We start from the raw sequence: 57,671 nt of genomic DNA, 5'->3' as shown, positions 1-57,671 counted from the left end.
GGGTTTGATTCACCAACTGTTGGATAAGTTGTTCAGCATGAGCAAGTTGTTGCGAAATCTGATTGTTTGACTGAAACTGGTTCAATTTAATTCCTCCTGTTGAATATCTTGGATTTTTCTGACCTGAATAGATTGACTCAAACTAAGATGGAATATTCATTTTTTTATTTGAAAATTTCAGATTTACTATCAAGATCATTGTCGGATCCTGGATAGATAAAAATATGGCTAAGAAGCAGACGATTAAAGCAGAAACGGCCAAAGTGTAAAATAACTAGATTGCATGTTTTAAGAAAATCGATGCGCATAAAGGCCCAAGTGCAACACCGATAAAGCGAGTACTGCTATATGAAAGCTGACAGCGCGGGCCAAATGGGCTTTTTGAGGCAATGACCTCGTGCGTAACCCCATCGTAAAAAAGTGGAGCACCTTTTGCATACGCGACGCGCGCTGGTTAATAGCGATCAAATTTGCCAATAATAAAGAAACTGGCTGCCTTCTATTGGATAAAGAGGGACGAGTGACAAAAACATGGTCCTAACAGGGGAATTATATTTGATGACGCCGTTTGCTTGGAGAGACACAAAACCACCCCCTGAAAGAGAGTGAAATTGGTGATAACACCTGAACCGATCGAGTTGCAATACATAAAACGACTAAGTGACGAAGAGAATACTTTGATCGAAGCGCTACGGACGATCCATATGCCTCCTGCAGCTGCTTTGCTGCTGGTTAGGAACGAGCTGAAAGGACCTTTGAAAAACGAATCAATGGCAGAGATCCTGGACGGGTTCTTGGCAAGGCATATAGAAGGAGAAAATTAGGACATACGACTTCGAGATTTGTTGAATTAACGGGTAACTATTGCTCGATAACCCATAATAGGTTGCTACGAAAAAACACGACACAAAACTGTTTGAAAAACAGTTTTGTGTTGTGTTTTTTTATATAAGCAAAGTTACTTATTTAATTTTTAAAATAAAGGAATTGGGGGGAGGGTGATTTGCAATTAAGATGCGCAAGGCGACGAGTCGGGAATGGAGTAGTCAACCAGTAATAACTGGCTGACCTCATAATACGACGGGTAACTATAGCTTAACTATCACCAGAACGAGGCTGCTGGTAATGAACTGCACCCCGTCAAGTAGACAGTATAAATAATAAAAATCGGTTAAGCGGCTTTGGTCCTGAATTCTATTGGACTGAGGCCGTTTAGTTTTGCCTGCAAACGCTCGTTATTGTAAAAATAAATGTACGCATCGATGTCCTTTTGAAGTTCTTCGAAGGTTGGGTATTTACGACGCAAATAATACTTCTCTCATTTAAGAGTACCCCAGATGGATTCCATGGGGCCGTTATCAATGTATCTGCCAACTCGGGACATGCTCTGTACGATCTTGCCTTCGAGGAGCTTCAGCTCTGCTGATGAAGGATATTATTTTGAACAGCAGTTTTGAAGGAGAAACAATTGCAGATTTCTTTGTGGGATCTGGCCCAGTACCTCTGGCTGCAAAGAAATTAAATCGTAATGTTATCGGATTTGAACTTGATAGAACCTATTTTGACATCACAAATAATAGATTGATCCAAGAAGATACTGAATTCTAGTAAAAATGGTTCATAATCTATGGAACCATCTACTAATCATCCAATCAATTACTAGAGTGGCTTCATAATATATATTACAAATATTATGGAGGTGTATTTTTTTGGGGAATTCATCTTGTAAAAAGCGTATTGTTAAAAAACCACTCAATTCTTGCAGCGCTGTTATCGTCAATAATCAAATCTTCAATGGAAGAACAGGAGGAAACGGTAGCCGTGGTCCTGTTGGACCAGCCGGTCCGATGGGACCTAGAGGTCTGACAGGTCTGAGAGGTCTGAGAGGTCTGACAGGTCTGAGAGGTCTGAGAGGCTTGAGAGGTTTGAGGGGACTAACAGGCCTGCCTGGTGAAGCGGCAGGCGCCTCAATATTAGCTTACTCATCAGGAATAACTCCGGTCGCTTTAGCATCGCTAGCAACTGGCCTAATCGATACAGTTAGTCTTGTTGGTTTTGGCAGTAATACAGCCAGCATTGGTCTTGTTGGCCTTAATATTACTGTATTAGCTGCTTCTGGATTTGCACACTCTGTGCCACGAGACGGTACCATCACTGCTTTTTCTGCAGTTTTTAGCAATTTATTGACTACTAATATTTTAACTGGTTCTGCAACGGTTTCAGCTCAATTATATAGAGCAACTACGGCTAACAACACCTTTTCTCCTATCCCAGGCGCGATCGTAACATTACCAAGTATAAGCGGATTACTTGCCGTTGGTTCAGTAGTAAGCGGAATTTCCTCTCCTTTAGCAATAGATGTATTTGAAGAAGATCGTCTGTTGATGGTATTCTCCGTGACATCGACCGGTTTCGGAGCAATAGTTTCCGCAACAGGTTTTGTTAACGCTGGCGTATCAATCACTTAAGTATTTTCGCAAAACTCCCTAGTAAAACTCCCTATCTACTAACACAAACGGCAGACCAAGGATTGCTCCTTGGCCTGCCGTTATCCCTTTCAGGACATACGAAACCTACCGCTATAACTACAGTTGAAACCGCAGCTTGTACATATCCAAGATTATTATGTTCCTTATCCTTATAGTTAATGTTAAAGCGAACATTATATTTGCTTTTTGAAATATTCTTTTTTATAATTAGAATTAATTATAGATGAAGGGAAATGTGGCTGTGGGCATTTCATATAAACCGCTGTGGCGTTTATTACTTGAAAAAGATTTATCTAAAACTCAATTTAGAGAAGCGCTAGGAATTGGGACAGCTCAGCTTGCGAAAATGGGTAAGAATGAATATGTTGCGCTTGAAGTCATTGAGAAGATATGTGCTCATTTCGATGTGCAGCCGAATAATGTAATTGAATATGTGAAGGATAGCTCCGGTGAGTGATACTGATGAAGCTTTAGAAATAATGTTTGGTAATTTGTGAAAAAGTTTGATTTCATTAAGGAGTGACGATGAATTGAAAAAGAATATAATTCGAGATAGTAAGCAGTTAGCGTACCCAAAGTGGAAAGCTTTTTTTGATAGCATGGTTGTCATAGGGTTATTCTTGTTATTGTCAAAATTAATTATATTAGCTCTGAATAAATTTGCAGGCGCTGATATTACAATTTTAGAAAATATGAGGGCTGTATCATTTTTACCATTTGCATTGATTGGTTTTGGTGGTATTGGTTCTAATCAGTTGAATAAAAAATATAAGGATGTATTGTAAGCTGTATTCAACGAACGGGCGCGATTGTGGAACAACCTGTGTAGAAAATGATCAAACTTTTATATAAAAACCAAACTTAAATCTGCTGGAGAAGAATCCATTTTGAGCTATCTTTTTTCAAAATGGATTCTTTTTTATTTATCGTAAAATATGGGTATACAAGGTGATTTGATTAAATTTAATTTTAAAACTACACCTGAAGTTTTATTTTTACCTTGAAACAGAACGCTTGTTTGCGTTAAAATGGGAACGAACATTCGTATCGGGGTAAAAGGCATGATCGAAAACTATATCGGCCGGACAGTACAAATTATCTACAATGACCGAAAACGGAATATATCAATTCGAATAATTCAAGTGTTATCCGTCCGTAATGGAAAGGTCAGAGCCTTTTGTATAAGTGCAAATGCGCCACGTGTATTTAATGTAGAAAGCATAATTGATGTGGAGTTGATTAAACAGCATGCTTGATGATGCAGCACGCAAGGTTTTAACGGTCATGTGGAACGTATACCGTAACGATCCTTCTAAAATAGATGTCGATATTATAAGTCGACGGGCTCAGCGGACAGAGGAACAGGTAAAAGCTGCAATCAATAAACTGGTCAAAGAGGGATTTGTTTTATGGGATATAAAGGCTAATGCTTTTAATGTGCTATATAACCGAGAAGCCGCTAAGCCAGTAATGCCTCGAGGCTGGAATTTATGAAGAAGGTAGATCATCTAGATCCACAAAGTAATAAAATGTGGTCAAGCAGCCGTATGATGTTGCCTGAGCATGTAGTTAAATAAGCAGCTTAATGAACTGGGGGAGAATGATATGATTTGGCAAAAGGACCAAAGCGACCAACAAGGGAATCTGCCGAAATCATAATTAAAGAACGATACGATAAATCACAGGCCTATAACACTACGAGGTGGAAGAAGTTACAAGTGTAGATGGATATCAGATTACACTTAATACGCTAAATGATGATGAAAATTGACCATAAGTTATTAAACTAACGGGGAACGTTAGTTGAATAACACACCTTGGAGCAGGCGTTACGATAGCCTGCTCTTTTTATTAAACTAACGGGCAGGATAATACTATCGAATGGTGAATTTTAACACGAAATGGTTGTTTGAAAATATACGAGAAGTAAAGGAGTAATCATGAAATTTCAAATTATCTGGAATGCTTTTTTTGTAGTTAAAAATGAAGAAAAAGCTATTCGACTAATTAATCAAATTGAGTTGAAAACTGGTCAACCAATTGTATCGAAACAATTTGAACGATCTAAGAGAGAGCCTTCACTATTAGGAGTAACGTTTCTAAGTAAATTAAAAGATGATATGACAATGGAAGAAGCTGTGTTTCAAACACTTCAGTTAATAAATAAGCTAGGGTCTGCCTGGACTGTTTACAGTCCTGTAATATCTAATGATCTTGAGAAACCATCTGAGACTCTGCTTTCTTTTGAAGGATATCACAGCAATCCATCATTTACTGGTCTTTCGTGGATTCATTTTTCACTTGGAACGGACACTAAATACGAATATGGATGGGAGCACACCAGTGCTTATGGTACTGATTTTGTAAATCAGTTCTAATAACCATTATTAAGCTAACGGGCAGATTTCTTTAGTTACAATATTGACGTTAGTGAAAATAACAAGCTCTACTGCGATGCTCAACATTTTCATATATACTCAAACTTTCCCTATACCCTTGGTAATGCAGCATGTTACCATAATACTGTTATTCGAAAATTTACCAATACCGGGGGTATTTTAATAAATGAGCATCAACTTACATGATTGGATTCTGGATGCCGATTTGGTGAGCATGCAAAAGGCAATGACTTCAGGTGAATATACATCCGAAGCTCTCGTTCTTGCATATATCGAACGCATTCATAAGTATAATCCTTTAATCAATGCCGTTTTAGAGATCAATCCAGATGCGCTTGAAATCGCAAGAAATCTTGACCTTGAGCGAAATACAACAGGTAGTAGGGGGCCGCTGCACGGAATTCCAATCCTGCTCAAGGATAATATCGATACGCATGACCGGATGCATACGAGCGCTGGTTCTATCGCATTAGCTGAGTCGTTTGCTTCTGAAGATTCGTTCATAGCCGCAAAGCTCCGCGCTGCTGGCGCAGTTCTTCTAGGTAAGGCAAATATGACCGAGTGGTCAAATTTTATGTCCAACCGTATGCCAGCTGGATACAGTTCCAGAGGCGGATATGTATTGAATCCATATGGACCTGGCAAGCTCTTCGTCAGCGGGTCAAGTTCTGGATCGGCTGCAGCCGTAGCGGCAAACCTGGCAGTAGCAGCGATCGGAACAGAAACAGCGGGTTCGATTATTGGGCCGGCCAGCCAACATTTTCTCGTCGGAATAAAGCCTACTGTAGGGCTTGCTAGCCGCAGCGGCATTATCCCGATCTCCATAAGTCAGGATACACCAGGACCAATTTCCAAGACAGTCACTGATGCAGCGACTCTACTCGGGGCAATCGTTGGGATTGACGAAAACGATAAGGCAACATGGACTAGCCCGAATCGTACTTTTCATGACTACACATCTTATCTCGACCGAGACTTTCTGCGTAAAGCTCGTATTGGGATTCCCAGACATTACTATCGATCGTTGGATGAAGAAAGACTTTCCATCATTGAATCCTCCATCGATGTTCTGCGTGAGCAAGGTGCAACAGTTATCGATCCTGTAGACCTCCATTTGGAACAACATCCATGGAATAATGATGTTATCTGCTACGAATTCAAAACAGGCTTGAATCACTATTTATCGAAGTTGAACTCAGATTTGCCCGTGCATTCTCTTCAGGAACTGATTGCTTATAATCAGAAACACGCTGCTTCCGCATTGAAGTTTGGCCAAGACAATCTGATTCGCTCGGAACAAAATACACTAAACGAGACAACCTATCAACTTAAACGTCAAGAATATAATCATCCGGCTGTAACGCAAGGGATTGACTATGTACTCGATCAACACGGCTTAGATGCATTAATGTTACCCGGCGACATTGATGGCATGTACATTGCTGCCCGGTTAGGGTATCCCCTTATTACGGTGCCCGCCGGTTATTCAGCAAAAGGAACAATTGATGCGGATGGCTATTCGACGCAAGGTCCATTTGGTGTTGTCTTTTCCGGGAGAGCTTTCAGTGAGCCTACGCTGATTAGCATCGCTTATAGTTTTGAGCAAGCAACACTTTTCCGTCGTTCGCCAGATCTGGGCGAATTGATGTAATTACTGTTTCCTAATGACACTATTTGAATTAACAACTATGTACTGACCATGTCAGTGCATTTGACTTACCCATCGTCGTTTAGGGGTCCCGCCAACATTTTAACGAAAATATACGCTAAGCCCTCAGTCGTATCTGGGGCTTGGCGTTTTTTTACTCTAAGTGGTAAAACCAGTGAAACTGCCAACCGCGAACGTTTGGATTATATTCGCCTGGTTGTTTGCGTCAATAATCACAGACGGCGATAGGCTGCCGACATGTATCGGCAGCCTAGTCTTTGTTGGATATTGAACGAACGTTTACGTTTACCGTTTGTGTAATGACTCATGATACGGTACACAGTATCACTCAAACGGCGAATTTTTAGGGTGCCCTTCGTAGTTTCGAATAATATGCGAGAATAGTAACACACTGGGGTTCTATTAACACAGAACTTCAACTATGAATCCTCCAGGTACTTTTACATAGAACGTTTATCCATGTGAATGTTGTGGGGACTCTACATCAAAACCGACTAGGTGGCATCCTGCTGTTCCAGCCATCTCAAAATCGCTTGGTTTGTTTCTTCCGGCTTTTCTTCCTGGATCCAATGACCGCAATCCAGATTGACCACTTCCACATTGGGCACGAACTTTGTCAGGTTTTCAGACTTCGCAACCACATCCCGGTCGCCGTAGATCATGAGGGTCGGCTGCTGGATGATTGGGTTCACTTTCGCCAATAAGCGCCAGTTGCGGTCAAGGTTCCTGTACCAATTTATGCTGCCCGTGAACCCTGCTGTTTCAAAAGCGGAGACGTAAACGGCCAGCTCGCTTTCGCTCATTACGGGCTCACCGAGCGGTGTTTCTGCCCTGGCGAGATTGATCAACGCCATACCTGGCTCAGGTGCTCTGAGAGGCTCGTTCTTCCGGTATAGGTTGCGAAGGAACCTGTATGTATTGTCTTCGAATACGGCGTCCGCGACGCCTGGCTGTCGATTGAAGTGGACGAAATAGAAATCGCCGCCAAGTATTTCTTCCATGAACTCGATCCAGGGTTTTTCTCCGCGCTCTTGGTAAGGCAAGCTCAGATTTATCACTTTATTGACGCGGTTTGGATGCAACAAGGTCAGTCCCCAAACGACGAATGCACCCCAGTCATGACCGACAAAGGTAGCGTCCTCGTATCCATAGTGATCGAGAAGCGCGATGAGATCACCCGACAAGTGTTCAATGTCATAGTCTGTTACTTCGGTCGGACGGGATGAGTTGCCGTAACCCCGCTGGTTGGGGACGATGACATGGTAGCCCGCTGCGGCAAGTGCGTCCATCTGATGGCGCCAAGAAAAGGCATGCTCTGGCCAGCCGTGGCAGAGTACAATAGGTTTTCCTGCGTTTTCTCGGCCTGCTTCAAACACTTCGAGTTCCACACCGTTGGCTGAAATAAGGGTGGGCTTGGGAAAATCGGTTGGATTAAACATTGAATTAAAACCTCCTTCTTGTGATACTTGTAGTATAATGGATAAAAGGTGACATCTAAGTGTCACCGTTCTGAAATCATGTAAAAAAAAGAGGGCAATTATGGACAAAGTGGAGAGACTCATTTCGATTATCATGATATTGCTGAAAAAAGAGGTTGTTTCTACAACGGAATTCTCCCAACTATTCAATGTCTCCAAAAGAACGATCCTTCGCGATATGGAAACATTGAGCTTATCGAACATCCCGATCTACTCTGTCCATGGGGTCAAAGGGGGCTACGGCATAATGGATGAATACAAGGTTGATAAACGCCTTTTAAGCAGCTCCGATTTACAGAATATATTAACTGCGCTCGGCGGATTGGAACAAATCCTCCGTACTGAAGAAGTTGAAAGAACAATAAAAAAAATAGAGGCAATGGTTAGTCCATTGTCTCTAAATCGTTCCATTCAACTGTCGTTTTATGATTGGGAAGGTCGGTCCGAGATTCTTGAAACCTTAAAGACATGTCAAGAATCCATTTCAAAAAAGAGGCTGGTTTCGATTGATTATACAGATAAGAACGGGGCTGTAACGAATAGAATGGTCGAGCCCTATGAGCTGCATTTTAGCGAATCGAGTTGGTACTTGAAAGGATTCTGTTTACATCAACAGGGATATCGAACATTCAAGTTATCTCGGATCGATCATATTACTATGGATGAACACCCGTTTCATCCTAGAGACGATTGGTCAGAGCAAGGACACGAAGCAAGTTATCTACCGCAATTCGTCACGATTAAGGCATGGATATCGCCTAGCATAAAAGATCAAATCATCGAAAGGTATGGTCGAAGAAGTATTGAAGACCATCGTTCTGGACTTTTATTAGCAACTATTTATGTCCCACAAAATCATATGGGATTTCAATTTTTAGCAAGCTTCGGCACTCATCTAAAAGTTGTAGAGCCCAAAACTTATGTTGAAGACTTTCGAAATTATTTATATCAAATGATGGAGAACTATTCCTGATAAAGGTCTCATCTCGGCATATATGACCGATTCCACATAAGTTGGCTCTTTACGCGCTACTTCTTAGATTCCGCTTCCTTCCACGTTCTACACGAAAGTCATCAATACGAACGCTCGGGATGGGGATGCCGTACACGTCATCGACGGTTTGCTCCACCATGAAACGGACTTGGCCATCGAGGAGCATTATACGGATACAGCCGGTTACACTGATCAAGTCTTTGGTTTAACGCATTTGCTCGGATTTCGCTTTGCGCCGCGCTTACGCGACTTGGCTGATTCCAAGCTCTACGCTATCGGGAAACCTTCCGATTTTCCTAAATTGGAGAAGCTGCTTCGCGGGCAGATTAATAAAAAGATCATTCAGGAAAACTACGACGATGTTCTCCGGCTGGCTCACTCCATCCGGGAAGGCACCGTTTCAGCATCACTCATTATGGGTAAAATCGGTTCCTATGCAAGACAAAACAGTTTGGCTACCGCGCTGCGAGAGATGGGGCGTATCGAGAAAACGATCTTCATCTTGGATTATCTTTCTAGCGAGGCGCTGCGGCGAAAAATCCATCGGGGGTTGAATAAAGGGGAAGCCATGAATGCGTTGGCCAGAGCGATCTTCTTCGGCAAACACGGCGAGCTGCGAGAACGTGCGCTACAAGACCAGCTTCAACGGGCAAGTGCGCTGAACATTATCATCAATGCAATTAGCGTTTGGAATACCGTCTATCTCCAGCAAGCGACAGAACACCACAAAAAACAAGGAAAGCTTCAGGAAGAACTACTAAACCACATTTCTCCGCTCGGATGGGAGCACATCAATTTCTTAGGCGAATACAAATTCAATTTCAGGCAGAATACGTCTCTTAATTCATTACGCCCGTTGAAACAACAGGAAGTTGAATGACCGGTTGGTCCGGGCTATGCCCGGACTATTGGGCTTAGAGTAAGAAAAAACGCTAAGCCGGTCACATACTAAGGCTTAGCGTATATTTTCGTTAAAATGTTGACGGGACCCCGTTTAGTGCGTTTTGGTATCTACGAGGTAACATGCTCACAAAATAGGGTATTTGGTACAGATGTACTGCTGGGCATTAAGCTAACGGGCAGTTATGCTTAATAACAAAATTCCATATTAGAAACACAATCCTCCATTTATAACCAGTTATTAAAAGAATATAATAAGGTCACTTATTCTATGAATTGAGAGGTGACACTATGGCAGATTACATTCAAGGTTTACGGCGATTAGTTGGTAATACTAAAGTAATTATGGTGGTAGCAGGGGCTATTGTCTTTAATGAAAATTATCAAGTACTATTACATCGTCGTTCAGACAATGGTTATTGGGGACTTCCAGGTGGTTTCATGGAACTTGGTGAGAAGATTGAAGATACTGCACGAAGAGAAGTCTACGAGGAAACTGGAATACGACTTGGCAAGATGGAGTTGTTCGGCATGTATTCAAATATTGAAAAGGTTTTCGGAAATGGAGATCAAACTTCATTAGTCCAAATCATTTTTACTTGTAATGATTTTGAAGGTGAATTACATACTTCCGACGAATCGTTAGAAACTAAATTTTTCTCGACTCATTCGCTACCGAATAATCTCTATCCCGACCACATGCTTTTCTTTGAGGATTTATTGTCTGGTGAAAAGCCACCTTTTGTTAAATAGAATGATTAGAATGGTGAAAAGGATCATTAAACTAACGGGTAACGATAGTTGAACAAATAAGGGGCAGTTTGCTGCTGCAGCTGTTCCCATTCTTTATTAAGCTAACGGGCAGTTTAGTTGCATTGGCTTTCAATAATTACCATGGTTGAAATTGCAAAAGTTTGCGACAATCAATGTTGTATTGATTACAAGAAAAAAGGAAGTTGAACTAAATGAAAAAGCTTATTGCCTCGTGCGCCGTTATTGGCATGATTTGTTTTAGTTCGTCTGCTCTTGCGGCCGAAAATATCAGTATTAAGGTAAAGAACAAGCAGGTGCAAACAGACAGTGCACCTGTTATCGTTCAAGGCAGGGTGCTGGTTCCGCTTCGTACCGTCTCAGAATCGCTCGGCGCGTCAGTCGAGTGGAATCAACAACAGAAAACTGCTATCGTTTCCAAGTGGTCAAAGAAAGCTTCGCTGACTGTCGGAAAAAAGACAGCATGGATTGAGAATAGTGCCGCTAGTGAGCTGAGTGGCGGCGTTTCATTGGATGTTACAGTGAGAATCATCAATAGTCGCGTATATGTACCTTTGCGGTTCATTTCACAGCAGCTCGACTACAAGGTGGACTACAAAAACAATACCGTCTCGATCCATTCGCCGTATGCAGGTATGTACAATGAGAATTTCTTCGCTCAGATATTATCGGGTGACTTGTCGAGAAGCAGATCCATCTTAAGCGCTAATACGAGTGCATACGGTTTACGCAATTATGAGCACCCGCCTTTGAAAACGATTCAACCTGCTTCAAGCGTAGCATATCTGTTTCCTGAAGGAGAGGCGCTGCGATTTTTCTTGATCGAAAACAATGAAACCATAACTTTTTTTGAGTATAAGGCTGATTTTTTCGTGGTCACTTGGCAGGCTCACGTTGAACAAGTAGAAGGCAATGCCATTGAACAATTATTTGCGGATAATCTTAAGGACCGCACAGGACCAACACCAAAAATTAAAAAGTCTTTTCTCTATAACTACTATGAAATGTACGGGAATTCGGTCTGGCGATCAGGACGCATCGATGTTGATGGAAAGTATACAGAGACTGGTTACAAAAAAGAGGACGGAGATTCATTTGGTACGATTTCAAGCGTGCTCCCGAATGAGGTTCGAAATGAATTCGTAACTATACCACAAAGTTATTCTTTAGCGTTATGAAATGGAAAACTAAAGAAGACGCGGCTCATCCCATTTTTTAAAAGAATGTAGCGCCTGATCCTCAGTTTAGAAACAACTGCAGTTTGGGGGGCAAATCATATAATTGATAGAATAATGGGAAATGATAAATGGATGATTAATAGAACTTTATTGAGCTAACGGGACACGATAGTTGAATAACACATGGATGAGCAGGCGCAGCGATGGCCTGCTCATTTCATTAAGCTAACGGGCAGGATAATTCAAAAACAAGTGGAATATATTTCGTTAACATACTAGAGTGAAGCAAGGAGTATTTCTTTTGCTACTAAGGTCTAAGGAGGAATTATGAAAAGATCCTATTATGTCTTTGGCATCTTATTTACAATGTTATTCGTGAGTATGTTCATCATATACAATAATAGAATTACGCCTATTTCATTAGAAATAGCTGAGAAAATAGCCCTTTTACAAGCAAAAAAAGATGGTTATATAAATGCGGAAATTTGGAATCGCTTTAACACAAAAACAAGTGAGAGATACTTTTTTTCTTCGAAAGAAAATAAAGACATTAAGGTGTGGCAGGTTGATATTGACGCAATTTATAATCCACTAATAAAAAATGCACCTGCCGCCGCTTATTTTATTAGTAAGAAAGATGGATCTATTGTTTCAGTCATAAAGGGTCTGACGCAAGCAGGCATGGATTTGGAGCTCAATGGGACAAAACTAAACGGAAAATCTTATGACTTCAAGATTAAAAATAAAGGGAACGTTAATTATACTATTGAATGGATGGAACCACTTATTCATATGAAAAAACAAGAAAGTAATTATGATGGAGAGGTAAGTAAATTAGAAATTAATAAGATAATTCTAGTTAATACAGAACTCTCTGTAAGTAACATCAAAATAAATGGATTAGAACAGCCTGATGCTAGCAAGGATATTGTCTATGGATTTAAAATTAAAGCAAAAGAAGAAAATGAGCCGTTTCTGCTAATTGACAATTACTATCGCAATATAACCAATATAAGTGATAAGTAATTCAGTATTAGTTGTTAAGCTAACGGGACACGTTAGCTCAATAAAACAATGGCAGTTTAGGACTTTATTTTCTCGTCCACGGCTACCTGGGGACAGTCTAATACTTTATTTTTTGCTCACACCGAATTCGTGATGGAGCAATGGCAGCGAGGAGCTACAATCATAGAACAGAAAGATACACACCACACCAACTCATGTTGGATGTGTCACTTTTAAGTGCACCATGCATGCTTTTGCTAAAGACTTTTCTCTTAATTCATGCATATGTTTTATTGAAGCTTCTTTCATTGTGACTTTCTCCTTATGTGGTAATGATTTCTAAATTATATTAAAAATCATCTCATTAAATAATTCACTAACAAAACAAAAAACCGCTTATTTGGCGGTTTCCACATATGATTTATTATGAGTTTTTATTAGTTGATATTTAGAAACCACTATATACATTAAATGACCTAATATAGAACCAAAAACATTTAAAAATACATCATCAATATCCGCAATACCTAAGCAAGTTACAAATTGAATGCCTTCAATCAAGATAATTATTACTAATGCTATAAACACTGTCTTAAAGAAAGATGACTTACTAGTTAGAAGTGCTATCAATAATCCCATAGGAACAAAAGCAAATATATTCAATGCCATAATTACTATTGCCATTTCATCTGAAAACAGTCGATAATTACGGAAAGATAAATAAATTGTTTTGAAAGGTTCAATATTAAAATTCCAATAACCGTCCGCCCTATTGATCTTAACGTAGTGAATTCTTTTCTCTATACCGTCAAAACTACCAAAGAACTTTAATGTTATAAAATTGAACAATAACGCTAAGTATAATATAAAAAGACCAACCAAAGTGTTTTTTTTCAAAGTTATTCGCAATGTAGCACCCCCAAACATATTGCCCACGATTATTTATAACTAGCAGTTTAAAGCTTATGAAATAGCTACAGAAACCTGACATTACAGTTCCTGTAGCTATTCTTTAGAACGAAGTCTTTACATTAGTACTTTCCAATTGAACCATATATGGTAGTATATGTATATAGAGAATTATATCTTTATTTTAGAATTAGAGGTGCAGCAAATGGGAAAGAAATATATAACCTACAGTCTCTTGATACTTACAGTTGGATTACTTGCATGGGGAGTGTATTCTTCATCAGATAGTCCGAATCAAGTCTACAAAGAGAAGACCACAATTAACGCTGGAGAAGTGAGGGCGGTATCAAACGGGGCAGTTGCGGTGTCAGCGAGTCTTCATGTGGATCGAATATACGGATCATTCGAAACAGTAAAAAACTATGTGACTGAAACAGAGTATCTGAACCTGAGTGCAAAGTTTGCTGGTTGGGAAAAGGAACTAGGTGATGATTACCCCAAGCTTGAGAAATTAATGAAGCGTATGACCTCAATTGTTGTGGAATACGGTGACAATGGAAATGTGGATCCTAATAATCTTAGCAATGAACTTGGCCTTGAGTATAAACAATTGCTTAAGGATATGCAGCCTTATTTCGATAAACTTAATAAGGATCTAAGCTAACGGGTACCAAGGACTCTATACAAACGAAGAAGGAGCTGCTGCGACAGCTCCTTTTTATATCTTAAAAAAATAAGGATTATTGTACAGATGTACTGCTAGGAGTTAAGCTAACGGGCAGTTTAGCGTGGTAGCATTCTGTGATTTCTCTTCCCTTTATTATATGGTAATATCAGTAAAATGAGTTCTTGCATGTCAGGTTGAGGGGGGACGAATCAATATATATGGGAGCAACTTTTACAGCTATTTTTCAAAATCAAGGATCTGATCTGATACTTGCTTGCAAAAAGCTCACTGAGATTATGCTTGATACACAAAATGATGAAGAAGTTTGGAATTGGACTTACTGCAAAAAAGATAATGAATTTGCAGAACGCATTAATATTCATGGTCAACTTGAATTTCAAACTATACATGGTTTTAACATTATATTAGGGAAGCATTTTTTTGAGTTCGACATTTTAATAGGATGGTACACACTCTTAGAAGATGAACGCTTGCAAAATCGGCTACGCCAAGATTTGAGACGTTTTGCAAAAGGCTTTGGGCCTGCTATCTATTTACCTGCTGACTGTAAAGTTGATGTTTTATATTATTTAAAAGAGGAGTTGTCTTGGGAAGATGTAGTGGGCGCATTAAATCAAGAATTGGGTAAACCTAAAAAAAGTCTAAAAGAATTATTGGAATGTATTGAAAGAGATGAGGAACGCTGCGGTTATTACGTTGAGTTATTTTGATATTCAGTTGACTACCGTATAGTTTCAGCATTCCAAATAGCTACTTCATTAAGCTAACGGGTAACGATAGTTAAACGAAACAAGGAGCAGTTTGCTGACTGCTCCCTTTCTTTGTTAAGCTAACGGGCAGGTTAGTATAATGCTTTAGTGGCTCATGATGGTAAAGTGATTGAGAATTTTGAGTAAAGCAAGGGGGATATGAGTGACAGCATCACTTGATCGTTATCTTAATGAAAAGTTCCTAGGACTGAAATTGGAATCTCCTCTATTTTATAACGCAGATATTGGCATTCGATTTGAAATTGGAGACCCGGATCCATTGGTTTCTGATGAGAAATACCGAGAACAAGTTCACTCTCGTTCTACCCATCTATTTAAAAAAGCACATAGCGATAGTGATGAATTATTTATTGTTTTATTCCTGGACTTTCAAAGAAAAAGAAAACCTTACAATATAAAAGTCTTTAAAAACGGCGTAAAGAACAAGAAAACTTTAAAAAAACTTAACTGTAATAGCATTGCGTTTTCTGATGAAGAGGATGATGGATGGGTATCTTACCGTTATGTATTGGGTTGCAAGGCATCAGATATTAAGGCCGCAATGTTTCTCTTCTCGCGTTATAGAATCTTCTTCGTAAATATAACGCGTGATACAATCTTTTATTTTTATGACAGCAGAGGCTTAGATATAGTTTCAAACTCAAAGGGGCCTCTCCAGAATCTTTACTTTAATTATAATCACTGGATTTTAGATTACGATAGAGCGAGCATCGACTCCATTTTCAAATCATAAGTTAACATCATTTCTACTCTAATGGGGAACGTTAGCACAACAACATCAGGCTGCCGGTACGATCGGCGGCCTGTTAAGCTAACGGGCAGGTTAGCGTGATAACTATGACTATCTTATAATTAAGTGAAAATCAGTTTATTAGATACATATACGGGGGTCAATATGAAAAAAATTGTACTTATAGGTTCTGGAGGTTCAGGCAAATCAACTTTGGCTAGCAAGCTGGGCGGAATATTATCGATTGAAGTTCATCATCTGGATGCAATCTTTTGGAAACCGGGTTGGATTAGCACGCCCAAAAACGAGCAAAAAGTTGTTCAGGAGGAGCTCATAAGTCATGACAGTTGGATTATCGATGGTAATTATGGAGGCACTTTAGACATTAGGTTACATGCGGCTGATACAATCATATTTGTTGATCTGTCAAGATGGATCTGCATTATCCGCGTGTTGAAGAGAAGATTCCAGTACCGCAACAAGAAGAGAACGGATATGGCTGAAGGTTGTGAAGAAAGGGTCAGTCTGGAATTTCTGAAATGGGTCTGGGAATACCCAGAAAAACAAAAACCAAAGATCTCAGAAAAACTTCGAAGGTTATCAAATGAAAAGAAAATAATCATTTTAAAGTCTCCGAAAGACGTTCGAGAATTTTTAGAAAACGTGGAATTGTTGAAGTAACGGGTACTATATCTTAACAATCACCAGAACGCAGCTGCCGGCATGTAACGGCAGCCGCGTTGAGCTAACTGGCAGGATAGCTTAATAACTCCGACGAATACCTCAATATAGAGAACTTTTATTTATGAGAGGGGTTAATGCATGGAGCCAAGATTTGAAACAAATCGCTTAATTCTCAGATTATTTGAAGCCTCGGATGCAAACATGGTTCAAACCTTAGCTGGAAACGAAGAAGTTGCACGTACAACTCTCTCAATTCCTCACCCATATCCTGATGGTGCGGCTGAAGCATGGATTGAACGCACTCGAAACGCATATCAAAAAGGGGAAATCTATTCTTTTGCAATGGTCAAAAAGGAAAATAAGATGCTTATTGGATGTGTAAGTTTACGTGTTTCAAAGAGTGAAAAACAGGCTGAATTAGCATACTGGGTTGGTCGTCCTTTTTGGGGGCGAGGATATGCCACAGAAGCTGCCCAAACGATAGTTAAATTTGGTTTTGAAGGGTTAAACTTAAATCGTATATTGGCTGCTGCGATGACGAAAAATCCAGCATCTTACAAGGTTATGCATAAACTAGGGATGAAGTCTGAAGACAATTTCCCTAAACAAGTTTTAAAATCTGGCATTTATGAAGACCTAGTTCATTATGGGTTAGTCAAATCAGATGCCATTTAAGATTGAACTAACGAGGAACGATAGTTGAATAACACATGGATGAGCAGGCGCAGCGGATGCCTGCTCATTTCATTAAGCTAACTGGCAGGATAGCGTAATTACATGTCATTAAAAAGACAAAAGTATATTAATTCACTTCCATTTTCTTCAACTATAATATTCTTGTAAGCGATTACTATATTGGAGGGATATAATGGCACACTACTCAATTCAGCCTGAGAGATCGACACTTCACGGCTCCTTTTCAAGAGATTTTGAACCTGTATTAACGATAAATTCAGGAGATTCGATTTGTTTTAGAACTCTAGATGCTGGTTGGGGGATGGAGCCATTTTCCGCCCCAGGTATAAGGAAACGATTTGAGCCAAGGGAAAGTTCAAGAGACGGGGGGCATGCCTTGTGTGGTCCAATCTTCATACGAGGGGCAGAACCAGGGATGACGCTTGAAATAAAAATTAATGAAATACACCTGGGTTCGTGGGGATGGAATAGTGCTGGGGGTTTCCCTCATCCTTTAAATAAAAGGCTAGGTCTTGCTGATGGAGAAGAGTACCATCTTAATTGGAATCTTGATAGTGATTTGATGATTGGTACAAGTGATAATGGACATAAAATTACCCTCCGTCCTTTTATGGGTGTAATGGGTATGCCACCTAATGAACCTGATATTCACTCAACTTTTCCACCACGTTTTTGTGGTGGTAACATTGACTGTAAAGAACTGATCGCCGGAAGCACATTATTCTTACCAATTCCAGTGTCAGGTGGGTTATTTTCAGTTGGTGACGGACACGCCGTACAGGGGGACGGTGAGGTTGGCTGTCCTGCATTAGAGTGCCCAATGGATGCTGTTAATCTTGAGTTCAGAATTCGTGAAGACATAAGTATTAAAATGCCTCGAGCAAAAACACCGACTTCGTGGATAACCATGGGATTCCATGAAGACTTGGATGAGGCATCAATAATTGCTTTAGATGGCATGTTGGATTTAATGTGTGATCTTTATGAATTTGATCGTAAAGAAGCGTTGGCTCTTTCAAGTTTAGTTGTTGATTTGCGCATTACACAAATAGTAAATGGAGTCCGTGGCGTTCATGCGGTGCACACACATGGATCCATAAGATAAACTTTACCTTGCTCAGAAAAGAGAGCTCATTTTATTAAGCTAACGGGCAGATTACCTTAAAGGACTCACGGTGTAGAAAGGTATTGAGACCATCACCTTGAATATATTGAATATTCAAAAATTATGTTGAAATGAGTGAATAACGTTGGAAGGAAACAGAAGAAAAGCCTATTTAGCCCTTAATTATCAAGCGTTATTAGATATCAAAAACAGTGGTGAATTCAATATTGATAACTTTAATCACGTATTTCGAGTAGCACATGCTTTTCATAATCTTGCCTTGTTCATTATGGAGGACTTTGTAGGATTTAACGAGGATGAGTTCTGGGGAAAAATAGCTGGTCTTGAAAGGGACTTTGGAATAACTCATTATAGCGAATTATTTGAAAAAGTAAGCTCAGACGAATTGTTACGCTAATGGGAAACGATAGTTGAACGGAAAATGGAGCAGTTTGCCGCGGCAGCTGCTCCATTTATTATTAAGCTAACGGGCAGGATAGTTCCAATATGTGGTATATTTAGGATTGGAACCATTACAGGCATGAATGCTATTATTCATATTTCAAGGAGGGAAGGGTATGGAGATTGATTTGGAAAAAAGGTTGAAAGAAATATGTAAATATCTGGTTGTGAAGCTAAAGGGAAATCAAGGAGAAAATGGGAATGCAATTATTGATCGGGACTTAATTAAACTTTTACATATATCTCTGGATGATTATAAAGATTCAATTGTTAATGAAGGATTGGTTTCTAAAGAATTGGTAGGTGCACTTTTTTATACCTGTAGCAGGTTTTATATACAAAGTAAATATTCTAATAACTCTGAAGATCTGTTGAAGGAATTTGATAAATTAAATACTAAGTTACTTAAAGTATTCTTCATATAAATTAACGATTAAAAAATCAATAGTTCGTTGAACTAACGGGACACGATAGTTCAATAAAAACACGGAAGCAGCCGACCACAATGATCGGCTGCTTCATTACGCTAACGGGCAGAATTCTTTAATGAGAGGTAGTTTTCTAAAGGAATTTCAGTACACTTTCTCGAACACTTCAAATGGTGAAATCTTCTCCAGTAATGGGGTTTTTGGAAGAGGGATTGTAAGGTGAAAACAACATTATTTTTAACTCGACACGGAGAAACGGAATGGAATGTTGAGGGAAAACTACAAGGTCATATGGATTCTCCATTAACTTTATTAGGTAAACAGCAAGCAAGATGGTTAAGGTCATCACTAATGGATATCCATTTTGATGCAATTTACTCCAGCACAAGTAAAAGAGCTTTTCATACTGCTGAAATAATACGTGATAAACAAGAATTTGATATTATTGCATGTGATAATTTGATGGAAATCAATTTGGGTACTTGGGAAGGTCAGAAACGAATTGATATTGAGAATACCTGTCTTGACGAGCATAACACATTTTGGAATACACCACATTTGTATGAGCCCAAAAATGATGGAGAATCCTTTACTAAATTACAAGATAGAATTATTGCAGCAATAAAAGAGATTGTATCAAAACATAAGGGAAGCAGTATTCTAATAGTTACTCATGCAATTGCACTTAAAGTTATCATGGCTCATTTTAGAGGTGAAACTCTTGAAAAGTTATGGACTCCGCCAATTATCCATCCTACCGCATTGAACAAGGTCACCATTGATGAATCCGAATATAACATTGAACTGTATGGAGATATTTCGCATTATCAAACCGTTCGAAAAGCAGTCGGAGCTATTGCCTATCAAGGGAATAAGGTTATCTTAGTTCATAGAGTATTGAATACTTTTGGGAAGGATTCTGGAGTATGGGATTTCCCAAAAGGAGGGTGTGAAGAAGGGGATTTAAGTTTAGAAGATGCTGTTTTACGTGAGTTGTTAGAGGAAACTGGAACTGATAAATACATAATAAAACAAGAACTTTCCGAGAAAATAACGTTCAATTTTAAAGAAGAGATTAAGAAAAAAATAGGTTTTAAACGCCAGGAAACAACCATGTTTCTTGTTGAGTTTATCGGCAAACCCGATGACTTGAAGCCCTGTGGTCATGAGATAGATGAAATAATGCTTGTTGAGTCAGGCAGCCTTTTAAATAAATTAACTCATCATGAAACCGCATCGTACATTGAAAAACACTGTGGGTTTTTATTAAGCTAACGGGAAACGATAGTTCAATACCATGAGGGCTACAAGTCGGGTGGCCCTTCGTTACGCTAACGGGCAGGATAGCTTAATCACATCGCCGAATTCCTTAAAGATGGTGAATCTACGAAAGTAGCAAGCGTGGTCGCATAACATATTATCAGACAACCAAAGTTGGTGTAAAAATGATAGAAATTGTTTATGACACAGAGAAAGAACGTATTTTTGAATTTAGTTATAAACTGCGAGAATATATTCCAGATTCAATTTATAAAGAGCATCCTCGATATACTGAATTACATTTCATTCAAGGATTATTTGAACTTGAACCATGTATTCAGTTTATTGGTGAATTCCCAATGATTTGGAGTATTCATTATAAGTACAAATATAAGGATAAAGGTTATATTCTTGTTTTAGATGAGGATTACGGTTTTGTTAGTTATGCAGTTGATAATCCTTCAGATAGGAAAGAAGTTGCAGAGTATATTTACAGCCTAATAGCCAAAGTTTGAATGTAACTAAAAGGGTGTTCGCCAGAGGCATTTTGTATTGAACTAACGGGAAACATTAGTTCAACGCAACAAGATATAGCCCAAGGTGTTATTTAATATTGATCGAGGTGGAAGGTTATTATGGGAAACATCACAATAAAGGAGCTTTTAGAACTCCCCATTAAATTAACTCCAGTTCTGAATGTCCCAACTGGATATGGACCATGGACTGTTGAGAAACAGGAGGTGGTCATTGATGAGATATTTAAAGGATTTATTGTCGGAGGATTTACGTGGAAAGATGAATATACCATTGTTGATGTTAATAGTTATCACCTGTATACATCAATTCATGATTTTATCGGTGGAAAATTCACTTTGCACGGGGTGAAGTATGAAGAACTGACTGATGTGCAAAAAAACGTTTTTCTTGAGTATAAATTATCGTACCTTCAGGACAATAGGAGTCTTGATGAAAGAAAGAAAGCAATTATGAAACACTATAATCTATAGCTAATTCAAAAATCGGCAGCCCGTACACGCGTATGGGCTGCCATTTCATTGAACTAACGGGGAACGTTAGTTCATTTAGGCTCTGCAGTGACCTGCTCATTTTATTAAGCTAACGGGCAGGATACTGGCACAATGTTGAAGAAATAAACTGGAAATGAGACTGCGAGGTGAGCTCTAATCGAAAAATGTATTGAAGTAAACAAAATAATGAATAAATTTCGTATGCCTTGGGCTATTGCTGGAGGATGGTCGATCGATCTCTATCTAGGTAAAGTAACACGAGATCACTCTGACATTGAAATAGCTATTTTAAGAGACCATCAATTAGCTATACGAGAATATCTGACTGGTTGGGATTATAAGAAGGTCCAAGGCGGAAAAATAATAACGTGGTCTGAAAATGAAATATTAGAACTACCTATCCATGAAACCTACGCAGAAAAAGTTACTGAGAAGATTGAGATCCTCTTAAATGAATCCGACAATGATTGGTGGATATATCGCAGGGATTCTCGGATACAACGAGAGATGCAAAAAACGATATTAATTACAGCTAACGGAATCCCATACTTAAGTCCAGAAATTACATTGCTATTCAAATCAAAGAACCCAGAACCAAAAGACGAAAAGGACTTTAAGAATATTGTTAATTACCTGGATGGTGAACAAAAAGCTTGGCTGCAAACATCACTTAAGCTCGTATATACCGAGCATCCTTGGATTGAGTCACTAAGCTAACGGGGAACGTTAGTTGAACAAACAAGGAGCAATTCGCTGCGGCAGTTGCTCTCTTTCTTTGTTAAGCTAACTGGTAGGATAGTGCTAACCACTAGCAACATATCAAATGATTACAACGTCGATTGTGTAAAAAAGCAAGGAGGTTGCCAAATGAAACAGGTTTTTATGTTATTCCTTTTGTTTACATTACTTTTTCTTAGTGCTTGTAACGCCAAAATTGAATCACAGCAACCCTCTTTATCCGAAACTAATAAATCCAGTTCACCTGAATTTATTGGCTATGTTACGAAGATTGAAAATCAAAGAGCATTAGTAGTTAGTTCCATCAGTAAAGAAATAAACCAAACAAGGAAAGAGTTTTACGACGCAGTATGGGTTTCAAACATCCCTTCAGATGTAAAAGTAGGAGAAATCGTTCATGTATGGTTTGAGGGTGAATTGGCTACTTCTTACCCTGGTCAGGGAAAGGCGGCGAAGGTCACGATTGCCGAAATAAAAAAACCTGAAAAAGCAATACTTTCTCCTGACGAAATAATACGTAAAGCACTTACAAATAAAGACATTTCAAATGTTAACATCCTTGTTGTCAAAGAAGTGAATTATGATGAAAAATCAGCGGTATGGACTCTAAGATACAAAAGTGCAATGATTACAGATGGCTCATTAGAAGAGCGTACTATACAAGTACCTGATAGATAATCGTTAAGCTAACGGGAAACGTTAGTTGAATAGTACATAACGATGAGCAGGCGCTGCGGTAGCCTGCTCATTTTATTAAGCTAACGGGCAGGATAATTCCAATATGTGGTATAATTTTTACGATCTAAAAAAGTGGGGTTAGAGGAGGATTCGTAGCGGTGAACAAAGACGATATTGTAATTAATCAAATTACAGAGTTAGATAAATTGGAATCTACAAAATCATTACAATCGACAATCAGTAAACTTGAGAATGCCTTGTCCCAGATGACTCAAAATGGTGCAAATACTACCCTAGTAAAGAAACGACTCAAAGCTGTTTACATCGGCTTAGCCATGCTAGAACACGTTTGGAATCAAAGACCCCATCATTACACCCAGGAAGATTTAGCAGAAGCTCGCAATGTGATTACTGGTTTATTTCCATCAATTGAAAACAGTTATACTAAGTCAAAGGCAGGTAGTCCCCAAAGAACGCTTTTAGAAAGAAGAATTAAAGCGTTGGAACTTGCTGTTCAAGCGATTGACGATCTTTCCACTAAATAACTCATAATGTAAACGAAGCGTTTGGGAGTAATCTTAGTTCACCTTACTGAACAAAAACAAACTGAAACCCTTTTAAAATATGATTCCGGAGTTGTAAAGCCACTAAACTAACGGGTAACGATAGTTCAATAAACTTCAGCTCCTTATCTATCTATCTATATAATCAAAATGATTCATTATGGGGGGAGAGTATGCCTTGTGCCCATGAATTTGGGATACTTGATGATTTAGACAAACTGAAAGATTACAATGATTATGAACCACTCAAATATAACTGTATTTCTGTTGATGATGAGAGTATAACTWGTGTAAATAAACATTTATCTATCATGAAAACCTACTTTCATTCTTTTAATCGCCCTGAATTTGGTTTAGCCTATTGGGGAATTACAATTATTCCACCTGAGTCATTGTCATTGTTTTATGATGTTGTCACGTCTTTAGAGCACTTTAAGAAATCAGTTGGGCTTAATGAACTAGCATCAAAAATTTTACAAGCAAAAGAAAAACAGAAATATATGATACATTTCGGAATTTGAACTTAATGTATTGTGTGGTTATTGAACTAACGGGTAACGTTAGTTGAACAAATTAGGGGCAGTTTGCTACGGCAGCTACTCCATTTCTTTATTAAGCTAACGGGCAGTTTAGTGGAATAAAGAAAAATGTTAAAATAATAAAATAGGAGCTGATTGATATTGAATTTTTAACAAGTAGTTTATATAACGAGGTAAATAGTTATTTTTCAATTAGTCATAAGGTTGACTTAAAGATAAGGGAGATATTAAATGAAACCATTGTGGACGATTTACAAATAAATCTTAAAGAGCAAGATATGGATATTAATCTGATGGTTTCTACAAATAAAGCAACATTAAATGTAGAGGTGAAAGGACCCTCTGTTAGTAGAAAATACAAAATTATTAACTGGGGATTATGGTTACCTTATGAGGCTATTGTCAGCTCTACTGAACAAGTAATTCCTTATCTAAAGCATTATTATGAAGCCCTAGTGATTTTATTGGACAAATATGGAGTTAGTGAAGAACGTCTAAGGGAAGTCTGGAATGTTGTGGAAAGTGAAATTATTGGAAACAGTGAGTATAAGTATGAAGAAGATGATATCGAGTATGATTTTTCGGATTTAGATTTAAGTTAGTGAAAGAAGATTCCTTGATTGGCTTTCATGACTTTCAAGGTTTCGGTCTCTAAGTAAATCTGAATCGACATACTTTAACGAAATCATTTGCTATCAATGTTGCTTACGATGGCATTACGCTAACGGGTAACGATAGTTGAATACCAAAAGAGCGGCCGCAGGCGGCCCTTTGTTCAGCTCCTTGGAACAATTTCCTTGATTTCAATAACGTCTTTGGTTTCCGCATTAACTTTTATTTTATATTCCCGTACTTGAAACCCTGGCTCATATTTAACTGTAAAAACATTAAAATTGTAAACGGGATCATTGAGAAAAGTAAATGACCAACTGATTCTAACACCTATCTGACTTATGCGATATCCATCAGATATTGGAGTTGCTTTTTTAGCAATTTGAATTGCTTCCTGGCTCGGTATAGACGTCTGGTTAAATTTGAACAAAGCAATCATATAGATTAAAAGACATGTTCCAATAAGTAAAAAAACTCGTCCCTTCATATAGGAACCTCCAAGATTAAATGATTATTTTATTAATCATATGCGATACCCTTACAATGGTTTCTTTAGAGACATATTCAGTATTCATTTCTCAGTTAATCGATAGATCAAGAATATCAGCGGCAAACTGCTCCATGTTCATTAAGCTAACGGGACACGTTAGTTCAATGGAACAGCGACAGTCTAGGATTCTATTTTCTCGTCCTTGGCTGTCGCTATCCAGAGAAAAAATAGTATTAGACTGGCGGCAGTTGGAGAAAGCTTTAATAATGTTAGAATATTAAAATGGTAAACTTTGGAGGCACACCACTRTAATAAGACTTATAACGAAATTAAGTTCTTGATATATCCCATCAAGGACATATTATGAAACAGTGCTTTAATAAAGGAGTTGTATAAAATGAATGAAAATATAGGTACAGAAATAAAACGTTCTTCAAAAACAGAAAACATTCTACCTCAGATCAATAGTAAAACTAAGCTAGGCGACTTACGAAAAATAGCAAAGGAAATTAAAAAAGATCACGAACTAGCTATGGAACTTTGGTCAACCGAAGAGTTTTTGCCCAGACTATTAGCAATCTTAATTATGGATAAAAAACTTCTTTCACAAGAAGTGCTAAATAAGCTTGATAAGGATATGCAGACTCACACTTTTGATGAGCGAAATAACTTAATGGATTGGTTAATGGCTAATCAGCTCACCAAAGACAAGAAGACAATTGCATTGATGGAGTCATGGGGAACTAGCCCTTCTGCTCTTCAAAGGCGAGCTTTCTGGTATTATCAAGCGCGATTGAGATGGACTGGACAAACACCGCCTGATAACACCGCAGACTTACTATCTACATTAGAAGCTAATATTACGCAGGAAGAACCGGAAGTTCAATGGGCTATGAATTTCACCGCAGGTTGGATAGGCGTTTATGATGAAAAGAATCGTGCACGTTGTATTAAACTTGGTGAGAAAGCGGGTCTTTACAAAGAGGAAATAGTAGSAAAAGGATGTACTCCCAGCTATTTACCGGAGTTCATTACGATTGAAGTTAACAAACGACAAAATAATTAGTTACCTTTGAAAAATTTATTAAGGATTAATGTAAAAAATAAAGGAATTCAAATCCTTAATTATGAAAATTGTAATAGGCTTGGACCGAAAAATAAAGAAAACAACGCGTTATGGCAGCTAGTTAGTGAAATATGCAAGGAAGATGAAAATGATTAGCTCACTATCTCTTTTTGATCTGTAGGGGCACTTATCTTTAAGAAGAACACTTTCCAGCTGCGCAGTACAATAATACTATTCAAAAGACTAATGTGATGTTCAACAATCGGGTAACGCTAATTGAATAAATAAGTCTAAAACCTTCTATTAGAAGCAAACTAGTATTAATTGCTCTAATAGGAGGTTTTATTATGATATTAAGCGAACTATGGCGTCAATATGAAACGGATAAGCGAATCCAAGGGTTTAGTCCAAATACATTGAAAGCCTATGCCCTGCAGCTCAAGATGCTGGTTACGGAACTCGGGGATTTAGATATCTCTGAAATAACTTTGATTCTGCTTAAGGAATACCTAGCTAAGCAGTCCGATAGATTGAAGCCAAGCAGTCTAGGACACCGCATTCGTTTTGTTCGTTCCCTCTTTCGTTTTGCATATGAAGAAACATATCTACCTACCAACCCTTCACTCAAACTACGTGAGCCCAAGATGGAAAAGCGAATTCCTAAGTTTTTGATGGAGGAAGATGTGATCCATTTGAAGATATCCTGTCAGACATCAAGGGAAAAGGCGCTACTCGAGTTTCTCTATAGCACAGGTTGTCGTATTGGAGAGGTCGAGAAGATAAACGTTGAGGATCTAAACTGGGAGAACTGCTCTGCTATAGTAAATGGGAAGGGATCAAAACAGAGAGAAGTTTACTTTACCACTGAGTGTAAAGTATGGCTGAAGAAGTATTTGGAAAATCGTGAGGATTCGTGTAAAGCCTTATTTRTAACGGATACTAATCCTGTTAAACGCATGGYAATTCCAACGCTCAGGTGGACAATAAAGCGGCTTGCAGCTCGCGGAGCGATCGAGGCAAACGTCTATCCTCATCGTTTTCGTCATACTTATGCATGCCAGCTGCTGGATAACGGGGCACCGTTAGATTTTATTCAAGGCATGCTGGGACATGAAAAATCATCGACCACACAAATTTATGCTCAGCTCCGCGGAGAGCGTAGAAGAGAACTTTATCGCCGATTTTTTTAGTGTGCTAGCAGCATATGATTCAACTAAAGGGCAGGATAGTTTAATTCACTTCGCGAATACCTCAAATAACGGGATGTTAACAAAGTTTGCAAATAAGACGCTAACTGAAAGAATGCAATTATTTTTATGGATTATGGAGGTAGAGTCATGGAGTTTATAAATAGGAAAGTTGTTTCTGTCGGGTTAAGTTTATTAGGACTAATATTAGTTATCTTTTCGTTTATTAAAGTTGCGAATATTTTTTTTTCATACTTTTTCGAGGAAGAGTCAAAATTCATGATTTTAGATCAATATATTGGTCCATTCGCTTATATGCTAATAGGTGTTTATTTATTATTTTCTCGAAAGAAACTATTAACTATTTTTATTAAACAGAATGAAAATGTATTCTGGAATATCACATATTTGATTATTGTGTTCATTGGTTTTATTTTTTTGATAATTGGAATTTGTGATTTGATTAGTACAGGATTCATCTTCCTATTAGGAGATCTTGGAGACGATATAATAGATAATTACATTGATAACTATCTATATATTAACATTGAAATAAGAACCCCGCTAATCTACATAACCACTGGAGTAGTATTAATAATGACAACTCCATTATTAGCACAATATATAACGCGTAAAGCGAATATATAGGTACACACGCATCGGTTGAATCGTTCTTTGGTATGACTGAGGGTTTCGAGGGAGCGGATTCGGACGGACACACCTGCGAAACTTAGTTCGTCGGAAGGTAGCAATCATTAAGCTAACGGGCAGGGATAGCTTAATCACTTCTAGAATATATATAGAAAAATACAAGCATCGTTTATAAGTCGAACGAAGATTGGGGGAAGTTTCTTGGATGAAATTGCAAAAATCGCAAAAGAATTATTAAAGAATATTGAAGAAAATAAACGGAATCTTTTAAGCACAAATGCTGAGAAGAAGATAATCAATTTTTATGAAATAAATAAGCCATATGGTTGTTTCTCAAATTTTTCGAAACACTCAATTACGTTACAAAACAAAGAATGGCCAACAACGGAACACTATTTTCAAGCTCAAAAGTTTGTAGGTACCGTTCATGAAGATGAAATACGTTTTGCAAGTACTCCAATGGATGCCGCCCGATTAGGCCGAGATAAAAATAAACCACTCCGTAAAGATTGGGAAGAGTGCAAAGTTAACATTATGCGGGAAGCTATCGTCGCTAAAATAGAACAACATCCAAATGTTAAGTCCGTTCTCTTATCAACTGGTGATTGTGCCATTGTTGAACATACAACTAATGATTCATATTGGGGAGATGGCGGTGACGGGCAAGGGAAAAACATGTTAGGCAATTTGTTGATGAACATCAGAAATAATATGGAGAACTATGAGCCAGAGTTCTTTCTTCCTCAATGGATTGCGTTTCCAGACATTCATCCATTTAGCATTAGATGGAGAATGGGTAATGGTGAAACATATTTAACTTATTTGTGGGAGTGGAGAAGGAAACAATCTCCTGAAGCTTTAAAAGAATATGATGATTACTTTACGCCACCTGAGATTTGGGCTGAATCTAAAAAAATGCAAGAAGCAATGAGAAATAAATCGAACGAAGAATAATATATCATTGAAACTTGATGGTTACGCTAACGGGTAACGATAGTTGAATGATATACATTGAAAAGCAGGTACTACGGTATCCTGCTTTTTTCATTGAACTAACGGGCAGTAATTCACAGTAACGGAAGGGGTTATTCGGAAGGTTTTACCAGTGGAATTAATTAATGCTTAAATATAAACTCAACAAAGATGAAGCGATGATTACGGGGGAAGTTATGTTAAATAAGATGAAAATCACTAAATATAAAACACATGTTCTTATTACAATCATAATAATACTTGGTATATCAACTGCAATATCAACAAATAAATACTACTCAATAAGGAATGAAGTACCAAGGATGATCAATTTTGAGCTAGAGATGATTCATGAACAAGTGAAAAGAATGAGATACGATTTATCAGCGATCACAAAAGATAACAAAATTACTATGACAGAAAGATTTACCCTAGCTCGCATCGAGCAACAAAATCGTGAGTTACTTGATATATTTGGCTCAGTATCATTACTTAATCACAAAGAGTATAATGACCGCTATTTCTTGCTGATTGATTCTTATAAACAAACGGATCAAGCTCTAAAGAAGTCACCTCAATATGTAACAATCGATGATGTAATCAGATTTAACATGGCTTTAAATGAATTTTCAAATAGGATATTCGATGTGGAAATTATGGGAGAGTAAGGTAAGTTCAACTGCCGTTCATAGATACTTTTCCAATTCTTAAATGAAAACCGGATGTTTGATATGGGGGATTTACTTAACTTAGGTCATATATATTCTAGGACTAACAATCCACTAAGCTAACGGGACACGATAGTTCAATAAAACAGCGGCAGCCTAGGACTTTATTATCTCGTCTGATATGCTCCCCATACGGTAGACAGGTGAAATAATAAAAAGCCTGCTACTGTGAGGGGAGCTTTTTCATGTCTAGAGGAAAATATAATGCTTTGGAGAAACTCGCCATTCTCGAGGAAGTATCGAATGGGGAAATTGGTTTTCTGGCAGCTGCGAAGAAATATGAGATTAACAAGACGACTTTAATGAAATGGCAGCGTCGGTACAAAACATATGGGTATGAAGGGTTGGAGCGCCGTACGCATCTTCAAAGCTACAGTGCGGAGCTTAAGCTCCGAGCGGTGAAAGATTACCTTGAGGGGGAATTGTCTCAGTACCAGATCATCGATAAATACAAGATTGCTAGTACGAGACAGCTTTTCAACTGGATTAACAAGTATAATGGTCATAGCAGCTTAAAAGCCTATAAAGGGGAAGCAAAAGCTATGACAAAGGGTCGCTCTACGACATATCAAGAACGGATCGATATTGTTCAATATTGCCTGGCACACCAACATGATTACCAGCAGACGGCAGGACACTTTCAGGTCTCCTACCAACAAGTGTATCAATGGGTAAAGAAATTCGAAGCTGACGGTCAGGAGGCGTTAAAGGATGGCCGAGGACGAAAGAAAGCGCAAGAAGAATTAACGGAGGCCGATCAACAGAAACTCGAAATGAAGAAGATGGAGTACGAGATGGAGCGGCTTCGAGCGGAGAATGCATTTCTAAAAAAGTTACGGGAATTCCAAAGGAGGCGAAGTTAAGCCAATATCGCCAAGAGAACGTCTATCTTGCCATTCAAGCGCTTCGAGAAGAAGCGTTGTTCAGTGTTCAGCTTCTGTGTGAAATTGCAGGTATTCCACGCTCAAGCTACTACAAGTGGCTAAATCGCAAACCCAGTTCCCGTGAACAGGAGAACGCAGACTTGACGCATGTCATGATGACCATTTATGAGAAAGTAGAGCGTATCTTTGGATATCGTCAATTAACGCTGCACATGCGCAGCCAAACGAAAAAAACGATTAATCATAAGCGCGTATACCGCCTGATGAAGGTACAGGGAATCCAATCCGTTATCCGGAGGAAGAGAAAGAGATATGCTAACGCCACTCCTCAGCAGGTGGCGGAGAATTTGCTAAACCGCGAATTCCWTGCCGATGCACCGAATGAAAAGTGGCTTACCGATGTAACGGAATTCAAGTGCGGTCCTGGCCAAAAAGCGTATTTAAGCGCTATATTGGACCTTCATGATAAATCCATCGTCTCCTATGTATTAGGGCGTTCCAATAACAATCCACTTGTATTCCAGACGTTGAAACTGGCCGTGCAAGCAGCTCCAGTAAGCAGCCCGATGCTTCATAGCGATCGAGGCTACCAATACACCTCCTTGGGCTTTAAGAAGCTCTTAGATGACAACAAAATGATTCAAAGTATGTCCCGAGTTGGGCGGTGCATCGATAACGGTCCGATGGAATCTTTCTGGGGGACCTTGAAATGTGAAAAGTATTATTTGCACACGTACCATACTTTTGAGGAGCTTAAGAGGGACATTGAGGCCTACATTCACTTTTACAATAACGAACGGTTACAAGCAAAACTAAACGGCCTGAGTCCGATGGAATTTAGGACCAAGGCCGCTTAATTGATTTTTATTATTTGTATTGTCTACTTGACGGGGTGCAGTTCAGTCCCTGGCTACCGCTGTTTCTATTATTGTGTTCAGTCTACTACTTTATTTTATTTCTACAGATCAAATCATTCTACGGCTGACTTAATAATTCGAAAGAAAGTATTATATTGATCCCATCTCTGATTTACATGAGGATTTCGCAGCGGGGTTGAAGGCACATGTTACGTAACAATGACTCATTGTCCTGACTGACGATGTCGATCTGCAGGACAGCTTGCGAAATTGTGCATTCGCTGCGATTTCTGGAAGCGATCGTATTCCATAAGGAAAAGCGGGATGAGTAGATTTTTGAAGTACAGAACCTCCTCTCTAGATTAAAAATATTAACTGTGGGGAGGTTTTTGTGCTGTCGATCACAGATTTCATTTAAGTAAAGAAAAAGATCAAACAGATATAACTGATTCATCCAACATCCAATAGTCAACGGTCATATTAGCTAAACAATTATATCAAAATCGGACGAAATTAGATCAGTTGGATAACTTTTTACGTGTCGATTCTCTAAACATAGGTTCTGTTTTGACATGCGTAATTTGATATGGCTTTGTTGGGTTTTTTATTCGGGATAGCAGCATGTCTGCGGCAATATTCCCCATTTCACTGTTTGAGATATGGACTGTTGTCAAGTGGGGCTCCACGATTCTTGATTCAGGAGCATCATCGAAACCACAGACAGCAATATCATTCGGGACTTGTATGTTTATTTTTTTTAGAGCTTTCATTACGCTTACCGCGATAAAATCATTTGCACAAACAAAAGCTGTAGGCAGCTCCTTCATTTTGTCCAGTTGTCTATCCATAAAGTTGGGTTCTGAAAAATAATTACGATCTTCCTCGATTACGCAATAAGACATATTTATCTCAATCTTTGACATAGCCAATGCCCTGTTGAATCCATCCCATCTTTCATTAAAGCTCTTACAATGGTTGTAATCGCCCACGAAGCCCAATTTAGTATGGCCATCGTCTATGAGCTTCTTCGTAACTGTGTATGTCCCGTATTCATTTTCCATAAGAATGAGATCTGCTTTCATGTCGCTATAAAAAACGTCTGCCGCAGCATCTATAAATATGGTTGGGATCCCTAAATTGCAGATCATCTCACTATATTGCTTATCAAACATCTCAATACATATGATTCCATCAACCTTTGTTGATTCGAAATTGTTCGGTAGATTTAAAGTGTTGATATCCGCATCTCGGACAATGTGAATGGACAAGTTATAGCCTTCAGAGCTGATCTTAATTTCTAGGCCGCTTATTAGCATGGATCCAAAGTGTGAGAAGTTGGGCAAATTACATGTTATTAGAGCAATATTTCCCGGATTTTTTGGCATCATACTTTCTGTGTCTACAAAAGCAAACTGCTTATACTTTAATTCTATCGCTTTTTTGATCACTTTATTTCGAGTTTCATCAGGAATGCTTTCAACGCCGTTTAAGGCTTTGGAGGCAGTATTTCTTGATATTCCTAACGAATCGGCAATGTCTTGTATTGTAATTTTATTTTTGGTCATTTCTACAGTTCCACCTTTACGGATAGATAACGATAATTGCTATTGTGCAATTTAAATGTATATGAATACGAATAAAATATCAATTTAATTTTACAAATGAACAAATGCATTAGGGTATTTGCCTTTGGGAATTGTGTTTACAAATGTAAAGTTAAAAACATGTTTAATTGAAATTTACATTTAGGAGAGTATAAAGTCCTTTTTGCTCAAGAAAATGAATAGCTCATCGTTTTTGACCAATTTATCGTGAATAATGAATGATTCTACACATTTTTCTTACATATCGACAAAATTATTATTACAAATGACTAATTAAATTTTGTTAAATGTATTGACTAATAGTGCATCTATTTGTTAAATTGTATTTGCAGATACGAATGTAAGCCCTTTCTAAAGGTGCGAATGTTTACTATTCGTTTCTTTCAATATTTAGAATGGGGGGTTAAAGGAGTGCAGAAGGTATTGTCAAACCCGAATGGTGAAAAAATCAGATTAATGAATCAAGGCGGTATTAAAGGTAAGGCGCAGTATATAAAGAACAATTATTTTCTTTATCTGCTGATTGCGCCTGCTGTCATTCTTACACTTATCTTTAAATACGTACCGATGTACGGCGTAGTTATCGCATTTAAAGATTACAGCTACAGTAAGGGGATTTTAGGCAGTGAATGGGTGGGGTTCGAATATTTTATGAAATTTTTGAATGCTCCCAACTTCGAACCAATCTTTTGGAACACGCTTAAATTAAGTGCCTATGGGCTTATCCTTTCGTTTCCGATTCCGATCATATTGGCACTCATGCTGAATCAATTACGCAAGGTGGGCATTAAGAAAAATATCCAGTTAATCTTATATGCCCCGAATTTTATTTCCGTTGTCGTTATTGTAGGGATGCTGTTTGTCCTATTGTCTCCAACCGGACCGGTGAATAAAATCATTACCTTAACAACCGGTCATCCGATAGTGTTTATGTCTGATCCAGAGTACTTCCGCAGCATATATATTTTATCGGGAATTTGGCAAGCGGCAGGTTGGTCTTCGATTATCTTTGTAGCAGCATTGGCAGGCGTTGATCCTGAGCTCCATAACGCAGCGAACATTGATGGGGCAAATCTGCTGCAACGGATATGGCATATTGATTTGCCTACATTAAAACCGGTTATGGCCATTTTGTTTATTTTGTCTGCCGGCGGGATTATGGCGATTGGATTTGAGAAAGCATATCTGATGCAAACAGCGTTGAATTTGCCGACGTCTGAAATCATTGCAACCTATGTTTATAAAGTAGGCTTAAAAGCCGGCGACTACTCTTACTCAGCCGCAATCGGTTTGTTTAATTCCGTTATTAATATTATTTTGCTTGTCTTAGTCAACTTCGTTGTGAAGAAATTAAATGAAGGCGACGGGCTCTACTAATGAAAGGAGTCGCTATATGAATATTAAGCCTACGAGTATGGATCGTGTTGTTCTGGTGATCACCTATATTCTGTTAACGCTTGCTGTATTGCTGGTGTTAGGTCCATTGCTTTACGTAGTTGTGGCGTCTTTCATGGAACCTACGGCACTGCTGAATAAAGGGATTTCTTTTAATCTCGCTGATTACAGCGTCGAAGGTTATAAGCTCATTCTGGGCAATGAGGCCATGCTGCGCGGATTTATCAATGCGATTTATTATTCAGCTACATTTACAGTTGTTACGGTGCTCATTTCAGTTTTTGCGGGATATCCCTTATCGATTGATGATTTTGTTGGAAAAAAATGGTTTATGACCTTGTTTATCATCACGATGTTTTTTGGCGGTGGCCTGATTCCAACCTTCTTAGTTGTTAAGCAATTAGGGATGCTGAATACGGTTTGGGCGCTTATTCTTCCAACGGCTATAAATGTTTGGAATATTATTCTGGCAAGAACCTTCTTTAAAGGAATACCGAAAGAGTTGAAAGAGGCGGCTAAAGTAGATGGCGCATCTGAGTTGCTCATTTTCTTAAGAATAGTAATGCCTCTTTCCAAACCTATTGTTTTTGTATTAGCGTTATACGCATTCGTTGGCCAGTGGAATTCCTATTTCGATGCAATGATCTATCTGGAAGATCAGAAGCTATACCCATTGCAGCTCGTTTTAAGATCTATCCTCATTCAGAATCAAGTGGATCCAGGGATGATAACCGATCGTTTGGCAATGGCTGAATTGAAAAGGTTGTCGGAGATCATTAAATACGCATCTATCGTTATTTCAAGCCTTCCGTTACTCGTTATGTATCCGTTTTTCCAAAAGTATTTTGAAAAGGGTGTCATGGTCGGTTCATTAAAATAATGAATCGGCTGACATATATAGAGCAAAAACATGAGGAGGGTTTAGTTTGAAAAGTTTAAAGAAAACAGCAGCAGTCATTTCTCTAACGACAATTATGGCAGTAACCGGGTGCAGCGGCAATTCGAATAACAAAGATGAAAATTCTGCATCGAGCGACAGCGGTTCTAAGCCTACGCTCAATTTCATGACACAAAGCGTAGTTTTAGCTCCGACGGATCCGAATGAAAAGCTAATATTTAAGCGTATGGAAGAGAAGACGGGTATTCATATTAATTGGAAAAATTACACAAACGACGTATTTGCAGAAAAAAGAAATCTGGCTCTCGCTACAGGGGAACTTCCGGATGCTATCTTTGATGCAGGACTAAGCGACTTTGATTTATTAAAGCTGGCAAAGGACGGCACGATTATCCCGCTTGATGATATTATTGAAAACCAAATGCCAAATTTTAAAAAGGTGCTAGAGCAAGCGCCGCAATATAAAGCTATGATTACTGCGCCTGATGGTCACATTTATTCGCTGCCGTGGATCGAGGAGCTGGGCGCTGACAAGGAAAGCATTCATACCGTAAACAACATTCCTTGGATTAATGTGGAATGGCTTAAGAAGCTAGATCTGAACATGCCGACGACTACTGAAGAGTTGAAGCAAGTACTGATTGCTTTTAAAACACAAGATCCGAACGGCAACGGGAAGGCCGATGAAATTCCATTGTCCTTTATTAATTCAAATGGCGGCGGCGAGGATATCGGATTCTTATTCGGATCGTTTGGACCAGGGCTGAACTGGGATATGACGCTTGTTAGCGATGATGGCAAAGTGAATTTTGCAGCGAATAATGATGGATTCAAAGAAAGCGTCAAGTATTTTAATGAACTGTACAAAGAAGGCTTAATTGATGTCGAGTATATGACTCAGGACTGGAATACTTATATCGCTAAAGGTAAGGAAGATCTTTACGGGTTGTATTTCACATGGGATAAAGCGAATATAACTGGCATGAACGATAAATATGAGCCAATGCCTGCGCTTGTTGGGCCGACTGGCTTGAAAAACGTAGCAAGAACAAACGGAATGGGCTTCGATCGAGGCAGAATGATCGTTACAAAAGAGAACAAAGACCTTGAAACAACTGCCAAATGGATGGATCAATTGTACGATCCGCTTCAATCGGTACAGAATAACTGGGGCACTTACGGAGATGAAAAACAGCAAAATATTTTTGAATTGGACGAGGCTACTCAAATGCTGAAGCATTTGCCTTTGGAAGGAACTGCTCCTGGGGAATTAAGAGGAAAAACAAGTGTCAGTGGTCCATTAGCTATTTTAGATTCTTACTACGGCAGTGTGACGACCAAACCAGATGATGCTGCTTGGAGACTAGATATCCTCAAAAATGTGTACGTGTCTGACGTAAAAGCGAAAAATATTTACCCTAGAGTATTCTTCTCTTTGGAAGACGCAGAAAGGCTGTCTGCCATTGAAGCTGATCTGTTCCCATATGTACTCAGAAAACGTACGGAATGGACGGAGAACGGGAAAGCAGACCAAGAATGGGATGAGTATTTGAAGGAATTGGATCGCCTAGGCTTGCAGGAATATCTGACTATCAAACAATCAGGTTATGACAGAAATACAGGTAAATAAATAATAGATTAATTGGATAGAAGTACGCTCTAGCCATTAGAGCATACTTCATCTTTATAGGATTAAAGGAGTGGAATACATGTCAACGATTATTTACAGAGAAAAATATCGTCCGCAGTATCATTTTACGCCACCTACGAAGTGGATGAACGATCCGAACGGTATGGTATATTTTGAAGAAGAATACCATTTGTTTTATCAGCATCATCCGGATGGAACGACATGGGGCCCTATGCATTGGGGACACGCGATCAGTACGGATTTGATTCATTGGGAGCATCGTCCAATTGCGCTAAAACCGGATGAGAATGGCGCTATTTTCTCCGGAAGCGCAGTAGTAGACTGGGAGGATACAAGCGGCTTTTTCTCCGGCAAATCGGGTCTGGTTGCGATATTTACGCATGCCGATCAATATCCGGATTCAAATCGACCAAGACAACGGCAAAGTCTTGCCTACAGCACGGACAAGGGAAGAACCTGGTCGCTCTATGAAGGCAATCCTGTACTTTGCGATGAACAAATCATAGATTTCCGTGATCCGAAGGTATTTTGGCATGCTGATTCACAGCGCTGGATCTTGGTGCTCGCAGCTGGAGATCGCGTTCACATTTATACGTCTCGTAATTTGAAGGAATGGAAATTTGCGAGTGAATTTGGAGCTGATGAAGGCTCGCATGACGGCGTATGGGAATGTCCAGATTTAATAGAGCTGCCGGTTGAAGGTCAAGAAAATGCCAGTAAATGGGTAATGATCGTCAGCATTGGAGATAATCCTGCATTTCAGGAAGGTTCAAGAACGCAATATTTTGTCGGTCATTTTGACGGTCAAGCTTTTACGAATGATTCTTCGCCTGAGACGGTATTATGGCTCGATCATGGCAGAGATAACTATGCCGGCGTTACCTGGTCGGATGTGGATAGGACAGACAATAGGAAGCTGTTTATCGGATGGATGAGCAATTGGAAATATGCGAACATAACGCCCACAGATACTTGGAGAAGCGCTATGACTTTGCCGAGATTGCTCTCTCTGCGTTCCGTGCGGGACCGTATTCGATTGGTGCAAAAGCCAGTAACTGATGTTCAGAAGCTTCGTCAGCAGTCACAACATTGGGAAGAAGTATCTGTAAGCCCAGGCCAAAACCTCCTCTCGGACATGCAAGGTGATATCTATGAAATAGAGTGCGAACTAGAAGTCGGCAATGCCTCGGAAATCGGTTTTAAGCTTCGTAAATCAGAGCAAGAGGAAACCGTTGTGGCTTACAACGCCGTAGCTCAATCACTGTATATCGACCGCTGTAATTCTGGGGAGAAAGCATTTCATGAAGCCTTTGGCTGCAAGCATGAAGTAACGCTGCAGACGGAGAAAGGAAGATTAAAACTGCATTTGTTTGTCGATCAGTCGTCCGTCGAAGTGTTTGCAGATGATGGTGAAATCGCGATTACCGATCAAATATTTCCAGATCCATCGAGCACAGGTTTGGAGCTTTATGTTCGCGGCGGCAGCGCAAAAGTGATCTCACTTTCTCTGCATGTCATGAAAACTATTTATCCGGTTGCAACCGTGTAAACAAAAGGTTAGACGAATGCGAGGTATAATCAATTGACATTAATAGGAGCTATTGAAGGCGGAGGAACTAAGTTCGTTTGTGGAATTGGAACACCTGAAGGCGAAATCATTGAAAGTGTTTCTTTTCCAACAACAACACCTGAAGAAACACTCGGAAAAGCGATGAACTATTTTGATAACAAAGGAATACAAGCTATTGGAATAGGTACATTTGGGCCGATTGATATAAATTTCAAAAGCCCGACCTTTGGCGCAGTGGGAAAAACCCCTAAGCAGTATTGGAGCGGTTTTCCGGTTACAGAGTATATAAAGCGACATTTCGATATTCCAATTGGTTTTGATACGGATGTGAATGCGGCCGCGCTGGGAGAGGCTACATGGGGAGCGGCAAAAGGCTTAAATAACTGCTTGTACATGACGATCGGGACGGGGATCGGCGCAGGGGCAATCGTTGAAGGAAAGCTCGTTCATGGCTTGAGTCATCCAGAGATGGGCCATATCCTTATTCGGCGGCATCCAGAGGACAGCTATGCAGGAAATTGTCCTTTTCACCAAGATTGTTTGGAAGGGCTTGCTGCCGGACCGGCAATCGAAGCTCGTTGGAGCAAGAAAGCATACGAATTGAATGAATTGCATCCTGCCTGGAAAATGGAAATCTACTATATCGCCCAAGCACTTATGAACTATATTCTTGTTTTATCTCCAGAAAAAATAATTTTGGGAGGCGGCGTAATGAATCAATTGCATTTGTTTCCCATGCTTCGCGATCAGGTCGCTTCGCTGTTAAATGGTTATTTGCAGCATCCCGCACTTTCAGGAACAGGGGAAAGCTTTATCGTTCAACCTGCTTTAGGAGAAAAGGCGGGACTCACCGGTGCACTTGCTCTGGCTATGAGTGCTCTAGGCCGAAACGAATAAATTCGAATAAGGTGTCGAGATCGATTCGACACCTTTTCGAGCTGTACAGGCAAAACGTCTGTAAGACATGGCAAATCTATTATTTATGTGACTTATTTTATGTCCGATCGAAATAGGGGTGAATCCTGTTGAACAAGAAAGTTGAAGGAATTATTCGCGGAGTACCAGAGTTAAACTATGAATTCTTAAGTTTTGAAAGTCTTAATGGTGGGCTGTGCAACCAAACCTACAAGGTACAAACGAAACAGAGTAAATACGTTCTTCGCATCAATAGCAGGCAAAATGAGTATTTGAACCTGACACGTAGCTCAGAAGTTGAAGTTATGAAGAAGGCAAACCGCGAAGGATTTGCTCCTAAAGTAATTTCGAGTAATTATCCGGAACAATTTGTAGTTACGGAATTTATAGAAGGGCGAATGCTTGAGAAGGATGATCTCAAAGACGGTCGAATTAAAGAAATGATTATGGATCGCCTTAAACGAATACATCGCATGGAAGGTCAAGAAAGAACATCTACTCCTTACAATTTAATTTATGGATATTTGAAAGGCGCAGATCAGTTTCAAGTTAAGCATCCTGAAGGATTGAGCCGAATTTTGAATCGAGTAGAGAATATCACTCATATGCGAAGCAATGACAAAGAATATAACAACAAATTCTGTCATAATGATTCCTTTTTATGCAATATGATCTATACTGGCCAACAGTTGCAAATTATTGATTGGGAGTTGTCGGGAGTCGGAGATGTGTTTTTCGATTTGACGCTCATTCCGTTTACAAACCAGTTCAGTGAAACAGATGAGCGTGAGTGGTTAAAGTTATACTTTGGGTATTACGAGGAGGAAACATTTCGCATTTTTCAGGATATGAAATTCGTGTCGATGGTTCGAGAGGTTGCGTGGGGAATGTTTTATAGTGGACTTACTAAGGCGGAAAGTCACCATGACTTTGATTACTATAAGTTTTCCGAATATTGCATCCAGCGAATAGAAGAAGGGATTTATCAATTATAATGGTATAGATGCTCTTACTTACGAGTAAGGTGAAGATTAAATAAGACGTGCCCCTACACCCCTTCGCTCTCACGGTCCAGAAAGTCTACTGGGCCGTAAGAGCTGCGAGATACCCGTCAAGCCTAAATGATCTAAATGATGGTAGCTGGGTATATGTTCAAGCTTCCCGATAACGGATGATAACAAAAACCAAAAAATCGAAGGCAGCTTTTTCATTTCAGCACGGGAAAGGTATCTGACTTATTATATTATCTTCGAAAAATGGAGCTATATAGTGTATAACATCATGGCTATTTTTGCCACAGCATGGGAGTATTGAGTTGTAAACTGACTCAAAGTTCAAATCAAGCTTATTAGTTAATAATAATGGAATGCTTCAGACATCGGACTTAATTGAACAGATTTACTTTGAAAATAAAGCAATATTTAACGTGAGCAAAGCAACCATAAGTTTCTAAATTACGAATGTCCGAATCGAACACTTTAAAGTAAGAAGAAAATTAATCATCTGAAATACCTATGAATGTTGCTGCAATGAATGCTTTTGAAAACCCAACCGAAGAAAATATCAAACTAATAATTAATCGTTTTGTATCGAAGTTAAGCTTGTTAGCCACTTTATTTTCTGAGAGGATTCTTTCGTGATCATGATTGAGAATAACCACTGCAGAAAAGAAAAAGTGGGATACGATATATGTTCTTGTCCTTTAATTCGGACAAAAAAGACTTTCGGAAGTCAAGAGCATTGTCCCATTAAAGGCGCGCAAATAGCGGTTTTTTTTATTTAGGGATCAAGTTCTTGTCATTGGTTGATGACAAGAACTTGATCCCATTCCCGAATAGTGACAAGAACATAGTTCCATTCCCGACGGGGAATGATGCCCAATGTCGTCCATTCTAAAAAACAAACGTGCTGCCGTAATATTCATGAGTAAATCGTGTTAGAGAAAATAAAGTATTTGACTTAAGCTATCGGGGAACGTTAGTTGAAAAGGATATTGCGGCAGCCGACCAACCAATCGGCTGCCGTTTTCATTAGGCTAAAGGGAGGATTGTTGAATCACGAAGCCTTCCATATATTCCCGCCAATCAATATTTGCACCACTTTCAACTGATCGTACTCGTTATTTTATCAAAATAAACCACTCTATCGGATTGTTTGAGCAAGTCAAGAAAGAGCGATTTATCGTTTGAATCCTGTATGCCGCCGCGTCTGACGGTCGAATCCGCCGGCTTTCGCGTGCCCGCCGATCGTATCGCGATTGGGCATGAGCATCTCCTTTGCAGATCCGTTTTTACTAACACCGTCTTATGTTGCTCCGAATATTCTATAGCTATGAATAGTTGTAAAAGGGGGCAACGGTTATCAAATATTACGATCCCAAGTATGGATTCAGCATGCGTATCCCTGATTGGTGGAAACCATATTTGGTTATCAAAAGATCGGGCCGATCTGGCGATGAGGCATACGGCGTGCAATTTCTGTTCAAGTATCGCGGCAAAGTGTATACAGACATTTTCACCGTAAGTATGTACCGTATGACCCGAAAGCAATGGCGCGACAAAGGCTATGAAGACTCGCCCTCCATCGTCCTCTACGCGGGGAACGGGCGCCTATTCGCCTATTACACTCCGGAGGAGCCTCCCGATGAGTTTTTCGACAACAAATCAAAGGACGGCTTCAACAAAAAATACTCCAAGCAGCTAAACCTTCTTAGGCGCATGATCAATGACGATGTCCCCAAGATCGCGAAGACGTTTAAGCCCGCTAATTACAAGCCCCGTAAAATAGTTAAAGCCCGCTGAGCGTCAGCGGGCTTTGTTGCTTAGTTATTAAATACGTATCTACGAGCACGCAGATGGATAGCTCAATAAATACAAAGAAACGGCAGCCTGCATATTGGCTGCCATTTTCTCAACTAACGGGCAGGATTGTTTAATACTACATAAATAAAAAAGGAGCCCTAGAAGGACCCCTGTAAGCCTCAAAATTTATTCAAATTAATGGGGTGGCAACATCCATCCTTTGTGGTAGTTGAACGAAGAAAGAATCCATTTGTCTCCAGACTTCTTCATCTTTACAGTAATCGTTGAAGCATAATAGTTGTCTTTTCCATCGTTCCATTCTGCATAGTAAGTAACTTTGAATTTATCAAATCCTTCCCAATAAATCATATCCTGTCTGACTCCAGAATCTTTAGTTTCAATGAGAAACTGTTGTCTTTCTTTTTTCATAGAGATCGAATCACTTACCAATTTCAAAGCTTCGTCTTTAGTCAGTGGTTTAAGATCAACGATGATATGTTGTGAGTCTGCAACCAAACCATTTGGATTCCACCCGATCGTATCCGTCTCAAAGAATGTTTCATTAAACTCTCGGAACTGGATGTAAACTCGATTGTTGAAGAGTTTAACGAATTGACCAAGTTTCGCTTGAAGAATCTTTCCGTCTTTCTTAACGGTTGCTGTTTGAGATTTTTGATTCCAAGTTGTTTCTGCACCAATTCCATCACCAGCGGCTCTCAAAGGCATAAATACTCGACCATCGACCATCTTACCATCGAGACGCACTGGCTCATTTGCATGAGCAGCGATCGGGCTTAGAAGTAAAGCAGTTGATACCAGACCAAATATAAGTTTATTTCTTAACATATAGATTCCTCCAAAGATTCCAATGATGTTGATTAATTACGCATATACATTCTTTATATATTAACACATGTACGAACATAGCATGATTGGGATATTATGTTACCATATGTTACAGATCGCCCATAACTTGTTAAGCTAACGGGTAACGATAGTTGAATAACACAGGAATGAGCAGGCGCTGCGATGGGCTGCTTATTTTATTAAGCTATTCTAGCTAATAGCTTGTCAATATTTAAAACTTAATGGATAAAGCCCATGATGTTATACTAAAAAAAGAGCATGCCAAATAACCATCCATTGGTGGATGGGGAAGCTTTCCTAAGCAGGATAGTGTTTCCTGCTCAGGTCAGACGAAATGCTTCTTTATTTGTAAGAATCGCGAAAATCCAGTGAATGAGCTTATTTACACAGGCAATAACAGCCACTTTAAACGGCTTGCCCTCGGCACGCTTTTTATCGTAAAAGTCTCGGAGTTTTTGGTTGCGTGAGCTACGCAGACCGCATCGTACGGCCAGATATAAGGTTGTTCGAAGTCTTCTGGAACCGCGTTTGGTAATCCTATTTCGGGTAGCAGTAAATTTGCCGGAAGAGAAGACACTTGGGTCGACACCGGCAAATGCAACAAGCTTCTTTGCATGATCAAATCGATCGATTTCTCCGACTTCTGCCAGTATTGTTGCAGCAATTCTGGTGCCAATGCCGGGTATCGATTGGATCAACTCATACTCATGTAATTCCGCAGCCAGAGCATCTATGGACTGGTCGAGGTTTGTTAGGTGCTCTTGGTACTGTAGAAGCAGATTAATGAGCAGTTCCAGCGAGATAAGATGGCTTGAAAAAGCAGTTTCCTTGAAAGGGTTTCGCTCCGCGGCAGCTGTTAGTTTCAGCGCGCGTTCAAGCACCCAAGCGGAATTCGACCGCCCAGAAAGAGACTGGATCGTCGCTGTGATGCCATTCAGAGACTTAGTCAACACTGCGGAAGAGGTAGGGTGAAGAGCCAGAAAACGAAGGGATACCTTCGAGTACAGGTCTCCAAACACGCCACGGTATTCCGGAAAGACTTGATCAAGGACAGCCTGAAACTGCAGCTTCGCTTTCACATACATATCGGTTAGAGAATCATGCTGCCTTGTCAGATAGCGTAGATTCATCATAAATTGTCCTCGTTTTTTGTACGGTTCTAATTCTTCCTTGTAGAACAATTCCCCTAGTTGATAGGCGTCCGCGATATCCGTTTTCACTTTACGTAAGCTAGTTTTTTTGGCCTGGTGTGAAATTAACGGATTGATGACAATATACAAGTATTGATGTTCATCTAGAAACTGAATGACGGAGCTATGGTAGTGTCCAGTTGCTTCTAACACTACTGCTGGACGCAGTCCAGTAATGCATTCGAGGTCCTGCAGAAAATTCAAGAAAGACGCCAGTCCCTCAAGATTATGCTCAAACTGAAAGATCTTTCCGTGTGGTTTCCCTCGGTCAGTGAATGCTTGTGCATGACTTTCTCCTTTGGAAACATCCAGTCCGATGACAGGATTCATGTAACCACTCCTTGTTATATATTCGCCGGAAGCCCCTAACCTTCTTGTCGTCCACATTATCGCATGTGATTCGGGGTCATGCCCCAACTAGCCTAATCATGGTTTAACAAGTAGGGGGATGAACGGAATAGCTCTCGAGATCCTAGTCTCACGGGCAGATACGTTCGATCCTCGGCTACCGCTATCTTACGACCACACAAAAATGAGGTCTACCAGAAAGATCTGGTGACCTCATAATACGAACGGGCAGATTAGTGTGGTATAACGGTTGATCACTAACTTCTTGGATCCCATAGCAGTTTAAGCACTCTTATGATGCAGATGGGGCTTTACTGAATGACTCCTTGTTCCCTGTCCCCAAGTCGCATGTATGGTTGACTAAAATGTATCAGATTTATTTTTGTTAGTGTGGCCAGGTTTCGGGTTCCAGGGCTATTCAGCATATGCCAAGCGGTATACTGTTCAGCATAAGGATTGAGTGCTGACATTCCATCAACGGGAATAATGACATTGTATCCCCGGAATGCGGAACTAGTGGCTGTATGAAGGACTGCGCCATTAGCGGCATAACCGGTAATCAAAACGGTTTTAATGCCATGTTCTTGCAATATTTTTTCTAAATCAGTTTTGTAGAACTTATCAACGTTTGATCTCAGGACAGGGTCACCTGGCAAGGGGGCTATCTGCGGTGCAATATCTGAAAGGCTTCCCGTACTTGTAAGGCTATAGACGACAAGCATGCCCCATTCACGACTTCTCGCCAATAGTTGATTAATTTTAGAGATGGAGGCAATACAACGAGGATTATTGCATATAGAGGTCTCCATATCCAAAACTAGGAGTGCACTTGTTTTGGGGTCCACTGAAACGGATTGCAGTTGAGGGGGAGGAGGAGCAGGAACAGCGTTCCATTCATCTATGAAAGTTGAATCCTTTCTTCCAGCGTAATAGTTCACATGAAGCCAGTGACTACATGGCGTGCAGTATTCACGCCAAACACCGTACTGGGGACAAAAATAGATCATCCTAATTCACCTCTGGGCCGCTTATTTGGTAATAGATTATGTACGCAGATAGGAAAAGGTGAGGCGGGTCCGTTTTAAGCATAGACATGCCCATTCCAATAATCATTGAATGTAGACGTGTACAGATGAAAGAGGTCTTCCTTAAATCTCACCAATAGCTGTTGGTGGGCAAGAACATATATCGGATGCGGATTTTAGACAAGACATTATTGCCGATAGCTCGGTCTGCATCTATAAAATCATTAATTGGTTTGGAATAGATTAAGAAAAAATCCACTATTAAACATAGTGGGACATCTGTCGTTCATACGCTTTCTTAAGGTATTAACCGTGAGGAGGTCTCCACTCATATGCCCGTAAAAGTAAAACTTCAAAAATTCGTCGATAAACTGCCGATTCCCAAAACCATTTTCCCGATAAAACGAGACAAGAAAGGTTCGTATTATGAAGTGACCATGAGGGAATTTACCCAAAAACAACATCGTGATCTTGGGCCTACCCGTTTATGGGGTTACAACGGAATGTACCCGGGTCCTACTTTCGACGTGATGAAGGATGAAATGACATATGTCAAATGGGTGAATGATCTGCCCAAAAAGCATTTTCTCCCCATCGATACAACCATTCATGGTGCAGAAAAAACACTTCCACAGGTTCGGACAGTGGTTCATTTACACGGCGGAAAACAGCATGACCATAGCGATGGGTACCCTGATGCTTGGTTTACGAGAAATTTCGAACAAACTGGACCTAAGTTTCAAAGAAAAGTATGCGAGTATCCCAACCTTGAAGCCACTACATTATTTTATCATGACCACACCATGGGTATTACGAGATTGAACAATTATGCGGGACTTGGAGGTTTTTTTATCATTCGTGATGAGCATGAACAATCCCTGAATCTGCCGGTGGGAAAATATGAAATCCCTCTTATGATTCAGGATCGCTCGTTTAACCCGGACGGTTCGCTCTTTTACCCTGCTACTCCCGATAAAAACAATCATCGTCTTCCTTATCCTTCAATTGTCACACCTTTTGACGCAGATTACATTTTGGTAAACGGCAAAGTATCCCCCTATCTTGAAGTAGAACCGCGAAAATACCGATTTCGGATGTTAAATTACTGTAATAGTCGAGCTATTACATTCAAACTGGACTCTGGACAGCCATTTTATCAAATTGGAACAGATCGCGGCTTACTGGAGAAACCAGTGAAAATGAATGAGATCCTCCTTCTAACGACCGAACGTGCGGATGTGATCGTTGATTTTTCTCGATCCTTTGGCAAGACGATTATTCTTAAAAATGTCTTCAAGGGTGCCTCCCCCGAAACAACCGATGTCATGCAGTTTAAAGTAACCACTCCGTTAAAAGGCAAAGATGCCAGCTCCCTTCCTGATCAATTAACGAAAATTGATTTCCTTTCTAGAGAGATGTCAACAAGAACAAGAGATCTCACACTCGATAGGGTGGAGGATGAATATGGTAGATCGCTGAATTTACTTGACGGTAAAAGGTGGAATGATCCTATATCCGAGAAAATGGACTTAGGGACTATTGAGATATGGCGATTAATCAATCTGTCAAGGGATGACCACCCCATTCATCTACATGTTGTTGACATGCAAATTCTTGAGCGCCAGCCTTTTAACGTTGCTCATTTCCATGCCACTAGAGAACTTAAGTTTACAGGGCCAGCAGTTCCTCCTGAACCTAACGAAAGAGGATTTAAAGATACGATTCGTGCTCCCACTGGTTACGTTACCTCTTTTATCGCGAGATTCGATCCTTTCGCTGGACTTTTTGTATGGCATTGTCACATGCTCGAACATGAAGATTACGAGATGATGCGACCATTTGAAATCCTGAAGAAAAAAAATAGACTTAAAAATATACTAATGAGAATGATTAACGGGAAACGATAGCACCATGACACAGGAGGAGGACAACAATTATGGGCTTTCACGGAGGCTTGGAGGTTTTGAGCACGGAGGTTTTGAGCACGGAGGTTTTGGACACGGATTTTTTGGAAGGAGGTTGTAAACCATGCAATCACCCTATCCTGTATATCCCTTTTTTGGTTATCAAACCAAGTTAGTACAGAAGCCTATAGCATTTCCACCACAGCATCAGGATCAAGTTCCTGGTCTGGAGTATCTCATGGTGCCGCGTCCTATTTTTGATTACCCTGGGTATGTTGGTAGCTGCAAGCTAAAAGGAAAGGTTGCGATCATTACTGGAGGCGATAGCGGATTTGGACGTGCAATTGCAGCTGCTTATGCTAAAGAAGGAGCCGACCTGGCTATTGTATATTTGAATGAACATATTGATGCGGAAGAAACCAAAAAGTATGTTGAGCAATTCGGCACTCGCTGTCTACTTTTGGCCCGAGATCTTCGCGATCCAGCTAGTTCGCCAGATATAATAGCTGAAACGCTCCGTCATTATAATAGACTGGACATCTTAATCAATAACGCTGCAGTTCAACCTTTTACAAGAAGTATTATGGACATTTCCAATGAACAACTCGAAAACACTTTTCGTACCAATATATTCCCTTTGTTTTATTTGACTAAAGCGGCGCTTCCTTATTTGGATAAGGGCAGTGCCATCATCAATACAACTTCAAGGGTCGCCTACGAAGGAGACAAGGATGTCATTGATTACTCTGCAACTAAAGGTGCAATTGTAAGTTTTACTCGCAGTATGGCACTGTCTTTGGCTGAGAAATGGATCCGGGTTAATGCTGTCGCTCCTGGTCCATCATGGACGCCGCTCAACGTTAGTACCTACTCCAGGGAACATGTAGCTACTCTAGGGATCGATAGCCCGATTGGACGTGCGGCACAACCATTCGAGATAGCACCAGCCTTCGTATACCTTGCAGCAAATGAATCCATGTACGTCACAGGTCAAGTGATTCATGTAAATGGAGGTTTGATCCGTTACTCATAATTTTAGGCAACATTAAAACGTGGCAGGAGATGAAAAAAAATTTAACAAAATCAGGGGATTTTATTCATAGGTTTATCAGAAGGGACTTTAAGTATGTATGAAGAAAAGGCGTGCGAGATCCCCACTCGAAGCCTTTTCTTGTTGGATAAAGGAATTACCATACAAAAGCTGAGTGATGATTACCAAAAGAATCAAAAAACCAAGATTAATGCGCTTGAACGTCCATATCCATAACTCTCACCATAACCTACTGCTCCTATGTTTACTCATTTCCCTGGGTGATTCTTAATAACCTTTAATCAGATGTTCGGTACATAGAGCTTGATTGACGTATGTTATCATTATTTTGCCTTCGCAAAAGAAGGCAGCCTTTACTAAACTAACGGGTAACGATAGTTGAATAACGTATTTATGAGCAGGTGCTGCGGTGGCCTGCTCTTTTTATTAAGCTTACGGGCAGGATAGTTTAATCGCTTCACAAATATTTTAAATATGGAACTACAGTGAGGTGGCTATTTTGAGATTGAAGAAACCATTATGGATTACATTTATTTTGGTAATTCTAATAGGTGCTTATATCGTGGCATCAACAACTTTCATTAATGAAAAAGCCTATTTGAAAAGGGCTTGGGATGAATCTAATCATAATAAACACATTATTAATTGGCAGGAAGGCGAAGTATCTACTAACTCTCTACAAGAAAAAATATCAAGCAATTGTTTATTCCTAAACGAAACACGTTTGCAAAAATTAATCGTAGTTTATTATGGATTAACGGTAATAAAGCTGTTCGTGTACTGTTTCATACCGATAATGAAGGTTTAATAGGTCCCATAACAGTTTATTATAATCCATTTACGAAACAAGTAATTGGTTATGATGTAAATGAATGAGGTGAAGTGATTAAACTAACGAGGAACGATAGTTCCACCCCTGAAGGGCTGCTATATGGCAGCCCTTCGCTACGCTAACAGGCAGTTTAGTTCAATGATATAGTGTGATTAGTGGTTAAAGTAGTTTATTGATTTGAAGGAGGATTCCATGAACTACATATGGTTTAATTACGAAACCCCTATCTTAGAGCAGCTACCACATCCATTTATAGCTGCGGCGATATTACTCAATCCGTTTATTCAAATGCCAATAGGCTGGACAGATATAAAGCGAAAGAACGAATATGAGCATATTTATCCAGAATTAAAAGAGTCATTACAACTTGGCAGAGCTAAACCCTGGGAAGAAGTCATGCATGATACAGGGATACAATCTTATGAAGAACTTGCTGTTGCTCTGAAAACATCTATATCAGCATTAAAAACAGAGTTTGCTCGCCCAGATTTAGCAGTTTTATTAAATAACAATTTATCCAAAGATCTTTATTATCCTTTCGAAGACAGAATATCGGAATTTTTTATACCCGATATCCTCGACGTTCTAAGTTCTAATGGAGCTGAGTCTTTAGTGTATTCTGAACCGATTTTAGATCAGTCTGGTGAAGTGAAAATAAAAAATGTCACAGACCTGGAAATATGCGAGTTATCACCTACCGAGATAGTCATAACAAACGAAAGAATGGATTTTGCATTTTTAAGTGTTTACGACTCATTTATTACTTTATTCCTCTCTAGAGAAAAGAACATTGAAGAAATCATAAAAAAAAAGAAATGGGAAGCAGTCATCTGCACTCCAGAAACATACATTAGTTGGTATTTTGGGAAAATTGATTAAGCTTACGGGTAACGATAGTTGAACGGAAAATGGAGCAGTTTGCCGCGGCAGCTGCTCCATTTATTATTAAGCTAACGGGCAGAATAGTGATACTGTTATATTCAGACAAATTGAGAGGAGAGGGACTAGGAGGTGTGTCTAGAAGTGTTGGATCTTAACGAAGACAAAAGAAAGAGAGGGAAATGATATGCCTAAGTTAATCATGTTAGTTGGCTTGCCCGGAGCAGGGAAATCTACATTCGCAAAGGAATTAGCTATTAAAGAAACTGCGGTAATACTGTCTTCGGATGCATTAAAAGAAGAGTTATTTCCCGGTGGTTATGAAGAAAAGAATGATCCTATTGTATTTAATGAATTATATTCTAGGGCATTTAATAATATAACAAAGGGAATTAGTGTCATACTTGATGCTACAAATGTTGCATCAGTAACAAGAGTAGCTGCTTTAAAGAGATATTCTAACTGTGAAAAAATTAGCTATTACATAAACACACCGATTGAGGTTTGCCGTAAAAGAAACAGTCTAAGAGATAAGCCAGTTTCTGATACTGCTATAATGAAAATGCACAATAGTCTGGAAATTCCAACGGTGTCTGAAGGGTTTCATAAAGTATGTATAGTTGATTGATTGAAGCAAAGATTATGAAATAATGTACTTAAACTAACGGGAAACGTTAGTTGAATAACACACCTTGGAGCAGGCGTTACGATAGCCTGCTCTTTTTATTAAACTAACGGGCAGTAGAGCGTGGCAGTAGCCTGCTGCAACTAAAAGTCCATATAGACGTATAGACTGACTGACTAACCAAAATAAATTCGTGAGGTAAAGTTATGAAGAAAATCAGTGGCAGTATTTTGCTTGTGACAGCCATTATCATCACGACCGTATTACTTTATGATTTCTTCACAGTATCAAAAGTGGAATCAAGGCAAATCGCTGAAGGATATATCGCTAGTCAATCGTTTAAATGGAACGTTGGAGGGATAAGCAGGGAAAGGGATTTTTGGGTCGTATACTTATCTCCAGTGGATGCTGTTAAGGAAATTACATGGCTCTACATTGACAGACATTCGGGGGAAATACAAAAAATCACAGAGACTGAGTAACAAATTATGCCCAATATTGATAAATTCATTGAACTAAGGGAGAACGATAGTGGAGAGCTTGCTTCGTGGCAGCCTTTATTACGCTAACTGGCGATAATTTATCCCCGTATACATAATGCGATTTCCTCATGTATTCAACTGAGTAAAGGTGTAGTATATCAGAAGCGTAACTATGAGAGGAGCGGAAAAATGAAAAAAAGTATACTATCTTCAATCGCAGTTGTAGGTCTCTCTATTTCTTTAATTTCAAGTTCAGTACTCGCTACGGGTACTCAAGGAGACTCAGTAACTTCACCTCAATTGGGGAATCAGTTTGAGATTCCTATCGAAGCAGGCCCTGCACCGGTTAATGCAGTCACACAAACGTTTGAAGAAGGAAGTGCACTTAAAACTCGCCTATTGGATGACCGACAGAACATTGCAGATATGTTGAGTTCTGAATACAGTAGTATTTACGCTGGTACATACACTGATGATAACGGTGATAATATCTTTTTGCTTACCGAATTGTCGGTAGATACCGAGGAAAAGGTAAAAGTAATGAGCAAGTTTAAGGATAAAATTAAATTTAAAACAGTTAAATATACAAAAACCAAGCTCTTGGAATCCAAAGAGAAATTATCATCTTTGGCAGCTACTCTCGGTCTTGAAGCGGTTGGTTTGAATGGGAAAGAAAATAAGGTCAATGTTTACATTTCTAAAGATGTGTTTGACAATAAGAAACAGGAAGTATTAAAGTACATCGATGAAGATATGGTTAATTGGGTTATTGGCTCTTTAGAAATACGGTTACAAGCTAAATCCTAGTGTTTACTTAAATGGGAATACACTCATTACTAGAATATACTCTAGAGTGATTTTGAAGGAGAAATATTGTTAAGCTAACGGGGAACTATAGCTCAATTAAACAGTGCGGCAGCCGGTCACTATTGAAGTGACCGGCTGCCGTTTCTCAACTAACGGGCAGTTTACTTCAATCCGCAAGTTTTATTTAGAACAATTTGATAAATGATCGGAAGTGACTAATGAACATTCGTCTGTTGAATGACTCTGATGCCCAARTGTATAGAGAAGTAAGGTTGCGTGCATTGAAAAATGACCCCGATGCATTTGGATCAACGTATGAGCAAGAAGAAACTAAACCACTGGGGCACATTATAGAAAGGATACACCATACAAAAGATCAATTTACATTGGGATGTTTTGACGACAGTAACACATTAGTTGGCATTGTCAATTTTTCACGTGAAAACAGGCTTAAGACGGCACATAAAGGAAACATTTACGGTATGTACGTAGAGCCTCAATTTCGAGGACGGGGGGTAGGTAAAGCCCTTCTATTAGCCTTGATTGAAAGAGCAACAAAAGAATGTGAAGGGTTGGAACAGATTCATTTGACGGTTGTGTCTAATAACAAATCAGCAAAACACTTATATGTCTCGCTGGGGTTTGAAGTTTACGGTATAGAACCACATGCATTAAAGTTTGATGAACAGTATTTCGATGAAGACTTAATGATTTTAAGATTGCGACTTTTAAACTAAAGGGTACGATAGCTCAATGAACCGCCTTTTCAGCAAGGTGGTTTCTTATGGTTAAATATTAACATTAGAATTAAACATAGCCTTATTATTAAGCTAACGGGCAGAATAGTTCCAATATGTGGTAGTGTAAGAAAGGCTTAAGGTAAATGGAGTTACACATTAAACTATAAAAGAGTTGATTTTATGTTCACTGTTACTGTGGAGATGACTCAGGAGCGAAAATATCAATTGCGTGAATGGATAAATACACATGAGAATGCAACAGATCAATACTTTATGGGAGTCTACGCAGGGCTAAAGTGGATGATTGATAAAGTTGGAGTTAAGGAACATCTCTACTCTGAGATACCCGTAGCATCTCCAATCATTATCGATCAGGCTTTTATTAGTGAATGCACTAAGAAATTTGAAGAAAATTGGATTGATGAGATATGGAATAGCGGTTTAGCTTTAGCTATTATTACGGTCCTGGATCTATTTAATATTCAAGTTATAGAGTTTCCAACTCCGAAATTTGCTAATAAGACGTTAAACTAACGGGACACTTTAGCTCAATACACAACTTAGATGAAGCTGCCGCGGCGATCGGCAGCTTCATTGCTTTAACGGGCAGTATTTTTCAATAGCTCTTGTTTTTATGCTCGAGATAATGGTAACATTTTATGAGAACATGTGTTTGTTTTTTGAATTTTCCAACGGATAGGGGGAATGGGCGTGGTTGAAATCATTGAAAAAGAGCAATTTTCGGTTATTGGAAAATTAGGAAAGGGGTTTGCTAATGAAGCTCCCCAATGGATACCATCATTATGGAAAGAAGCAAATAGTAACTTTTTTGAGATAAGCAATCTCGCCATCCATCATCATGTGCAAACGGCTCCCGTTTGTTTCGTTAAGGAGCCGATGTGTACATGATCCAATTGACGAACCGCCAGGCACGGCAATTTCTGCTATTGAAGCACGGGTTGTTGGGCGAATATCATTTTACCGGAAAGCAGGGAGTATTGGATTTTGTGCGGCAGGTCGGCTGTATTCAATACGATCCCATCGATGTTTGCGGAAAAAACGCCGAACTGGTGTTGCAGTCGCGAATCAAAGGATTTACCAAGAACATGCTCGCCGAGTTGCTGTATCAAGATAGAATCCTTGTCGATTATCCTGACAAGAATTTGGCCATTATCCCTGTCGAGGACTGGCCGTATTTTGAGCGGTACAGGCAGGCCGCCCGACAACATGCCAAGCGCTATCCCGAAATGGAAGCATTGATAGAGCAAGTACGAGCTCACATCCAAAATCACGGTGCGCTAAGTTCGGATGATCTAAAATTGGATGGAAATTTCGCTTGGCGATCGGCCATCCACTGGAGTAGCGGAAACAATTCATCCCGATCGGTGCTGGAGCAGATGTACTCGACAGGCGAGTTGATTATACATCACAAAAAAGGAACGCGTAAATATTACGATATCGCCGGAAGGTACATACAGCCAAATCTTCTGAATGCGCCGGAGCCGCTGGAGGGCGAGCTTGAGCATCACAAGTGGCGAGTACTGCGTCGAATCGGCGCTGTTGGCCTTTTATGGAATCGCACATCGGATGGCTGGCTGAACATATGGGGATTGAAAGCGGAGCAGCGCAACGAGGTTTTCCGCCAACTGTTGCACGAAGCTCGCATTGTTGCTGTTGCCGTGGAACAAATGAAGGATATACTTTATTGCCGCACGGAGGACTTGCCGCTTATTGAAGCCGTTCTGCAAAATCCAGCGCCGAAATGGCGCTGCGAGCTGATTGCCCCACTAGATAATTTCATATGGGACAGAAAACTGATCAACGAATTGTTTGGATTCGATTACACCTGGGAGATTTAGACGCCTGCAATCAAACGGAAATTCGGCTATTATGTGTTGCCTCTAATATACGGAGAAAGCCTCATCGGACGAGCCGAGGTAATCGCGGAGCGAAAAGCCGGGACGCTCGTTGTTAAAAACATCTGGTACGAGAACGACATAAAGCCAACAAAGCAATTGCGAACAGCCTTGAACAATTGTTTTCAAAAGTTTGCATTATTCAACGGATGCGAGACGATTTCGACAGAGTCTATGAACTGATTTTTCCAGTTCCCCGGTAACATTTACCGACAAGTTTCCGCGTACGAAACAGGTAAGCCGACGCGTCCGATAGCGCCGTTGTATGTGTACATGAGTTTCAAATGGGGGGTTCAAGCGCGGCGGGCTAAACTAACGGGCAGGATAGTTCAACCTTCAATGTTTTATTAAAAGTGCTTCACGTGCTAAAATTAAATACAATCAAATAATCAAATGCGTGGGGGAAAAATGAACTATCCGAGGAATGGCTTACGAATAAGAACAGAATCGGGAGTGCATCCCGAAGTCAAACGAGCCTGTCTCGAATTTGCCAAGTGGCTACGAACAGAATACAATTTCCCAATACGAGTGGTCATCTATTTCAAAAGAGATTATCAAATCAAAAAGAGCTTGATGAGGAAGGCGCAGATGAGTGTCGTGAGGAAATAATTGAGGAATATGAGTCTACACGAGAACATCCATAACAGTAATCCGTATGGCAGCCCTTCGCTACGCTAACAGGCAGGATAGTTTAATCAGTTCGCGAATACTTATGGAAAGAGTAATTCACGAAGTTCGTAAATAAGACGTTATGTGAAATATAAGCAAAGCGTGAAATATATAAGTGCCAAGGAGCGAATTAATGAGAAGATTTATGCAGATCCTGCTTACATCTATTCTAATTTTAATTCTTATTGGATGCAGTAAGAATAATCTACCTGAAGATGTGGTCGATGACGGTTTAGTTATTAATTCAATATCTTTTGGTTTAGGTGGAGATTTAAATAAAACCCTAGTATCTTATAAATTTAATCTTTGGAATAAAACTAGGAAATCAATATTAATAAAGACCGTTGAGCCCATATTATCAGACGATCTTCGTAAAAGATTAGAAGACAATGGGCTAATAAATGAATTTAACAAAACCATTAATGGAAGTTCTTCAGAAGTAATTTCGGGCTCATTTTATTTAAATACTCAGGGATTAGATAAACAGGGGATTGAAAAACTGAATATCGAATTGAAGGAATTTAGAATTAACTCAGAACAAGAAATAGGAATTGAAACACATTAATTAGTCTTGTCAGTGATTTCAAGATGGCTTGTACTTCACATAATACCATATTCACGCTTCGCTCCTTTAGGGTGGTGGGGCGTCGTGAATACAAGCTCGTTAAGCTAACGGGCAGTTTAGCGTGGATCAGAACAATAAACTGACACCAAAAGACAGGGCTGGATTACCAACTCTGTGCATGACTTTTTATTAAAGTAACCATGCTATTCATTGCAGGTGAGAGCCATTTATCTTTGTGATATGCCAAGAAGGTTGAAATTGTTGGACGATCTGATTCAACCTCGTTACCTATTAATTTGTTTCCCTCCAACTCCTCTTTCACCGAAAAATACGGGACCATTGAAATTCCCAAACCACTCCTAACACACTGTTTAATCGCTTCGATACTTTGAAATTCTAAACTCCCCTTAACATCCATTTGATTGTAATCAATATAGTCCTTAAACACAGCTTTATAACTGCAACTACGCTCTGTGTAAAGTACTGTCCCCAGTTCAATACTCTTTTCTTGAGGCGGACTAATGACCACCATTTTTTCTCTTATCAGCCTCTCACAGTGGAGTTCCGCCATTTCCCACCCGTCCTTTTCTAATACCAACGCAAGATCGATCTCGCCGGTTTGAAGGCAGGACATAACATCTTGATAATCGAGTGATTTTAGGGATAGATTAACGTTAGGGTGAAGTTTCCTATACTCGACAAGCAAAGTGGGGACGCGACATATCATAAGTGATTCTGATATCCCCAATGTAAGATCTCCTGCAGGTTCATCGTCCGTCATCAGAGCTTGATTGTATAATTCAATGATTTTTAAAGCGTATGGGAGAAACTGCTGCCCGTAGTGAGTAAGTAAGACTTTTTTACCTATTCGATCAAAAAGGGGCTTTCCGACTTCTGCCTCTAGCTCCTTAACGTGTGCTGTCACTGAAGATTGGGCGTAACCTAGATGTTCAGCGGCTTTTTTGAATCCACCTTTTTCAACAATTGTTTTCAAGGTGATAAGGTGACGAAGTTCCATAATTTCACTGCCTTTACTTTTTTATGAGAGAAGTAATAAAATAAAATTCACTCAATTCATTTTTACTGAACTATATGTTCAGATATATCAATTTTACCGCACGAATTCCTTGTTTTATAATGTACTAGTCTGCAGATGATAATTCAAGTTTTATGGTTGAATGTGTTTCTATTCGATCCATTACAAATACACTAGGAGGATACAATGTCTAATATAAATCTACTGTTCGAGACAACAAAAGTTGGCCAAGTAACCTTAGAAAATCGAGTCGCCGTCGCACCAATGACACGCGTTAGCGCAACCCCAGAAGG

General features: G+C 39.5%; 64 protein-coding genes and 2 pseudogenes (2 of these 66 running past the window's edge). 55 read left to right on the top strand and 11 right to left on the bottom strand.

The features are described from left to right. On the bottom strand, positions 1-85 hold the beginning of the coding sequence (locus AC787_RS11790) for an AMP-dependent synthetase and ligase (protein ID WP_082360720.1). It extends 260 nt beyond the left edge of the window; 85 of the gene's 345 nt are visible here — the first part of the coding sequence; its start codon is at positions 83-85; the stop codon falls past the left edge of the window. Positions 86-614: 529 nt separating this feature from the next. Here AC787_RS11790 and AC787_RS11785 point away from each other — a divergent pair. Beyond that, complete coding sequence (locus AC787_RS11785) at positions 615-824, top strand: hypothetical protein (RefSeq protein WP_054024964.1); 210 nt, start codon at positions 615-617, stop codon at positions 822-824. A 347-nt stretch (positions 825-1,171) separates the two neighbouring features. On the opposite strand, the pseudogene AC787_RS35340 reads toward AC787_RS11785, so the two are convergent. Next, positions 1,172-1,396, bottom strand: a pseudogene (locus AC787_RS35340) (IS3 family transposase); the annotation flags it as partial. A 29-nt stretch (positions 1,397-1,425) separates the two neighbouring features. Between AC787_RS35340 and AC787_RS11780 the strand changes: the two are divergent. The 7 genes from AC787_RS11780 (at position 1,426) to AC787_RS11745 (ending at position 6,539) form a co-directional block, all read left to right on the top strand. Further along, the gene (locus AC787_RS11780) at positions 1,426-1,608 is read left to right on the top strand and encodes a DNA methyltransferase (protein ID WP_054024963.1); all 183 of its coding nucleotides are present in this window, start codon (positions 1,426-1,428) and stop codon (positions 1,606-1,608) included. 101 nt (positions 1,609-1,709) lie between these two features. After that, complete coding sequence (locus AC787_RS11775; protein ID WP_054024962.1) at positions 1,710-2,468, top strand: exosporium glycoprotein BclB-related protein; 759 nt, start codon at positions 1,710-1,712, stop codon at positions 2,466-2,468. Between the two features lie 244 nt (positions 2,469-2,712). Next, positions 2,713-2,946, top strand: coding sequence for a helix-turn-helix domain-containing protein (locus AC787_RS11770; protein ID WP_082360718.1), 234 nt, complete (start codon positions 2,713-2,715; stop codon positions 2,944-2,946). Positions 2,947-3,019: 73 nt separating this feature from the next. Then, positions 3,020-3,274, top strand: a complete 255-nt coding sequence (locus AC787_RS11765) for a hypothetical protein (RefSeq protein ID WP_054024960.1) — start codon at positions 3,020-3,022, stop codon at positions 3,272-3,274. 463 nt (positions 3,275-3,737) lie between these two features. Beyond that, on the top strand, positions 3,738-3,983 hold the full coding sequence (locus AC787_RS11755; protein WP_054024958.1) for a hypothetical protein: 246 nt from the start codon (positions 3,738-3,740) through the stop codon (positions 3,981-3,983). Positions 3,984-4,429: 446 nt separating this feature from the next. Then, positions 4,430-4,867, top strand: a complete 438-nt coding sequence (locus tag AC787_RS11750; protein ID WP_054024957.1) for a hypothetical protein — start codon at positions 4,430-4,432, stop codon at positions 4,865-4,867. A 187-nt stretch (positions 4,868-5,054) separates the two neighbouring features. Then, on the top strand, positions 5,055-6,539 hold the full coding sequence (locus tag AC787_RS11745; RefSeq protein ID WP_054024956.1) for an amidase family protein: 1,485 nt from the start codon (positions 5,055-5,057) through the stop codon (positions 6,537-6,539). A gap of 512 nt (positions 6,540-7,051) precedes the next feature. Here the strand turns inward: AC787_RS11745 and AC787_RS11740 are convergent. Continuing rightward, a complete protein-coding gene (locus AC787_RS11740) occupies positions 7,052-7,996 on the bottom strand; it encodes an alpha/beta fold hydrolase (protein ID WP_054024955.1) in 945 nt (314 codons plus the stop codon). Between the two features lie 100 nt (positions 7,997-8,096). Between AC787_RS11740 and AC787_RS11735 the strand changes: the two genes are divergently transcribed. The 5 genes and pseudogenes from AC787_RS11735 to AC787_RS11715 all read left to right on the top strand — a co-directional run bounded on the left by AC787_RS11735 (position 8,097) and on the right by AC787_RS11715 (position 12,904). Next, on the top strand, positions 8,097-9,008 hold the full coding sequence (locus tag AC787_RS11735; protein ID WP_054024954.1) for a helix-turn-helix transcriptional regulator: 912 nt from the start codon (positions 8,097-8,099) through the stop codon (positions 9,006-9,008). A gap of 79 nt (positions 9,009-9,087) precedes the next feature. After that, a pseudogene (locus AC787_RS11730) lies at positions 9,088-9,909 on the top strand (Tn3 family transposase); the annotation flags it as partial. Positions 9,910-10,220: 311 nt separating this feature from the next. Further along, positions 10,221-10,682, top strand: coding sequence for an NUDIX hydrolase (locus AC787_RS11725; protein ID WP_054024952.1), 462 nt, complete (start codon positions 10,221-10,223; stop codon positions 10,680-10,682). A gap of 212 nt (positions 10,683-10,894) precedes the next feature. Further along, positions 10,895-11,878, top strand: a complete 984-nt coding sequence (locus AC787_RS11720; protein WP_054024951.1) for a copper amine oxidase N-terminal domain-containing protein — start codon at positions 10,895-10,897, stop codon at positions 11,876-11,878. A 327-nt stretch (positions 11,879-12,205) separates the two neighbouring features. Beyond that, entirely contained in the window at positions 12,206-12,904 is a 699-nt protein-coding gene (locus tag AC787_RS11715) for a hypothetical protein (RefSeq protein WP_054024950.1), read from the top strand. 375 nt (positions 12,905-13,279) lie between these two features. Here the strand turns inward: AC787_RS11715 and AC787_RS11710 are convergent, their stop codons facing one another. Next, positions 13,280-13,792 (bottom strand): VanZ family protein, encoded by a 513-nt coding sequence (locus AC787_RS11710; RefSeq protein WP_054024949.1) that lies wholly within the window; start codon positions 13,790-13,792, stop codon positions 13,280-13,282. Between the two features lie 205 nt (positions 13,793-13,997). Between AC787_RS11710 and AC787_RS11705 the strand changes: the two genes are divergently transcribed. The 16 genes from AC787_RS11705 (at position 13,998) to AC787_RS11630 (ending at position 24,763) form a co-directional block, all read left to right on the top strand. Beyond that, entirely contained in the window at positions 13,998-14,456 is a 459-nt protein-coding gene (locus AC787_RS11705; protein WP_054024948.1) for a DUF3600 domain-containing protein, read from the top strand. A gap of 221 nt (positions 14,457-14,677) precedes the next feature. Then, positions 14,678-15,190, top strand: coding sequence for a hypothetical protein (locus AC787_RS11700; RefSeq protein ID WP_054024947.1), 513 nt, complete (start codon positions 14,678-14,680; stop codon positions 15,188-15,190). Positions 15,191-15,392: 202 nt separating this feature from the next. Then, positions 15,393-15,983: a DUF3885 domain-containing protein gene (locus AC787_RS11695; protein ID WP_054024946.1), complete on the top strand. Its 591-nt coding sequence runs from the start codon at positions 15,393-15,395 to the stop codon at positions 15,981-15,983. 162 nt (positions 15,984-16,145) lie between these two features. Then, entirely contained in the window at positions 16,146-16,661 is a 516-nt protein-coding gene (locus AC787_RS11690) for a DNA topology modulation protein (RefSeq protein WP_054024945.1), read from the top strand. A 141-nt stretch (positions 16,662-16,802) separates the two neighbouring features. Continuing rightward, positions 16,803-17,339 (top strand): GNAT family N-acetyltransferase, encoded by a 537-nt coding sequence (locus AC787_RS11685; RefSeq protein ID WP_054024944.1) that lies wholly within the window; start codon positions 16,803-16,805, stop codon positions 17,337-17,339. A 193-nt stretch (positions 17,340-17,532) separates the two neighbouring features. Next, positions 17,533-18,465 (top strand): acetamidase/formamidase family protein, encoded by a 933-nt coding sequence (locus tag AC787_RS11680; protein WP_054024943.1) that lies wholly within the window; start codon positions 17,533-17,535, stop codon positions 18,463-18,465. Positions 18,466-18,610: 145 nt separating this feature from the next. After that, positions 18,611-18,883, top strand: a complete 273-nt coding sequence (locus AC787_RS11675; RefSeq protein WP_054024942.1) for a hypothetical protein — start codon at positions 18,611-18,613, stop codon at positions 18,881-18,883. Positions 18,884-19,043: 160 nt separating this feature from the next. Further along, positions 19,044-19,352, top strand: coding sequence for a hypothetical protein (locus AC787_RS11670; RefSeq protein ID WP_054024941.1), 309 nt, complete (start codon positions 19,044-19,046; stop codon positions 19,350-19,352). Between the two features lie 222 nt (positions 19,353-19,574). Further along, positions 19,575-20,630, top strand: a complete 1,056-nt coding sequence (locus tag AC787_RS32925) for a histidine phosphatase family protein (protein ID WP_063847511.1) — start codon at positions 19,575-19,577, stop codon at positions 20,628-20,630. Between the two features lie 170 nt (positions 20,631-20,800). Beyond that, complete coding sequence (locus AC787_RS11660; RefSeq protein WP_054024940.1) at positions 20,801-21,130, top strand: hypothetical protein; 330 nt, start codon at positions 20,801-20,803, stop codon at positions 21,128-21,130. 120 nt (positions 21,131-21,250) lie between these two features. Further along, complete coding sequence (locus tag AC787_RS11655) at positions 21,251-21,622, top strand: hypothetical protein (RefSeq protein WP_054024939.1); 372 nt, start codon at positions 21,251-21,253, stop codon at positions 21,620-21,622. A gap of 177 nt (positions 21,623-21,799) precedes the next feature. Beyond that, a complete protein-coding gene (locus tag AC787_RS11650; RefSeq protein WP_414730981.1) occupies positions 21,800-22,360 on the top strand; it encodes a nucleotidyltransferase domain-containing protein in 561 nt (186 codons plus the stop codon). A 150-nt stretch (positions 22,361-22,510) separates the two neighbouring features. Beyond that, complete coding sequence (locus tag AC787_RS11645; protein ID WP_054024937.1) at positions 22,511-23,059, top strand: DUF3221 domain-containing protein; 549 nt, start codon at positions 22,511-22,513, stop codon at positions 23,057-23,059. A 158-nt stretch (positions 23,060-23,217) separates the two neighbouring features. Beyond that, positions 23,218-23,604, top strand: coding sequence for a hypothetical protein (locus AC787_RS11640; RefSeq protein WP_018759791.1), 387 nt, complete (start codon positions 23,218-23,220; stop codon positions 23,602-23,604). 191 nt (positions 23,605-23,795) lie between these two features. After that, entirely contained in the window at positions 23,796-24,143 is a 348-nt protein-coding gene (locus tag AC787_RS11635; protein WP_054024936.1) for a hypothetical protein, read from the top strand. Between the two features lie 296 nt (positions 24,144-24,439). Continuing rightward, a complete protein-coding gene (locus AC787_RS11630; RefSeq protein ID WP_161807529.1) occupies positions 24,440-24,763 on the top strand; it encodes a hypothetical protein in 324 nt (107 codons plus the stop codon). A 173-nt stretch (positions 24,764-24,936) separates the two neighbouring features. Here the strand turns inward: AC787_RS11630 and AC787_RS11625 are convergent, their stop codons facing one another. Continuing rightward, positions 24,937-25,260 carry a PepSY domain-containing protein gene (locus AC787_RS11625; protein ID WP_054024934.1) on the bottom strand — a complete coding sequence of 108 codons (324 nt, stop codon included), beginning with the start codon at positions 25,258-25,260 and terminating at the stop codon, positions 24,937-24,939. 400 nt (positions 25,261-25,660) lie between these two features. Here AC787_RS11625 and AC787_RS11620 point away from each other — a divergent pair, with 400 nt between their 5' ends. The 7 genes from AC787_RS11620 (at position 25,661) to AC787_RS11590 (ending at position 31,608) form a co-directional block, all read left to right on the top strand. After that, the gene (locus tag AC787_RS11620) at positions 25,661-26,329 is read left to right on the top strand and encodes a DNA alkylation repair protein (protein ID WP_054024933.1); all 669 of its coding nucleotides are present in this window, start codon (positions 25,661-25,663) and stop codon (positions 26,327-26,329) included. Between the two features lie 347 nt (positions 26,330-26,676). Then, the gene (locus tag AC787_RS11615) at positions 26,677-27,519 is read left to right on the top strand and encodes a tyrosine-type recombinase/integrase (protein WP_054024932.1); all 843 of its coding nucleotides are present in this window, start codon (positions 26,677-26,679) and stop codon (positions 27,517-27,519) included. Between the two features lie 147 nt (positions 27,520-27,666). After that, positions 27,667-28,164 carry a hypothetical protein gene (locus tag AC787_RS11610; RefSeq protein WP_054024931.1) on the top strand — a complete coding sequence of 166 codons (498 nt, stop codon included), beginning with the start codon at positions 27,667-27,669 and terminating at the stop codon, positions 28,162-28,164. A gap of 204 nt (positions 28,165-28,368) precedes the next feature. Continuing rightward, a complete protein-coding gene (locus AC787_RS35205) occupies positions 28,369-29,121 on the top strand; it encodes an NADAR family protein (protein WP_063847510.1) in 753 nt (250 codons plus the stop codon). A 164-nt stretch (positions 29,122-29,285) separates the two neighbouring features. Further along, the gene (locus AC787_RS11600; protein WP_054024930.1) at positions 29,286-29,807 is read left to right on the top strand and encodes a hypothetical protein; all 522 of its coding nucleotides are present in this window, start codon (positions 29,286-29,288) and stop codon (positions 29,805-29,807) included. Positions 29,808-30,052: 245 nt separating this feature from the next. Continuing rightward, the gene (locus tag AC787_RS11595) at positions 30,053-30,730 is read left to right on the top strand and encodes a helix-turn-helix domain-containing protein (RefSeq protein WP_054024929.1); all 678 of its coding nucleotides are present in this window, start codon (positions 30,053-30,055) and stop codon (positions 30,728-30,730) included. Next, on the top strand, positions 30,688-31,608 hold the full coding sequence (locus tag AC787_RS11590) for an IS3 family transposase (protein ID WP_321166146.1): 921 nt from the start codon (positions 30,688-30,690) through the stop codon (positions 31,606-31,608). The genes AC787_RS11595 and AC787_RS11590 overlap by 43 nt, the downstream gene beginning before the upstream one ends. Before the next feature lie 518 nt (positions 31,609-32,126). On the opposite strand, the gene AC787_RS11585 is transcribed toward AC787_RS11590, so the two are convergent. After that, positions 32,127-33,173: a LacI family DNA-binding transcriptional regulator gene (locus AC787_RS11585; protein WP_054024928.1), complete on the bottom strand. Its 1,047-nt coding sequence runs from the start codon at positions 33,171-33,173 to the stop codon at positions 32,127-32,129. Positions 33,174-33,668: 495 nt separating this feature from the next. Between AC787_RS11585 and AC787_RS11580 the strand changes: the two genes are divergently transcribed. The 6 genes from AC787_RS11580 (at position 33,669) to AC787_RS11555 (ending at position 40,636) form a co-directional block, all read left to right on the top strand. Continuing rightward, entirely contained in the window at positions 33,669-34,589 is a 921-nt protein-coding gene (locus AC787_RS11580) for an ABC transporter permease (protein WP_054027029.1), read from the top strand. A 16-nt stretch (positions 34,590-34,605) separates the two neighbouring features. Continuing rightward, entirely contained in the window at positions 34,606-35,487 is an 882-nt protein-coding gene (locus tag AC787_RS11575; protein WP_054024927.1) for a carbohydrate ABC transporter permease, read from the top strand. Between the two features lie 94 nt (positions 35,488-35,581). Further along, positions 35,582-37,135: an ABC transporter substrate-binding protein gene (locus AC787_RS11570; RefSeq protein WP_414730980.1), complete on the top strand. Its 1,554-nt coding sequence runs from the start codon at positions 35,582-35,584 to the stop codon at positions 37,133-37,135. A 79-nt stretch (positions 37,136-37,214) separates the two neighbouring features. Beyond that, positions 37,215-38,705 (top strand): glycoside hydrolase family 32 protein, encoded by a 1,491-nt coding sequence (locus AC787_RS11565; protein WP_054024925.1) that lies wholly within the window; start codon positions 37,215-37,217, stop codon positions 38,703-38,705. A 33-nt stretch (positions 38,706-38,738) separates the two neighbouring features. Next, positions 38,739-39,623: an ROK family protein gene (locus tag AC787_RS11560; RefSeq protein WP_054024924.1), complete on the top strand. Its 885-nt coding sequence runs from the start codon at positions 38,739-38,741 to the stop codon at positions 39,621-39,623. Positions 39,624-39,751: 128 nt separating this feature from the next. Continuing rightward, complete coding sequence (locus AC787_RS11555; RefSeq protein WP_054024923.1) at positions 39,752-40,636, top strand: choline/ethanolamine kinase family protein; 885 nt, start codon at positions 39,752-39,754, stop codon at positions 40,634-40,636. A 1,107-nt stretch (positions 40,637-41,743) separates the two neighbouring features. Here AC787_RS11555 and AC787_RS33760 read toward each other — a convergent pair. After that, entirely contained in the window at positions 41,744-41,941 is a 198-nt protein-coding gene (locus tag AC787_RS33760; RefSeq protein ID WP_152970618.1) for a hypothetical protein, read from the bottom strand. 123 nt (positions 41,942-42,064) lie between these two features. Between AC787_RS33760 and AC787_RS11550 the strand changes: the two genes are divergently transcribed. Next, the gene (locus AC787_RS11550) at positions 42,065-42,442 is read left to right on the top strand and encodes a hypothetical protein (protein WP_054024922.1); all 378 of its coding nucleotides are present in this window, start codon (positions 42,065-42,067) and stop codon (positions 42,440-42,442) included. A gap of 195 nt (positions 42,443-42,637) precedes the next feature. Here the strand turns inward: AC787_RS11550 and AC787_RS11545 are convergent, their stop codons facing one another. The 3 genes from AC787_RS11545 to AC787_RS11535 form a co-directional block, all read right to left on the bottom strand. Beyond that, a complete protein-coding gene (locus AC787_RS11545; protein WP_054024921.1) occupies positions 42,638-43,288 on the bottom strand; it encodes a copper amine oxidase N-terminal domain-containing protein in 651 nt (216 codons plus the stop codon). Between the two features lie 341 nt (positions 43,289-43,629). Continuing rightward, entirely contained in the window at positions 43,630-44,829 is a 1,200-nt protein-coding gene (locus AC787_RS11540; protein ID WP_054024920.1) for an IS110 family transposase, read from the bottom strand. Positions 44,830-45,158: 329 nt separating this feature from the next. After that, the gene (locus tag AC787_RS11535; protein WP_054024919.1) at positions 45,159-45,854 is read right to left on the bottom strand and encodes a cysteine hydrolase; all 696 of its coding nucleotides are present in this window, start codon (positions 45,852-45,854) and stop codon (positions 45,159-45,161) included. Between the two features lie 350 nt (positions 45,855-46,204). Here AC787_RS11535 and AC787_RS11530 point away from each other — a divergent pair, with 350 nt between their 5' ends. The 11 genes from AC787_RS11530 to AC787_RS11470 all read left to right on the top strand — a co-directional run bounded on the left by AC787_RS11530 (position 46,205) and on the right by AC787_RS11470 (position 56,342). Beyond that, on the top strand, positions 46,205-47,779 hold the full coding sequence (locus AC787_RS11530; protein WP_054024918.1) for a multicopper oxidase family protein: 1,575 nt from the start codon (positions 46,205-46,207) through the stop codon (positions 47,777-47,779). 121 nt (positions 47,780-47,900) lie between these two features. After that, a complete protein-coding gene (locus AC787_RS11525; RefSeq protein WP_054024917.1) occupies positions 47,901-48,809 on the top strand; it encodes an SDR family oxidoreductase in 909 nt (302 codons plus the stop codon). Between the two features lie 1,042 nt (positions 48,810-49,851). Beyond that, positions 49,852-50,538, top strand: coding sequence for a DUF2711 family protein (locus AC787_RS11515; RefSeq protein ID WP_054024915.1), 687 nt, complete (start codon positions 49,852-49,854; stop codon positions 50,536-50,538). Positions 50,539-50,689: 151 nt separating this feature from the next. Beyond that, complete coding sequence (locus AC787_RS11510) at positions 50,690-51,166, top strand: ATP-binding protein (protein WP_268760189.1); 477 nt, start codon at positions 50,690-50,692, stop codon at positions 51,164-51,166. A gap of 203 nt (positions 51,167-51,369) precedes the next feature. Continuing rightward, positions 51,370-51,645, top strand: a complete 276-nt coding sequence (locus AC787_RS11505) for a hypothetical protein (RefSeq protein WP_054024914.1) — start codon at positions 51,370-51,372, stop codon at positions 51,643-51,645. Positions 51,646-51,834: 189 nt separating this feature from the next. Beyond that, the gene (locus AC787_RS11500; RefSeq protein WP_054024913.1) at positions 51,835-52,452 is read left to right on the top strand and encodes a hypothetical protein; all 618 of its coding nucleotides are present in this window, start codon (positions 51,835-51,837) and stop codon (positions 52,450-52,452) included. Between the two features lie 218 nt (positions 52,453-52,670). Continuing rightward, positions 52,671-53,189 (top strand): GNAT family N-acetyltransferase, encoded by a 519-nt coding sequence (locus AC787_RS11495; RefSeq protein WP_054024912.1) that lies wholly within the window; start codon positions 52,671-52,673, stop codon positions 53,187-53,189. A 183-nt stretch (positions 53,190-53,372) separates the two neighbouring features. Continuing rightward, positions 53,373-53,726, top strand: a complete 354-nt coding sequence (locus AC787_RS11490) for a hypothetical protein (RefSeq protein ID WP_054024911.1) — start codon at positions 53,373-53,375, stop codon at positions 53,724-53,726. Between the two features lie 177 nt (positions 53,727-53,903). Continuing rightward, positions 53,904-54,101 carry a hypothetical protein gene (locus AC787_RS11485; RefSeq protein WP_054024910.1) on the top strand — a complete coding sequence of 66 codons (198 nt, stop codon included), beginning with the start codon at positions 53,904-53,906 and terminating at the stop codon, positions 54,099-54,101. Then, positions 54,098-55,051 (top strand): DNA glycosylase AlkZ-like family protein, encoded by a 954-nt coding sequence (locus tag AC787_RS11480; RefSeq protein ID WP_235560954.1) that lies wholly within the window; start codon positions 54,098-54,100, stop codon positions 55,049-55,051. Before AC787_RS11485 ends, AC787_RS11480 begins: the two co-directional genes overlap by 4 nt. An 859-nt stretch (positions 55,052-55,910) precedes the next feature. Continuing rightward, positions 55,911-56,342 (top strand): hypothetical protein, encoded by a 432-nt coding sequence (locus tag AC787_RS11470; RefSeq protein ID WP_054024908.1) that lies wholly within the window; start codon positions 55,911-55,913, stop codon positions 56,340-56,342. A 163-nt stretch (positions 56,343-56,505) separates the two neighbouring features. Here AC787_RS11470 and AC787_RS11465 read toward each other — a convergent pair whose 3' ends face one another. Continuing rightward, positions 56,506-57,360, bottom strand: coding sequence for a LysR family transcriptional regulator (locus tag AC787_RS11465; protein WP_054024907.1), 855 nt, complete (start codon positions 57,358-57,360; stop codon positions 56,506-56,508). Positions 57,361-57,564: 204 nt separating this feature from the next. On the opposite strand from AC787_RS11465, the gene AC787_RS11460 reads away from it, so the two are divergent. After that, positions 57,565-57,671, top strand: the start of a protein-coding gene (locus AC787_RS11460; RefSeq protein WP_054024906.1) for an NADH:flavin oxidoreductase. It continues 1,003 nt past the right edge of the window; the window shows 107 of its 1,110 coding nt (coding positions 1-107); its start codon is at positions 57,565-57,567; the stop codon falls past the right edge of the window.

The organism is Bacillus sp. FJAT-28004 (assembly GCF_001280845.1).
GTDB lineage: Bacteria > Bacillota > Bacilli > Paenibacillales > Paenibacillaceae > Pristimantibacillus.
Note: the sequence above shows the minus strand (reverse complement) of the source record. Positions and strands in the feature narration are given on the sequence as shown.

Coding starts and splice junctions, on each gene's coding strand:
- AC787_RS11780 (WP_054024963.1), top strand. CDS start 1,426: ATGAAGGATATTATTTTGAACAGCAGTTTTGAAGGAGAAACAATTGCA.
- AC787_RS11770 (WP_082360718.1), top strand. CDS start 2,713: ATGAAGGGAAATGTGGCTGTGGGCATTTCATATAAACCGCTGTGGCGT.
- AC787_RS11755 (WP_054024958.1), top strand. CDS start 3,738: ATGCTTGATGATGCAGCACGCAAGGTTTTAACGGTCATGTGGAACGTA.
- AC787_RS11750 (WP_054024957.1), top strand. CDS start 4,430: ATGAAATTTCAAATTATCTGGAATGCTTTTTTTGTAGTTAAAAATGAA.
- AC787_RS11745 (WP_054024956.1), top strand. CDS start 5,055: ATGAGCATCAACTTACATGATTGGATTCTGGATGCCGATTTGGTGAGC.
- AC787_RS11740 (WP_054024955.1), bottom strand. CDS start 7,996: ATGTTTAATCCAACCGATTTTCCCAAGCCCACCCTTATTTCAGCCAAC.
- AC787_RS11735 (WP_054024954.1), top strand. CDS start 8,097: ATGGACAAAGTGGAGAGACTCATTTCGATTATCATGATATTGCTGAAA.
- AC787_RS11725 (WP_054024952.1), top strand. CDS start 10,221: ATGGCAGATTACATTCAAGGTTTACGGCGATTAGTTGGTAATACTAAA.
- AC787_RS11720 (WP_054024951.1), top strand. CDS start 10,895: ATGAAAAAGCTTATTGCCTCGTGCGCCGTTATTGGCATGATTTGTTTT.
- AC787_RS11715 (WP_054024950.1), top strand. CDS start 12,206: ATGAAAAGATCCTATTATGTCTTTGGCATCTTATTTACAATGTTATTC.
- AC787_RS11705 (WP_054024948.1), top strand. CDS start 13,998: ATGGGAAAGAAATATATAACCTACAGTCTCTTGATACTTACAGTTGGA.
- AC787_RS11700 (WP_054024947.1), top strand. CDS start 14,678: ATGGGAGCAACTTTTACAGCTATTTTTCAAAATCAAGGATCTGATCTG.
- AC787_RS11690 (WP_054024945.1), top strand. CDS start 16,146: ATGAAAAAAATTGTACTTATAGGTTCTGGAGGTTCAGGCAAATCAACT.
- AC787_RS11685 (WP_054024944.1), top strand. CDS start 16,803: ATGGAGCCAAGATTTGAAACAAATCGCTTAATTCTCAGATTATTTGAA.
- AC787_RS11680 (WP_054024943.1), top strand. CDS start 17,533: ATGGCACACTACTCAATTCAGCCTGAGAGATCGACACTTCACGGCTCC.
- AC787_RS11670 (WP_054024941.1), top strand. CDS start 19,044: ATGGAGATTGATTTGGAAAAAAGGTTGAAAGAAATATGTAAATATCTG.
- AC787_RS11660 (WP_054024940.1), top strand. CDS start 20,801: ATGATAGAAATTGTTTATGACACAGAGAAAGAACGTATTTTTGAATTT.
- AC787_RS11655 (WP_054024939.1), top strand. CDS start 21,251: ATGGGAAACATCACAATAAAGGAGCTTTTAGAACTCCCCATTAAATTA.
- AC787_RS11645 (WP_054024937.1), top strand. CDS start 22,511: ATGAAACAGGTTTTTATGTTATTCCTTTTGTTTACATTACTTTTTCTT.
- AC787_RS11630 (WP_161807529.1), top strand. CDS start 24,440: ATGGATATTAATCTGATGGTTTCTACAAATAAAGCAACATTAAATGTA.
- AC787_RS11625 (WP_054024934.1), bottom strand. CDS start 25,260: ATGAAGGGACGAGTTTTTTTACTTATTGGAACATGTCTTTTAATCTAT.
- AC787_RS11610 (WP_054024931.1), top strand. CDS start 27,667: ATGGAGTTTATAAATAGGAAAGTTGTTTCTGTCGGGTTAAGTTTATTA.
- AC787_RS11600 (WP_054024930.1), top strand. CDS start 29,286: ATGCTTAAATATAAACTCAACAAAGATGAAGCGATGATTACGGGGGAA.
- AC787_RS11595 (WP_054024929.1), top strand. CDS start 30,053: ATGTCTAGAGGAAAATATAATGCTTTGGAGAAACTCGCCATTCTCGAG.
- AC787_RS11585 (WP_054024928.1), bottom strand. CDS start 33,173: ATGACCAAAAATAAAATTACAATACAAGACATTGCCGATTCGTTAGGA.
- AC787_RS11580 (WP_054027029.1), top strand. CDS start 33,669: ATGAATCAAGGCGGTATTAAAGGTAAGGCGCAGTATATAAAGAACAAT.
- AC787_RS11575 (WP_054024927.1), top strand. CDS start 34,606: ATGAATATTAAGCCTACGAGTATGGATCGTGTTGTTCTGGTGATCACC.
- AC787_RS11570 (WP_414730980.1), top strand. CDS start 35,582: ATGGCAGTAACCGGGTGCAGCGGCAATTCGAATAACAAAGATGAAAAT.
- AC787_RS11565 (WP_054024925.1), top strand. CDS start 37,215: ATGTCAACGATTATTTACAGAGAAAAATATCGTCCGCAGTATCATTTT.
- AC787_RS11545 (WP_054024921.1), bottom strand. CDS start 43,288: ATGTTAAGAAATAAACTTATATTTGGTCTGGTATCAACTGCTTTACTT.
- AC787_RS11540 (WP_054024920.1), bottom strand. CDS start 44,829: ATGAATCCTGTCATCGGACTGGATGTTTCCAAAGGAGAAAGTCATGCA.
- AC787_RS11535 (WP_054024919.1), bottom strand. CDS start 45,854: ATGATCTATTTTTGTCCCCAGTACGGTGTTTGGCGTGAATACTGCACG.
- AC787_RS11530 (WP_054024918.1), top strand. CDS start 46,205: ATGCCCGTAAAAGTAAAACTTCAAAAATTCGTCGATAAACTGCCGATT.
- AC787_RS11525 (WP_054024917.1), top strand. CDS start 47,901: ATGCAATCACCCTATCCTGTATATCCCTTTTTTGGTTATCAAACCAAG.
- AC787_RS11515 (WP_054024915.1), top strand. CDS start 49,852: ATGAACTACATATGGTTTAATTACGAAACCCCTATCTTAGAGCAGCTA.
- AC787_RS11505 (WP_054024914.1), top strand. CDS start 51,370: ATGAAGAAAATCAGTGGCAGTATTTTGCTTGTGACAGCCATTATCATC.
- AC787_RS11500 (WP_054024913.1), top strand. CDS start 51,835: ATGAAAAAAAGTATACTATCTTCAATCGCAGTTGTAGGTCTCTCTATT.
- AC787_RS11490 (WP_054024911.1), top strand. CDS start 53,373: ATGTTCACTGTTACTGTGGAGATGACTCAGGAGCGAAAATATCAATTG.
- AC787_RS11480 (WP_235560954.1), top strand. CDS start 54,098: ATGATCCAATTGACGAACCGCCAGGCACGGCAATTTCTGCTATTGAAG.
- AC787_RS11470 (WP_054024908.1), top strand. CDS start 55,911: ATGAGAAGATTTATGCAGATCCTGCTTACATCTATTCTAATTTTAATT.
- AC787_RS11465 (WP_054024907.1), bottom strand. CDS start 57,360: ATGGAACTTCGTCACCTTATCACCTTGAAAACAATTGTTGAAAAAGGT.